This is a genomic window from Methylopila sp. 73B, from assembly GCF_000526315.1.
Classification (GTDB): Bacteria; Pseudomonadota; Alphaproteobacteria; order Rhizobiales; family Methylopilaceae; genus Methylopila.
In genome coordinates this window covers 3036638-3091922 of sequence record NZ_JAFV01000001.1, presented here as the reverse complement: position 1 = coordinate 3091922, position 55285 = coordinate 3036638, and the positions used below count along the sequence as shown (strand labels likewise).

Sequence of the window (55285 nt, the reverse complement as noted above, 5' to 3'; positions counted from 1 at the left end):
CGAGATCCTCGTAGCCGTCCCAGGAGACGGTCATGGCTCGAAGCTCGGCGCCGTCGGACCCGAGCGCGGCGTAGCGCGCCGACGTGCTGCGGGCGGCGGGCAGAACCACGGCGTCCGCCGCGAACAGCTCTTCGCTCAGCCGCATCACCCGGCCCTCGATCGGCGCCGGGCCCTCGGCCCCGAGCAATCCGCCCTCGATCAGCAGACGCGGTCCGGTCTCGTCGGCGTCGAAGACGAGGACATGGTCCGACTTCGGGACGCCGTCGACCAGCGGCCAGCGGAAGCCGGGGTGCGCCCCGAGGCAGAAGGGCAGGGGCGCGTCGCCGGGGTTCGCGACCGTCGCGGTCACGCTCAGAACGGCGTCCTCCGCCGCATAGGCCAAGGTCAGGCGGAAGGGGAAGGGATAGATCGCGCGGGTGGCCGGGCTGTCGGCAAGGCTCAGCGTCGCGCGGCTCGCGCTGCGTTCTTCCCAGTCGAAGTCCGCGTCGCGGGCGAAGCCGTGCTGGGTCATGCGGTAGACGGCGCCGTCGTGGCGCAGCGCGTCGATGGCGAGCTTCCCTACGATCGGAAACAGCACGGGCGCGCGGCGCGGCCACTCCGGCCCCGCCTGCCAGAGCAGTTCGTCGCCGCCGGCGTCCTTCAGGCTGACGAGCTCGGCGCCCTTCGCCGTGATCGTCGCGGACACGCGGGACGACCCTATGCCGTGGCTGTCGCTCAAGCGGGCGCTCCTGGGGAGTGGATCGGCGTCAATGGGATCACGCGGGATCGACGCGTCCGCGCTCGCGCAGGCGTCGGGCCGCCTCCTGCAGCACGGCCGCGCCTTCGACCCAGATCTCGTCGTCGGCGTTCTGCGCGGCGTAGACCTCTGTGGTCAGCGCGTCGGCGAGTTCGGCGTCGGACATGGCGCGGGCGCGCAGGGTCTGCGCATCTTCGCCCTTCGGCACGAGGCGTCGCAGCGGCGACACGAGATAGCGGCCGATGCCGCGGAGTCCGCGGCTGGACCGGTCGTCGGGGGCTTCGTCGAAAGAGGCCGTCACCTGAGGTCGGATCCCGTGGGCCGCGCCAGACGGCGCGCGAGGCGTATTCCCGTCATCCTAGCGCGGCCCGCGAAAAGGTCACGCCTCCTCGCGCAGGCCGCCAATCCAGGTGGCGCGGACACGGAGCCCGGCGTCGAGCGCCACGAGATCGGCGCGGAAGCCGGCGGCGATCCGGCCCAACTGGTCCTCGAGGCCGAGCCAGGCGGCCGGGGTGCGCGACGCCATGATCAGCGCGTCGGCCAGAGGCAGCCCAAGCGCGTCGACGCAGTTGCGCACCGCGGTCGCCATGTCGAGGTCGGCGCCGGCCAGCGTGCCGTCCTCCGTGGTCAGCCGCCCGCCGGCGCGCAGGATGCGGCGCCCCTGCAGCCGGAACTCCGTCATCTCGGTTCCGATCGTCGCCATGGCGTCGGTGACGAGCAGGGCGCGGTCGCGGCCCTTGGCGGCGATCGCGGTCCTCAGCGCTTCGGGCGCGACGTGGTGCAGGTCGGCGATCAGTCCGCAGAAGGTGTCGCGTTCCGACAGCGCCGCGCCGACGGGTCCCGGCGCGCGGCCCTGCAGCGGCGGCATGGCGTTGAAGAGGTGGGTGTAGCCGGTGAGGCCGGCCTCGCGCGCCTCCGCGAGGTCCGACGCGGTGGCCTCGGTGTGGCCGGCCGCGACGCGTACGCCGGCCGCCGCGAGCCGCCGGATCGCGAGCGCCGGCACGCGCTCCGGCGCGAGCGTCGCCACGGTCACGCCGCCGGTCGCATGCGACAGCACGGCGATGTCGTGGTCGTCGGGCGCGCGCATCAGCGCGGCGTCGTGCACGCCCTTGCGCAGCGGGTTGAGGAACGGCCCCTCCACATGGAGGCCGAGCACGCCCGGCGTTCCCGCCGCGATCGCCTCGGTCGCGGCGCGGACCGCCGCCGCCATGACGGTGGGGCCGTCGGTGATGAGCGTCGGCAGTAGGCCGGTCGTGCCGAAGCGCCGGTGCGCGCGCGCGATCGTCGCCATGGTCTCGGCCGTGGGGGCGTCGTTCAGCAGCAGCCCGCCGCCGCCGTTGACCTGCACGTCGATGAAGCCCGGCGCCAGCAGGCCCTCGACCGTCTCGACCACGACGTCCGACGGCACGGCGTCGGCGCGCGCGAGGCCCAGAACGCGGCCGTCCTCCACTAGCGCGGCGACGCCCTCGTGGAAGCTCTCGCCGTCGAACAGCCGGTCGGGCAGTAGCGCGCGCCGGGTCATGCCGGCGTCCGCGCGGCGTCGCGGGCGAGCGCGATCGCGCCCTCCGCCGCGTCGCCCAGCGGCGCGACGAGGAGCGCCGCCGCGGCCTCGGGCAGGCGGGGCGCGTAAACGGCCGCGAGCCCGCCGACGAGGGCCACGCGCTCCGCTCCGCACGCGGCCAGCCGCAGGATGAGCTTCGCCACGTGAGCCGCCGCCTCGTCCAGCAGGGCGGCGGCGGCCGGGTCCGTCGCGGCCTGCGCGACGGCCAGCGGCGCGAGCGCGCCGAAGTCGGCCGGCGTCGCCGTCGACGCCCACTCGACCGCCGCGTCCTGGCCGCCGCCGACGGCCGCGAGCGCGGCGTCGGCGAGGGGGCCGCGCGGCTCCAGGCCGTCGGCGGCGCGCAGCGCGTGGCGCAGGACCTCGCGGCCGAGCGGCGCGCCGCCGCCCTCGTCGCCGATCTCGAAGCCCCAGCCGCCGAAGCGGTGCTCGCGGCCGTCGACGCGGGCGTAGGCGGCGCTGCCCGTGCCCACGATGACGAGCCCGCCGTCGCCGCCGCCATGCGCCCCGAGGCAGGCGGTCGCGAAATCGGTCGTGATGGTCCGGCGCGCGAAGGGGTGCGGTTCGGCGAGCGCGGCCGCCAGCGCCAGCGCCTGCGACACGCCCGCAAGCCCGAGGCCGGCGTGCAGGCGGCCCAGCGCCTCGCGCCCGAGCCCGCCCGCGGCGAGCGCCGCCTCCGCCGCCGCGACCGCGGCGTCGATCGCCGCCCGCGCGCCGCGCCGCACGTTCGCGGGTCCGGAGAGGCCCTCGCCGACAAGGCGACCGGCGGCGTCCCGCACCCGCGCGCGGCAGCGGGTGCCGCCGCCGTCGACGCCGAGAAACAGGGGCCCGCCCTCAAACCCGCTCATGCCGCCGCAGCTCCTATGGTGAATCGGCAGGGAACCAGACGCCCGCCGCCGCGTTTCCGACACACATGGGGCGGCGCCTGAGGGGACGCGCGCTCCGGGGGATTCAGAGCCATGATCGACCCGACCATCGCACGCTTCGAGCGCCGCCGCCGCTTCGCCGAATACGGCGGCTCCATCGCGATGCTCGCGTCATGGGGCGTCGGGATGTGGCTCGTGGTCAACCTCGTCGACATCGCCACGCTGCTGACCCGCTGAGTCACCACAGCGCCAGAATCCGTCGCGCCGCGCCGGCCGCGAGCACGACCATGATCAGCGCATAGGCCGCGATCCAGAGACGCCGCTCGCAGCGTCCCTCTTGGGGACCGGGCGCCGCGCTCATGCCTTCCACAGCCAGGCCGCGCCGCGGACGCCGGAGGAATCGCCGTGAAGGGCGGGCCGGATCGGGGTGGAGAAGCCGTCCGAAAACACCCTGGAGGCGATGACGACGGGCAGGCCCTCGTAGAGTTCCGGGACGTTCGACATGCCGCCGCCGAGCACGATCACGTCGGGGTCGAGCAGGTTCACCACCGTCGCGAGCGCGCGGCCGAGCCGGTCGACGTAGACCGACAGCGATCCGGCCGCGTCCGCGTCGCCGCCGCGGGCGGCCGCGACCACCGCCTCCGCGCTCATGGCGACGCCGGTCGTCAGCGCGTGGGCGCGGGCGAAGCCGGGGCCGGACACGAAGGTCTCGACGCAGCCGCGCTGGCCGCACCAGCACAGCGGGCCGGGGGTCTCTTCGGTCCCGCTCGCCCAGGGCAGGGGGTTGTGGCCGAACTCGCCGGCGATCGCCTGTCGGCCGGTCCAGGGTCGCCCGCCGATCGCGACGCCTGCGCCGCAACCCGTGCCGACGATCACGGCGAAGGCCACCGCCGCGCCCGCCGCGGCGCCGTCGGTCGCCTCCGACACCGCGAGGCAGTTGGCGTCGTTCTGCAGCCGCACCGGGCGGCCGAGCGCGGTTTCGAGGTCCTGCTTCAGCGGGCGGCCGTTCAGCCAGGTGGAGTTGGCGTTGCGCAGCAGCCCGGTCGCGGGCGACAGCGAGCCCGGCATGCCGACCCCAACGGAGCCGGTCGCGCCAAGCGCGCTCTCGAAGCGGGCGACGAGGCCGGCGACGGCGTAGACGCAGCCCTCGTAGTCGTTCTGCGGCGTGGGGGCGCGCTCGCGGAGCAGCGTCGCGCCGCCCTCGTCGAGCGCGATCGCCTCGATCTTGGTGCCGCCCCAGTCGATTCCGATCAGCATGCGGGGCTCAGGCCGCCCGGTCGAGGCGCGCGAGCGTGGCGCGGATCGTGTTGGCGAGCGTGCGGGAGGCGACGCCCGCGTCGGGCCGCACTACGAGCCCGATCTCGGCCGCGGGCATGTCGGGCAGGCCTTCCGCGGCGCCCAGCCTCCGCCAGCCCGCGGGCACCGAGCTTTCGGCGACGCAGGCGAGCGCGAAGCCGGTCGCGACCGCCGACAGCACGCCCTGCAGGCTCGACGAGACATAGGCGACGCGCCACGGGCGGCCGGAGGTCTCGAGCGCGCCCAGCACCACGTTGCGAAAGCGGCAGCCCTCGCTGAACACCGCGAGCGGCAACGGATCGACCAGCTCCGGGCGATGGTCCGGCGGCGCGCACCAGACCAGCGGCTCGTAGCGCAGCAGTTCGCCGGTCGGCCGCTCGGGATCGCGCGTGATGACCGCGACGTCGATCGCGCCCTGCGCCAGGTCGCGCTCCAGCCGCTGGCTGATCTCGCAGCGCACGTCGAGCTGGACCTTGGGGTGGGTGGTCATGAACCGCCGCAGCAGCAGCGCGCCGAACGGCTCGACGTAGTCGTCCGGGATGCCGAGCCGCACCCGGCCGCCGAGGCTTTCGCCACCCAGCGCCAGCCGCGCCTCGTCCTCGATCTGCAGCAGCCGCCGGGCGTAGCCCAAGAGCTCCGTTCCGGCCGGCGTCGCGACGGCGCCGCTGCGTCCGCGCTCAATCAGCCGATGGCCGAGCTCGGCCTCCAGCGCCGCGATCTTGGCGCTGACCGCCGACTGCGTGCGGCCGAGCCGCCCCGCGGCGGCGGTGAATCCCCCCATGTCCACGACCGCCGCCAGGGTCGCCAGAGCGTCGAGGTCGAGGTGGCGGGTCATGGACGTCTCTCGTGCGGCGAACGTGGAGCCGAGGCCGACCATAGCGGCGGATCGGCAGTCATGCGAGCGGCGCATCCCGCGCCAAACTTGACGCGGCGACGCTTGGGCGCGATGCAGCATGCGCCGAAAGTCACCTACGCCCCCCGCGAGGAGATGCTCATGTCCTTCACGCTCGCCAAGACCGAACGCCTCGCGGCGATCCTGGCCCAGGCGCCCGTCATCCCGGTGCTCACCTTTGACGACGCGGCGAGCGGCGTCGCCACCGCGAAGGCGCTCCGGGACGGCGGCCTGCCCGTTCTCGAGGTGACGCTCCGCACTCCGAAATCGCTCGAAGCCCTGCAGGCGATCGTCTCCGAGGTCGAGGGCGTCACCGTCGGGGCCGGGACCGTGCTCGAGACCGAGCACGTCCAGGCCGCGATCCAGGCCGGCGCGGAGTTCCTCGTCAGCCCCGGCGTCAGCTCCCGGCTGATCGCGGCCGGCAGCGAGGCGCCGGTGCCGTTCCTGCCGGGCGTCGCCACCGCCTCCGAGGCGATGCAGCTGGCCGAGCGCGGCGCGAACTTCGCCAAGTTCTTTCCCGCCGGCCCCGCGGGCGGCCCGGCCTATCTGAAGGCGCTGCTCGCCCCGCTGCCGAACCTGCACTTCGTGCCGACGGGCGGCGTCGACCTCGCCAACGCGCCGAGCTACCTCGCGCTCAAGAACGTCGTCAGCGTCGGCGGCTCCTGGGTCGCGCCCGCGGACCTGATCGCGCGCGGCGACTGGGCCGGCATCAAGGCGCTGGCGCAGGAAGCCTCGAAGCTCAAGGCGCGCTGACGGCCGCTTCCCGGCTCGGCCGCTTGCGGCCGGGGACCCGCGACCCTACCTCCGAACGGCAATCATGACGCCGATCGGAGACCTGCCGTGCTCGACGCCAAATCCATTCTCGACCAGTTTCTTGGCTCCGGCGGCGGTTCGAACCGCGGCATGGGCGACATCCTCAAGCGCATGGGCGGCCCGGCCGCTCCCGGCGGAAAGGGGTCGGCCGGCGGGTCCGGCGATTTGATGAAGCAGGTCGAGGGCCTCGCCAAGGGCAACCTCGGCGGCATCGCCGGCGGCGCGATCGCCGGCACGCTCGCTTCGGTGCTGCTGGGCGGCAAGGGCTCCAAGAAAGGGCCCGCGCTCGGCGGCAGCGCCATGAAGCTCGGCGGCCTCGCGATCCTCGGCGGCCTCGCCTACAAGGCGTGGCAGAACTACCAGGCCAAGCAGGCGCCCGCGCCGGGCGCGCCCTATCCCTATCCTCAGGCGCCCGGCCACCAGACCCAGCCGCAGGCGGCGCCCATCGAGGTGCTGCCCCCGCCGACCGAGACGCCGTTCAGCCCCTCCACCTCGGCCGACGAGCAGAAGCTCGGGCTGCTTCTCATCCGCGCGATGATCGCGGCCGCCCGCGCCGACGGCAGGATCGATCGCGAGGAGATCGGAAAGATCAAGGAGGCGCTGAAGGCCGCGGGCGCGGAGGCGAACGAGGAGGAGTTCCTGCTGGAACATCTCGGCCAGGCCGACGACCTCGACGCCATCGCGGCCGAAGCCGACGGGCCGGAGTTGGGCTCCGAAATCTGGCTGGCGGCGCGCCTGACGATCGATCCCGACACGCCGGGCGAGCAATACTTCCTGCAGGCGCTGGCGGCCAAGCTGAAGCTCGACGAGGCGCATGTGGCCCATCTCGAAGCGACCGCGGCGCAGGCCAAGGCGAGCGGGGTCACGACCAGCTGAGGCCCGTCCATCCTGAAGTCGATAACGTTCTGTTGAACGGTCGTCCGGCCGATGAAACCACCTTGGGGAACCAAGCGCCCGCGTCGTTGGTTGTGCCTTCAACAGTTACACGGAGGCACCGATGCTGAAGAACATTCTCAAGGCGCTGTTCATGGGTTGGATCACCAAGAAGATCGCGCAGCGCGGCGCGCGCCGCCGGCCGGATTACCGCTATTGATCGATCGCCTAGCGGTCGAGGATTTGGGCCCGGAGCACCGCTCCGGGCCTTTTTCGTTTGCGGCGCTGCGCTCGATCAATGCGGAACCATGCTGGGGCGCGCAGAGTTGGCTCCCACACTCACTAGCCTTTGCGAGGAACGACCATGTCCGAGACCCCCGTTACGCCGAAGCTCCGCGAGCGCGCCCGCAAGCTCTGGATCGACGCCGGCTCGCCCGAGGGCCGCGAGGACGAGTATCTGGAGCGCGCCAAGGAACTGGCCGGCCTGGAGTCGAGCCCTGGAGCCGGTCTCGAGCCGAACCCGCTTGCGGACGGCGTCGTGACGCCGGCCGAGCGCGGCGCGCCGGTGGAAGAGGCCTCGCTCCAGGACAACCTCGGCGAATTCCCCGGACTGCAGACCGATCAGGGCGAAGGCACGCATTCGCCGCGCCGCGGCGACTGAGCTACAGCCCTCACGTTGAGGATGTTCTCGCCCTCCCGCATGGGATGGGCGGGCGTCTCCTTTCGTCCTCCTATGCCGCGCGGGCGCCTGCCCTCCAGTCCCGCCGCCGCGGCCCTCAGGCCGGCGCGCGTTCGCTGAGGAAGGCGTGCATGCGCTCCAGCGCGCGGGAGATGTTCGCGGCGGAGTTGGCGTAGGACAGCCGGATGTAGCCCTCGCCGTGCACGCCGAAATCCGGTCCGCCGATGACGGCGACGCCAGCCTCCTCCAGCAGGGCGGAGGCGAGCGGCTTCGCCTTCCATCCGGTCCGGCTGACGTTCGGGAAGGCGTAGAAGGCGCCCTTGGGCGTCACGGCGCTGACGCCCGGCAGCGCGTTCAGCCCCTCGGTCACCAACGCGCGGCGCTTGTCGAACTCGGCGCGCATGTGCTCGACGGCGTCCTGCGGGCCGTCGAGCGCCGCGATGCCCGCATACTGGGTCGCGGCGTTGACGCAGGACCAGGCGTTGACCGCGAGCTTGCGGACGTCGTCGTAAAGCGCCTTCGGCCAGATCGACCAGCCCAGCCGCCAGCCGGTCATGGCGTAGGTCTTGGACCAGCCGTTCAGCACGATCAGCCGATCGCGGATCTCGGGGTAGGCGAGCAGCGTGCGATGCTCGAGCCCATCGAAGATCAGCTGGTCGTAGATCTCGTCCGACAGGATCGCCACGTGCGGATGGGCCTCGAGGCCAGCCACCAGCTTGTCGATCTCCTCGGCCGGAGTCACGCCGCCCGTCGGGTTCGCGGGCGAGTTGATGATGATCAGCCGGGTCCGCGGCGTGATCAGCGCCAGCAGCTCGTCGGCCGAGAAGGCGAAGCCGTTCTCCTCACGCGCCGGAACCGGGATCGGCGTCGCGCCGGTGTGCTCGATCATGGAGCGGTAGATCGGGAAGCCGGGGTCCGGGTAGAGGATCTCCGCGCCGGGCTCTCCGAACAGGCGGATGGCGGCGTACATCGTCACCTTGCCGCCCGGCACGATCATCACGAGGTCCGGATCTACGGCGACGCCGAAGCGGCGGTCGAGGTCGCGGGCCACCGCCTCGCGCAGCGGCAGGATGCCGACCGACGGCGTGTAGCCGTGGTGGCCGTCGCGCAGCGCCTTGACCGCCGCCTCCACCACATGCGGCGGCGTCGGGAAGTCCGGCTGGCCGATGCCGAGATTGACGATGTCGCGCCCGTGGGCCGCAAGGGCGGTGGCGCGGGCGAGCACGGCGAAGGCGTTTTCCTCGCCGATGCGGTCGAAGGCCGCGACGGTCGTGAGGGTGTTCATACGCATCACTGAAATGCTCGCTTGCATGGCGAGAGGGGGAACGATCGCCCGCCGCTCTGGGTTGTATTTGCAACAAGCGCGTGACGCGCCGCGGACGCGCTTCAAAGCGTTCTTACGCCGACAATTCAAGGAGTTTCATCATGGCCAATCGCCTCGACGGGCGTCGCATCGCCGTGCTCGCCACCGACGGTTTCGAGCAGGTCGAGCTGACCGAGCCGGTGAAGGCCCTCAAGGAGGCCGGCGCCGTGATCACGGTCGTTAGCCCGAAGTCCGGCGAAATCCAGGGCTTCGAGCACGACAAGCCGGGCCAGAAGGTCAGGGTCGACCAGGAGCTTGCCTCCGCGGACGCGGGGTCGTTCGACGGCCTGCTGATCCCCGGCGGCCTGTTCAACCCCGACGCCCTTCGCGTCGATGACAAAGCTCTTAGCTTTGCCCGCGCTTTCTTCGAAGCCGGCAAGCCGGTGGCCTCGATCTGTCACGGCCCGCAGGTGCTGATCAGCGCGGGCCTGGTGAAGGGCCGCAAGATGACGGGCTTCAAGTCGATCCAGCAGGATCTCAAGAACGCCGGCGCGATCGTTTCGGACGAGGAAGTCGTTACCGATCAAGGCCTCGTGACCTCGCGCAACCCGAACGACATTCCGGCGTTTAACGCCAAGATCATCGAAGAATTCGCCGAAGGTCGGCACGACGGTCAGCGCCGCTCCGCGGCCTGATCTCCATAGATAATGACCGACCAACGTGACGGCCAACTCTCGTAAGGAGATTTAACATGACCAAGTTTGCTCACGGCCTGTTCGCCGGCCTCATCGCCGCCTCGTTCGCCGTCGCTCCCGCCGCCATGGCGCAGAGCCCCAACAGCGCCGAGTCGACCAACGGCCAGACCTACCTGAACGACCAGCGCCAGTCCGACCAGACCCGTATGGACCCCGGCGCGCCCACCGGCGCCGCGGAAGCCGCCCCGGGCGGCAGCACCACTGGCACTCAGTCAACCAACGGTCGCACCTATCTTCAGGACCAGAAGGCGGCCGACGACACCCGCAAGGACATGGGCGGCGCGCCGAGCGACCAGACGCGGTCGAAGGACGGCAAGCCGCTCGGGCCGACGAACACCCGCGGTTAACCCCAAGTTAACCAATAAGCGGCGCGCGTTAACCCGTGTCGCCTGGCGTTAACGCCCGTTCCCGCGAGGGAGCGGGCGTTTTCGTTGCGTCCGGCAGGGCTTGAGACTTGTTTTCAGAAACCGAACTTTTGTTCGATTGTCCTTGATCCGCCGCATTCGCCGGAGCATTCTCCGCCCACTTTGAAGCCATTCGAAACGCGATGCGGCGCGGAAGACGTCGCGCGCGGGGTGTGAGGGAGCGCGAGATGTCGAGCAACGGCAAGGGCGGGAACGGACACGGCAGCATCGACGGCCACGCCGAGAGCGGCGACGACGTCCGTCTGCTGAAGCCCGGCCAGAAGCGCAAGCTCCGCTCGCAGCTGTGGTTCGACAACCCCGAAAATCCTGGAATGACAGCGCTTTACCTCGAGCGCTACCTCAACTTCGGCCTGACCCGCGAGGAGTTGCAGTCCGGCAAGCCGATCATCGGCATCGCCCAGACCGGCTCGGATCTGAGCCCCTGCAACCGCCACCACATCGAGCTCGCCAAGCGCACCCGCGAGGGCATCAACGCCGCCGGGGGCGTCGCCTTCGAGTTCCCGGTGCATCCGATCCAGGAGACGGGAAAGCGCCCGACGGCCGCCCTCGACCGCAACCTCGCCTACCTCGGCCTGGTCGAGACGCTCTACGGCTATTTCCTCGACGGCGTCGTGCTGACCACCGGCTGCGACAAGACCACGCCCGCCTGCATCATGGCGGCGGCGACGGTGAACATCCCGGCGATCGTGCTCTCCGGCGGCCCCATGCTGAACGGCTGGTTCAACGGCGAGCGCACCGGATCCGGCACCATCGTCTGGCACGCCCGCCAGCTGATGGCCGAGGGCAAGCTCGACTATGACGGCTTCATCGAGCTGGTCGCCTCCTCGGCGCCCTCGGTCGGCCACTGCAACACGATGGGCACGGCCTCGACCATGAACGCGCTGGCCGAGTCGCTCGGCATGACGCTGCCGGGCTGCGCCGCCATCCCCGCGCCCTACCGCGAGCGCGGCCAGATCGCCTACGAGACCGGCAAGCGCATCGTCGACATGGTGTGGGAGGACCTGAAGCCCTCCGACATCCTGACCCGCGAGGCCTTCGAGAACACGATCGTGGTGAACTCCGCGATCGGCGGCTCCACCAACGCCCCGATCCACGTCAACGCCATCGCCCGCCACATCGGCGTGGAGCTCGACGTGCAGGACTGGGAGACCTACGGCCACAAGGTGCCGTTGCTGGTGAACTGCCAGCCGGCCGGCAAGTACCTCGGCGAGGAGTTCCATCGCGCCGGCGGCGTGCCGGCGGTGGTCGCGGCGCTGATGGAGAAGGGCCTGATCCACGAGAGCGCGATCACGGTCAACGGCCGGTCGATCGGCGACAACTGCCGCGGCAAGCTGACCCTCGACGCCGACGTGATCATGCCGTTCGACGCGCCGCTGAAGGCCGAAGCGGGCTTCCTGGTGCTGCGCGGCAACCTGTTCGACAACGCCATCATGAAGACCTCGGTGATCTCCGAGGAGTTCCGCCTGCGCTACCTCTCGAACCCGGAAAGCCCCGAGGCCTTCGAGGGTCGGGCGATCGTGTTCGAAGGGCCGGAGGATTATCACCACCGCATCGAGGACCCGTCGCTCGGGATCGACGAGAACTGCATGCTGTTCATCCGCGGCACGGGGCCGATCGGCTATCCCGGCGGCGCCGAGGTGGTGAACATGCAGCCGCCCGCCGAGCTCATCAAACGGGGCGTCCACGCGCTGCCCTGCATCGGCGATGGCCGCCAGTCCGGCACCTCCGGGTCTCCCTCGATCCTCAACGCCTCGCCCGAAGCGGCGGCCGGCGGGGGGCTGTCGATCCTGCAGACCGGCGACCGGGTGCGCATCGACCTCGGGAAGGGCGAGGCCAACATCCTCCTGCCCGTCGAGGAGCTGAACCGCCGCCGGGCGGAGCTCGCGGCCAAGGGCGGCTTCCCGGTCCCGCAGCACCAGACGCCGTGGCAGGAGATCCAGCGCAGCATGGTCGACCAGTTCGACAACGGCATGGTGCTGAAGCCGGCGGTGAAGTACCAACGCGTCGCCCAGTCCATGGGCGTGCCGCGCGACAACCACTGAAGCGTGTGGGGGCGCGGACAGCGCCCCTTTTCGCGCGAAGGTCGCCCGTCATGCCGCCAGCCGAACAGCCCGTCGGTCTCGCCGTTTCCTATGCGCAGCCGGCGTTGCGTCCGGCGGCGACCACGCTCGAAGGGCGCTTCGTCCGCCTTACCCCGCCGAACCCGGGCGTGGACGCGGCCGACCTGTTCCCGGTGGTCTCGGGCGCTGAGAACGCAGGGCTCTGGACCTACCTGTTCAACGGACCCTTCACCTCGGAGGAGTCGCTCGCCGCGGAGCTGGCCAAGACCGCGGGCCTCGCCGACCCCGTCTTTCTCGCGATCCGGGACGCTGCGACGGGCAGGGCGATCGGCCGCGCCTCCTACATGCGCATTGAGCCGAACCACCGTGTGATCGAAGTCGGCTCGATCCTGTTCTCGCCGCTCCTGCAGCGCACGCCCGCGGCGACGGAAGCCATGCACCTCATGGCGCGCTACGTCTTCGAGGACCTCGGCTACCGGCGCTACGAGTGGAAGTGCGACGCGTTGAACGCGCCCTCCCGCGCGGCGGCGCTCCGGTTCGGCTTCCGCTTCGAGGGCGTTTTTCTTAAGCACATGATCGTCAAGGGCCGGAGCCGCGACACCGCCTGGTTCGCGATGACCGACGAGGATTGGCCGCGCGTGAAGGCGGCTTTCGAGCGCTGGCTGGAGCCGGCCAATTTCGATGCGGGCGGCCGGCAGACGCGTCGGCTCGAAGACATCCGCGCGGAGCTGTGAGAGGGAGGCGGCGGTGGCCGACAGGCTGAAGGGCAAGCGCGCGCTGGTGACGGCGGCGGGGCAGGGCATCGGGCGCGCGATCGCCGAGGCGTTCCTGGCCGAGGGCGCGGAGGTGGTCGCGACCGATCTCGACGCCGCCAAGCTCGCCGATCTCGCAGGCGCCGTGACCTCCGCGCTCGACGTGCGCAACGGCGCGGCGGTCGCTGCGCTGGTCGCGGCGCACGGGCCCTTCGACGTGCTCGCCAACGCCGCGGGCGTCGTCCACGCCGGCTCGATCCTCGACTGCACGGACGCCGACTGGGACCTCGCCTTCGACGTCAACGTGCGCTCCATGCACCGGACGATCCGCGCCGTACTGCCCGGCATGCTGGAGCGCGGGCGAGGCTCGATCGTGAACGTCGCCTCGGTCGCGGGCGTCGCGAAGGCGGTGCCCAACCGCTACGTCTACAACGCCAGCAAGGCGGCGGTGGTCGGCCTCACCAAGGGCGTCGCCGCGGACTTCGTGCGCTCCGGCGTGCGCGCCAACGCCATCTGCCCGGGCACGGTGCAGTCGCCCTCGCTCGAGCAGCGCATGACCGAACAGGCGGCGGCGTCGGGCAAGCCGCTGGCCGAGGTCCGGCAGGCCTTCGTGGACCGCCAACCCATGGGCCGGCTCGGCGAGGGCCGGGAAGTCGCCGCGCTCGCGGTCTATCTCGCCAGCGAGGAGTCCAGCTTCGTCACCGGCCACCTCCATTTCGTCGACGGCGGCTTTGCGATCTAGGTGGCCGGCTAGCGCATGAGACTTTAGAAGAGGGTGCGCGTGCTTCGAGACGCCCGCTGACGCGGGCTCACCAGCATGAGGAGGTCCAGGCGCCTGACGTCAGACCCCCCACGCCGAGGAGCCGACCGCAGGTTGGCGTCTCACCGCACGCCCAACCTCGTCGCTCTGATTGAGATTTCCAAACGGGCTCTCGATGGTCCGCCCAGTAAGCAGGACAGACACAATGCATATCCTCGTCATCGGCGCCGCCGGCATGGTCGGCCGCAAGCTTACCGAAAAACTCGTCGCCAAGGGCGCTCTCGCCGGCCGGACCATCGAGCGGCTCGACCTCGTCGACGTGGTTGTCCCCAAGGCCCCCGAAGGCGCGGCGTTCCCGGTCAACGTCTCGGCGGCCGATCTCTCCGAGCCGGCGACCGCGTCGCAGCTGACAGCCGACAAGCCCGACGTGATCTTCCACCTCGCGGCGATCGTCTCCGGCGAGGCCGAGGCCGACTTCGACAAGGGGTGGCGCATCAACATGGACGGCACCCGCTACCTGCTGGAGGCCATCCGCCACGCCAATTACGTCCCCCGCCTGGTCTTCACCTCGTCGATCGCCGTGTTCGGCGCGCCGTTCCCCGAGTACATCCCGGACGATTTCCACCTGACGCCGCTGACCTCCTACGGCGCGCAGAAGGCATGCTGCGAGCTCATGCTCGCCGACTACACCCGCAAGGGCTTCGTGGACGGCGTTGGGCTGCGTTTCCCCACCATCGTCGTGCGGCCGGGCGCGCCCAACAAGGCGGCTTCGGGCTTCTTCTCCGGCATCATCCGCGAGCCGCTGTCCGGCATCGAGGCGATCCTCCCCGTCGGCGACGACGTGCGCCATTGGCTGGCGAGCCCCCGCGCCGCAGTGCAGTTCCTGATCCACGCCGCCGAGATCGACGGCGCCGCGGTCGGCCCGCGCCGCAACATCACGCTGCCGGGCGTCGAAGTGACGGTCGGCCAGATGATCGAGGGCCTGAAGGCCGTCGCCGGCGACGCGGTCGCCTCGCGCATCAAGCGGGAGCCCGACGCGACCGTGCTGAAGATCGTGTCCGGCTGGCCGGAGGCCTTCGAGGCGAAGCGCGCCGCCGAGCTCGGCTTCAAGGCCGACGACAGCTTCGAGGCGATCGTCCGCGCGCACATCGAGGACGAACTCGGCGGGTCCTTCGTGGCGTAAGCCGCTCCGCTTGGGGCGCGGACTTCAACTCTGCGAAAGCGAGGCCGCGCCCTTCTGGCGGCGACCGTCGGCCTCACGGCCCGTCGGCCGCGGGCCGTGAAGCCGACCCAAACGCCATCCAATCCGGACGAGTTCAAAAGCACGTAGGTTGTCTTTCGCTACCAATTTTGATTGACAAAAGCAGCCGGCGGAGCTTCCCTTCCACCGTTGGTCTTTGTTTGGATACCCATCTGGCTGATTAATATCCCCCGAATTGTTGCGTGAATAGTTGAGATGCCCGGTCGACACGGTCGGCCCTGTGCGTTGACGTGCTTTTGCTGACGCGTCGACTGCGAATGCAGTTCTTCAAACAACGACACTTTCCGGGGAAACGCCATGAACTTGCAGAAAATGGGGCGCGCGTTTGCGTGCACGCTGACCGTGGCTGGCTTTGCCGCCGTCGCGCATGTCGACGCTGCTCAAGCCGAAGATTGCCCGGTCACTCACGCGGCGCTGAGATCAGCGCTTCTCCAGGCCGACGAAGTCGATTCCACCGGCTTGAACAACCACTACTGGGCGGTCGTGGTGAACCGTAGCGGGACGGTGTGCGCCGTCGCCTACTCAGGACCGACCGTTGGATCCCAATGGCTGCTCAGCCGTCAGATCGCCGCCGCCAAGGCGTTCACCGCGAACGGCCTCAGCCTTGACGGTGCGCCGATCTCGACGGCGATGCTGTACCCTTGGGTGCAGGGCAGCCCGAGCGGCGGCAATCCCCTCTTCGGTCTCGCGGCGGGCAACCCGCTGGATGGGGACGCCGTCTACGACGGCGACTACGCCAAGTTCGGAACGCCGGAGGACCCGCTGATCGGCAAGCGCGTCGGCGGCACGATCACCTTCGGCGGCGGACTTGGTCTCTACAGCGGCAACACCGCGGTCGGCGGGCTCGGGCTGTCGGGGGACACGGCCTGCGCCGATCATTCAACAGCGTTCCGCACGCGGAACAGGCTGGCGAGAACGCCGACCAACGTCGCCGACAAGATGATCTTCGACAACACGAACGGACATCCGCATTGCCCGAACGATAGGGGCACCGCAGGCGTAACTGTCCCGGCATCCTGACGCCGCCAACGAGCGGGTCGCGCCGCAGGTGATTGTTCCCGCCCGCCGCACGACAGGCCCCTGTGAGGCGCGCCGCGCGACGTGCGGCGCGCTGGGTCCACGACCATCGGCGGCTTGGCCGTCGCGGCGCGGGCGGCTAGCATCCGCATCGTTCGGTGCCCGCGCGAGCGGGAGAATCGGAAACGCGGTGCGAACCCGCGGCGTGCCCGACGCTGTGAGGGGGACCGGGACGGCATGACGCCACTGGCCGACAAGGCCGGGAAGGCGCCGCGCCCGGGACGATCCCGAGCCAGAAGACCGGCCGGACGCCAGAGCCATGACCGCGCGGACGGCGGGAGGGGCGTTGCATTCGCTGAAGAGGAGCGAAAGCGATGTCGCTTGCCGTGACGTCTCCGATGCCCCTGCCGCAGGGCGACCAGACCTCGGACCTTGCGCCGGCGGGGGCGTTCTCCGAAGCCGAGCGGGGCGCCGTCTACCGCGCCATCGAGACCCGCCGCGACGTGCGGAACGAGTTTTCGGCGCGCCCGGTGCCGGACGACGTCTTGCGGCGCATCCTCGCCGCGGCCCACGCCGCGCCCTCGGTCGGGCTGATGCAGCCCTGGAACTTCATCCTCATCCGCGATCCGCAGACGCGCGGCCGCGTCCACGAGGCGTTCACGCTTCGCAACGCGGAAGCCGCCGAACGGTTCGAGGGCGCGCGCGGCGATCATTACCGCAGCCTGAAGCTCGAAGGCATCCTGACCGCGCCGCTCAACATCTGCGTCACCTGCGACCGGGACCGCGGCGGGCCGCAGGTCCTCGGCCGCACGCACCAGCGCGACACCGACCTCTACAGCACGGTCTGCGCCGTGCAGAACCTGTGGCTCGCGGCGCGGGCGGAGGGGGTCGGGGTCGGCTGGGTCAGCATCTTCGACCCGGAGGATCTGAAGCCTCTGCTCGGCGTGCCGGAGCGCGCCGTGGTCGTCGCCTATCTCTGCGTGGGCTACGTCGATGAACTCTTCGTCCGGCCCGAGCTCGAGGCGCGGCGTTGGGCGCGACGGTCGCCGCTCGACGACGTGGTGTTCGAGGAGCGCTGGGGCGAGAGGCCCACTCAGGCCGAGTGAGGGCCCCGCCGGTTACGGTTTCGCCTGCGCCTTGGCGCAGCCGGCGACGCCTTCGAGCGCTTCGCTTGATCCTGTCGATGCGAAGGACGTGGAGACGCCCTCGATCGCGACCGACACGGCCTTGGCGGTCCGAAGAGCGCCAACAAGCTTGGCCAGGGCGGCGGGGTCGGCGCCTTGGCCAAGCGTCAGTTCGCCCTCCGACGCGGTCATGGGCAAGGCGACCGCGAGGCCGTCGGCGACAAACTGCGCCTCGACTGTCTGGCGCGTCGCGGCCTGGCCCTTGATGGAGGCCAGCACCACGCGCGCCGAGGCGCCCTTTTGGACATGGGGCCCGCCGCCCTCGCCGCAGGAGAACGAGAGCACGTCGCCGCCCTTGGTGGAGACCGCCGCCCAGTGCGCGCCCATCTGGTAGCCGGAGTTCCAGACCTCGGGGGCGTCCTGCGCCGATGCGGCGGTCGGGCCGAAGGCGAGCAAGGAGAGCGCGACGGCGGGCGAGAGGCGGGCTGAGATCATGGCTCGGGTCTCCTGCGGCGCGGATGGACCGCAGGAGTCATCGCCCGATCACGCTGGCGGAATCAACCCTGGCCGCGGCGACGCCCGGAGCCTGCGCGCCGCTCAGTGCTCCTGCTGCGTCATCTTGTCGACGAAGGCGATGCCGATGGCCGAGAGGATGAAGATCGAATGGATGATGGTCTGCCACATCACGCCTTCGGAGGTGAGCCCGCCGGGCACGCCGATCTTGCCGGCCTCGATGAAGGTGCGCAGGAGGTGGATCGACGAGATGCCGATGATCGCCATGGCGAGCTTCACCTTCAGCACGCCGGCGTTGACGTGGCTCAGCCATTCTGGCTGGTCGGGGTGGCCGGCGAGGCCGAGGCGCGACACGAAGGTCTCGTAGCCGCCGACGATCACCATCACGAGCAGGTTCGAGATCATCACGACGTCGATCAGGCCGAGCACGGTCAGCATGATCTGCTGCTCGGTGAAGGAGGTGGCGTGGCTCACGAGGTGCCACAGCTCCTTTAGGAATTGGAACACGTAGACGCACTGCGCGAGGATCAGGCCGAGATAGAGCGGCAGCTGGAGCCAGCGCGAGCTGAAGATGACAAGAGGCAACGGACGCAGGCGGCCTGCGGACAGGGGCTTTTCAGCGGACAAGGTCGGGTTCCGGAGTTGATGACGGTCGGCGATGCGCCGAGGGCCCCGGATAGCATGCGGCGCGGCGGTCCCGGGCGACCGCTCGAAGACGTGAAGCGCGGCGGTTCGCCGCCGTCCGACGACCGATGGACCCCCCGGGGGCAAATCGAGCGCTCGCCTATTCGTGATCTCCGCCCTCTTGAACCGGCGCCCCGCGATGGCGTCACGGTGTGCGTGAAACTCGGGAGGATGAAGGATGATCGGCCAAAGCCGTCGAACGCTGCTCGCCGCCATGGGCGCGGCCCCGCTGAGCCTTGCCTTGGGCGTCGCGCCGTTGCGGGCGCAAACCGTCGACGAGGCCGCTCTCGCCAAGCCGGGGCCGCTCCCCGAACAGGCGTTCGGACCGGCCGACGCCAAGGTCAAGGTGATCGAATACGCGTCGATCACCTGCCATCACTGCCTGAACTTCCACCTCAACACTTGGCCGCAGATCAAGGCGAAGTACGTCGATCCCGGCAAGATCCGCTTCGTCATGCGGGAGTTCCCGACGAACGCGCTCGCGGCCGGCGGCTTCATGCTGGCGCGCTGCGCGCCGGAGGATCGCTGGTATTCGACGATCGACCTGCTCTACCGCAGCTCCGAAACCTGGGCGCACGCGCCCGATCCGGTCGCGGAGCTCAAGCGGGTCATGAAGCAGGTCGGCATGACCAACGAGGCCTTCGAGGCCTGTCTCTCCAACCAGAAGCTGCTCGACGACGTCAACACGGTGGCCCGCGGCGGCGCGGTCGCCGGCGTGACGGGCACCCCGACCTTCTTCTTCAGCGGCGGGCGGAAGGAGCAGGGGGCGCTGACTCTCGAGCGCTTCAGCGCGATCGTCGACCCGATGCTGGCCTGACGGCGGGTGCGGCGGAACGGCTTGAAAAACCATCGAACCCCGCTCAGGAAAAATTTCCAGCCTCAGAGAATGAGGGGTTGCAGCATACGATGCTCCACGTCGCCTCAGGTTGGCGAAATTGTGCCCGGCTGACTGACGCTCGGCCGCTGTTGGCCGAATGGAGGGAACTCGTTGACCGTGGCGGTCGCGCGTACCTCCTCATGGCGCATCGACTCCTCCGGGGCCTGCCGCCGAGCCGGAATGGACTGAAGTGCGTCCATTTCTGAGTAGCAGGACCGTGCTCAACGTACGCTGAACTGCACCGGCGCCGTGATCATGCGCCGGGCCTGCGGCGGCGGCGCGGGCACAGGCGAGGCGCGCCGGACCAGCGCCAGAACGGCCTGATCGAGCTCGGAATGGCCGGACGAGCGGGCGAGCGAGATTGACAGCACGTTGCCCTCGCCGTCGATGCGGAACCGCACATAGGCCGTCCCCGTCTCCCCGCGGGCGCGAGCGGCGGAGGGATAGAGCTTGCGCCGCTCGAGGTGCGCCATCAGGCGGGCCTGCCACGTGACGGGGCTTTCGCCGGCGGCGCCGGACGCGCTCGCGGAGGCGGCGGTTCGGTCCGACAGCGCGACCGGCGCGCTCGCCTGCTCCCTGTCGGCGGAGGCCTGACGCGGAGCGCTCGGAGCCGGGGGCTGCGCACGGGGCTTCTTGGGCTTTGGCCGCGGCGGCGCCTCTTCGGCGGTTCGGCGCACTTCGGGCCGCGCCGTGGGAAGCGGAACCTCGACCGCATCGAGCTCGGGCAACTCCGGTTCGACCGCGTCTTCGGTCGTCGCCTCCGCGACCTCGTCAGGCTCCTCGGTCTCAGCCTCGTCGGGGACGGCTTCGGACCGCGAGGCCGCCGCCGCCTCGGCGGCTTCCGCAAACACTTCATCCGGCGCGGATTGCTCGGCGTCGGTCGCGACCGACTCGGGCAGGGGCGCGAGGTCGATCATGATCGCCGGCGGCGGGCCCGGAGGCAGGGCGATCGGCGGAGAGAGCAAGGCCCACCATGCGACGCCCACGTGCAGGGCGACGATCCAAAGCGCGGCCGCCGTCCAGCGCAGGACGTCGTGATCGGTCGCGCTCGCTCCGATCGAGGCCGTCCGACTCATGGCTCAGAAGGCTTTCGCCACCCGGCTTCGGATGCGCGCGAAGGCCGCCTGCGCGCCGCTCGCGGCGCGTGCGGCTGAGGCGTCGAGCGGGGCGGCGTCGAGCGCCGCGGCGAAGCTCCGCCAGCTCAGGCCGCGCCCGTCGGCGGCAGGCGCAAGATGCCGCGCGCCGAAGCTTTCGGACAGGCCGAGCTTCGCCGCCTGCTTGAGCAGGAACGCCGCGCCGAGATTGGAACCTTCCGCCACGTAAAGCCAGCCAAGCGCCTCGGCGAGGTCGTGTGTCTCGCCATGGGCGAAAGCGGGGGCGTCGGCCTCCTCCCGCGGCGGCAGGCCGAGATCGGCCAAGTCCCGGACGATCAGCGGCAGGCGGCGCAGCGCAGGCAGCCCCGGAACGAGCCGGATCAGCTCCGGGTCGCCATAGAGCGCGTCGACGTCGCGGTGGAAGGCGCGCTGCACATCGAGGAACCGGCCATAGAGGTCGAGGCTCGCGAACGGCCGCCCCGCCATGATTGCCGCGTCCAGCGCCGCGTGCTGCGCGGCGGTTTCCGTTTTCAGACGTTTCGAGAGGCTGTTGGCTTGGCTGACGAGATCGAGCGTTTTCATTCGACTTTCCGGGCTGGAGAGCTTGGTCCGGGACGGGCCGACTCAGAACTTTGCGGTGAGCGAGGCGGTGAAGGTCCGGCCGGGCGCTGGCTGTAGAACGAGAGACAGCGGATCGACGTAGTATTTGTCCGTAAGGTTCTCGATTCCGACGTTCGCTGTGAAATACTCGTTGATCTTGTATTCGGCGAACACGTCCACGAGCGTGTAGGGCTTCCAGTCCACCAAGGCGATGAATTGGCTCAATCCCTGCGCGGTGGCGTCGCCATGGCCGATGGCGCGCTTGCCCACATGCTGGATGCGGCCGCCGAGGGTGAGCGTGTCCCAGAACTCCTGCGAGGCCGTCAGGCTGAGCGAATACTCCGGAGGCACATGGTTCGTGCTGTAGTCGGAGTAAAGCGACTTGCTTTCGCACGCATCCGCAGTGCGGCAGAAGGTGACGTCGAGATAATAATTCGCCGTAAGCTCAGCCTTGAAACCTGCGTTTTCGTAGACGCCGGAAAACTCGAGACCTTCGAATCTCGCCCTGTCGATGTTGAAGATCTGCATGCCGGACACGGTGATGCCGTTGAGTTCGTAGGCCGTGAAGCGCCGGGAGATGTAGTTCTTTACGTCCCAGTTGAAGTAGCTGAGCTTCACCATTCCCTTGTCGCCGACGGAGTACAGGCCTTCCTTGCGGAAGTTTGCTCCGACCTCCCAGTTGCGGGAGCGTTCCGGCTTGACGTTCGGGCTGACGCCCATGGAGAAGCCGGTCGCGGCCTCGATGATGCTCGGGGCGCGCAGCGTGCTGGAGTAGTTCGCGTAGAGCTGAACCCCCGAGAGCGGCTCGACCGTCACGCCGACCGACGGGCTGAAGCCGCCCTCGCTGCGCTTGACGCGGTAGTCGTAGCCGCGATCCCAGTCCTCACCCGGGTCGTTGCGGTCCTTCGACCAAAAATGCGTGTAACGCAGGCCGCCGTTGAGCGTCAGCCAGTCGACCGGTTTGAACGACGACTTCACAAAGCCGGCGGCTTCGTTGCGCACGGCGTCGCGGGGATCGAGCCAAGACATAACCGCACGGGTGCCTTTGCCCGGCCGAGTGTCCTCGCCGCGGTAGGCGACTCCGTAGGTGAGGTCGAGATCACCGTAAGCGAGGTCGAGCTTCGACAGGTTGGAGATTTCGCCGCCCCACATGTCGGTGTCGGAGCCGGGCCGGAAATCGCCACGCTTGTAGACGGTGTAGGAGACAGGGTTAGGGCCGCGGACCTCCAATTGGCTCCAGTAAACGTTCGCTTTGAGATCGATCAGCGGATTGTCGGCCGGCGCCCAACGATAGCGGCTCGTCAGCGTGTCGAGGTCGGTCTTCGAGGACAGCGCCAGTTGGTAGGGTTGCGCGCGTTCGCTGGTGAGGCGCGAAGCGAACTGCGAACCCGTGTCCGCGCGGAAGCCGGTGTAGCCCACCTGCAGGCTCTGGTCGTCGTCGAACCGCACCGTGCCCTTGAAGAGCCAGGATTGGGTCTCGAGCTGCGTGTTGAGCACCTCCTCGCCGGCGCGGTAGTTCGTGAGGCCGCCGTTCTCGACGTAATCGGTCCAGTCCTGGCACCAGCCGGTCGAGCTGCAGATCGTCCTCGGCCCGGTATGGACGGGCTTCGCGCCGTCTCCTCCATTCTTACCGGCGAAGTAATTGCCCTGCTTGCGATAGGCGAAGCCGCCGATCAGCTCATAGTTCTCCTGCTTCACAGCTGCGACGGCGCTGCCGAAACCGCTGCTCGGCTGGAGGAAGCCTGGCCTGTCCATGCCATCGGACGACGGCGTGGCGACGGCCGGTGCGCCGGCCCAACTCGGCCAGCTGTAGCCGCCCCGAGCGTTGTCGGTCGGCTTGGTCGTGTTGGTTCCGAAGCCGCCTTTCACCCGCACGCCGTAGTCCCGCCCATCCTCGACGAGGTCCGAGGCGTTCAGCGTGCGCATCGCGACCGTACCGGCGACGCCGAAGGACGCCGCGTCGGAGCCCTTGATGATGTCGACTCCGCCCAGGAGGTCAGGGTCCATGTAGGTGCGGTTCGAGACGCCCTGATAGCCTTGATAGATCGTCATGGCGTTCTCGGCGCCGTCGATCGTGGTGGCGACGCGGCCCATGCCCTGCATGCCGCGGATGTTCACGTCGATCGCCCCGGCGCCGTTGCGGGCCTCGCCCGACATCACGCCGGGCGTGCCGCGGAAGATGTCGGCCGGGCTCGATCCCCGGAAACGCTCGATCGTTTCGGCCGAGATGTGCGCGGTCGGCGCCGGCGTCACGTAAGGCGCGTCCGCCGGCGCGACGCCTCCGGCGCCCGTCACCTGGATGGGACTGAGCACCAGCGAGCCCTCCGCGCCCGGCGCTTCGTCAGCCGCGGCTGCCGGAGCGGTGATGACGGCGGTCCGAGCCGAGGTGAGCTGGTAGGTCAGGCCCGTCCCAGCGAGCAACCGGCGCAACGCGGCGTCCGGAGTCGCTGGACCAGACAAGCCTGCGGTGGTCTTGCCCGCGGCGAGATCGGGCCGGTAGGCGAGCTGAAGGTCGGCCTGACGCCCGAAAGCAGCGAGCGCGTCGCCGAGACGGCCGGCCGGAATCGAGAACGGGCGTTCGGGCGCCGTCTGCGCTTTGGCGCCTCCAGAGGCGGTCAGCGCCGCGCCCGCCAGCAAGCTCGCCGCGAGGCGCGCACCGACGCCCCGTCCGTTCCGATGTCCCGATGTCACGCCCGTCGTCCCCGATGACTGATCGATCGACGGAGCGGCGCGCCGGCGTCCGATCCGTCCCCGCTTTCGAGAACGAACGGCGCTTCGGAATTTCCTGCGCGAATGAGCTTCGCAGGCTCAGAAGCGGGACAGCACCACCAGCCAGGGGGTGACGGCGCGCGCCGATCCGCCCAACGGCGCAATCGCGGCAGCGAGCGCGTCGAGCGGCGAGGCCGGGTCGAACACGCCGCTGATCCGCTCTGCGCCCAGGGTCGTGTCCGCGATGATCACGCGCGCCGCGCTCCAGCGCGCCACGCGGGCGGCCACGGAGGCCAAGGTGTCGCTGTCGGCGAAGATCAGCCCCTGGCGCCAGGCTGCGACCCGGTCGATCGGCGTGCTGCCCCGCTCCACGCGGCCGTCGTCGCCAAGCGCGCACCAGTCTCCCGGTCCGAGCCGGAGAGCTGTGGGCATCTCGACGAGCCCGCGCTCCACGGCGACGGTGACGACGCCCGCCTCCTCCCGAATCTCGAAAGCGGCGTTCGCGGTCGAGGCCTTGACCCCGGCCGCGGCGGCGACGAAGGCCCGGGCGCCGGCGGCGGGCTCGAAATAGGCCATGCCGCGGAGAAGCTCGACCGACCGGCTGGTCTCGGAGAAATCGTACCGCAGGGCGGTGTCGGGCCCGAGCTCCGCCTGGCACCCGTCCGGCAAAGTCACTTGGCGGCGCTCGGCGACGCCGGTCGCCACGTCGGCTCTTGCCCGCGCGATCGCGCCGGGGAGAACGACGGCCCCGGCGGCGCCGGCCGCGAGCGCTGCGCCGCCGCCGGCAAGGACGCGGCGGCGCGACAGGGCGCGAGGCTGCAGCGCGCTCCGGGCGGTGAGCGCCTTGCCTCCGAGCTCGTGCAGGCGGATCGCTTCGCCCCAGACCCGGCGGTGGTCCGCGCTGCGCGCGAGCCACCGCTCCGCGGTCTCGCGCGCGACCGGATTGTCGGGATCGGCCTGAAGCCGGAGCAGAAGATCAAGCGCTTCGCTCCAGAGGCCGTCGTCTTCGCGCAGTCGCTCCGCCATCCTCGGTCCGGCTCGCAAAAGGCCTTGCGCCCACGGCGCCGCCCGGTCGCTTACACTAGCGATAACGAGCGGAGATAGCGGATTTCTCGTTCGGCCGCGCCGCGACGCCTGCGATCACGCGCCGGCGGACGTCCGCCTTCGAAGGTGGGCGTAGGCCTCCTTCACCAGCGCTCCAGCCCGCGAGGTGGAGAGGCCGAGCTCGCGGCCAACCTCGGCCAGGGTGAGACCTTGCATCCGGTTGAGCTCGAAAGCCCGACGGGTGCGCTCGGGCAGTTCGTCGAGGGCGGCCATCGCCAACGCGAGGCGCTGCCGATCGACCAGACGGCGTTCGGACGAGGGTTCCGGATCGGCGGCGAGTGACAGCGTTTCGGGGGGAACGGCCGTGACCGGAGCGATGCGCTCCCGGCGGGCGGCGTCGAGCGCGAGGTTGCGGGCGACCATGGCGAGATAGCCCTCCGGCCGATCGTCCTGGCGGGCGTTCTGCGCGTCGTTGGTCGAGGCGGTCATCAGGCGCACGAAGGCGTCCTGGACGACGTCCCCGGCTGCGTCGGCCGACATCCCGCGCCGGACGAGGCCGCAGCCTATCGCCTTGGCGCTTTGGCGAAACAGGGCGTCGAGGTTCCAGCGGCGCATCACAGGTCCGGCGTCGATCGTCAGCTACGCCCTAGCGGTAACACGCCTTTCCCTAAAAGGATAAATGTTTTCAACAGTTTATACTTGTTCCAATCAGATTAGGCTAGCTAATGAGGCAGGCGAATGGTCTCCCCGGTCTGTTCCTCGAGCTCCGAAAGCTTGCTCGCGGCGCGTGGCGCCGCTTCTGATGCGCCTCGGACGTTGAAAAGGCCTGCTTATGGCGGATTGCGTTGAAGAAGTCGGTTGCTTGGCGGGGCATCCGAGCTGACGGCCGGAAGACGAGCGGCCTTTCCTCTTTTCAGGCCGGGATCGGGCTCGGCGCTAGGACCATCTTTGCGAGCTTCCTGAGGTTTTGGGCGGTGGCGGCGAGCAGGAACTCGTCGCGGGCTCCGCATGGCCCTCGAAGGCTTAGCCTGTCGAGCCGCAGGATGCGCTTCAGGTGCGCGAACAGCATCTCGACCTTCTTCCGCTCACGCCGGGAGGCCGTGTAGGCGTCGGTCTTCGCAATGTCCCTCGCCATGTCGCGAGCGCCCTCGTGGATCGAGCGAGGGATCTTCCGGGCCGGCGCGTTTGGGCAGCACTGCGGTTTCAGGGAGCAGGCGTCGCAGTCGAACTTGCTGGCGCGGTAGCGGATCATGCCGTCGTCGTCGACGAGCGGAGCCGAGGTTCGGTAGACCCTCTGGCGAGGTCTCAGTTCGTTCCCGGCCGGGCAGGTGTAAAGATCGCGGGCGTGGTCATAGGGGAAGTCCGAACGGCTGAACGTGCCGTCGGTCCGAGCGCTCTTGTCGAACACCGGGATGTGCGGCTCGATCCCGCGCTCATGCACCAGCCAGGCGAGCATCTCGGCCGCACCATAGGCGCTGTCGGCTGCGAGCCGCTCGGGCCAGAGCCCGAAGCGGTCCTGGGTCCGGTTGATCATGGTACGGGCCGAGCCGACCTCGGCCTGCCGGATGGCGCGGCTGGGCTCGACGTCGACGATCACCGCGTGGTCGAGGTCGATCAGGTAGTTGGTGGCGTAGGCGAAGAAGGCGTGGCCCTTGTGTGCGCCGGTCCACTGCGCGGCCGGATCCGACCGCGAGACGAACTTCGGCGTCGTCGGGCTCGCCGCGCCCCAGGCCGCATTGTCGAGCGTGTCGAGGTACTCGCGGACTGCGCGCCGCGTCGCGGCCAACTCTTCCCAGTCGACCTCGTCCGTGCCTTCCGCCGAGCGCTGACGGTTGGCGTCGGCCCGGATCAGGCTGGCGTCGACCGCGAAGCCGTCGCCGCCCACAAGCCCCTCAGCCATGCAGCGCCGGACGACCGTCTCGAACAGCTTGCGCAGCAGGTCGCTGTCGCGGAAGCGGCCATGGCGGTTCTTCGAGAAGGTCGAGTGGTCCGGCACGTCGCCGTCGAGGCCGAGCCCGCAGAACCAGCGATAGGCGAGGTTCAGATGAACCTCCTCGCACAACCGCCGCTCAGACCGGACGCCGAAGCAGTAGCCGACCAGCAGCATCCGGATCAGCAGCTCAGGGTCGATCGAAGGACGCCCGATCGAGCTATAGAAGGGAGCCAGATCCCGCCGCACCTCTGACAGGTCGACGAACCGGTCGATCGCCCTCAGCAGGTGATCTTGCGGCACATGCCGCTCGAGAGAGAACTCATAGAACAGCGCCGCTTGGTCGACTTGCCGCTCGCCCATCATCGCCGCCGCCCTCCGCTCATAGAGCGAAGTGAATCAGCGACGCTGCATCGCTTCAATGGCCGAGTTTTTCAACGGAATCGGCGTCCAGCCAATTTTCGCTGATACGCCAAGCGGCCACAGGCTTGCGGCACAACTTGACCCACGCCGACAGACATCGACAACCGGCATTGTACGGAGCAGAACGGATTTGCCATTTCAGCCCAGAGCCGAACCGGCCGATCAAGCCTCCGACCGGACGGTCATATGCGCCGCGAAAGCGTCGAGGAACAGCCGCACCTTTGCGGGGACGAACTGCCGGGTGGGCAGCACCCCCCAGATGCCTTGATCCGGGACTACCCCTATCGGTCAGGCGAATTGGAACAAGACGGCCAGCCGCAACATCCTCACGGACGTTCCACTCCGACAGCCGAACGATGCCCACCCTCGACCGCGGCTTGCAGCAACGCGTCCACGCTGTCCGCCATGAACCGCCCGCCGATCGCTTGCCTGACCAGCCGGCCCTCGCGTTCGAACGTCCAGTGGGTGGAACCTACGACGGCGAGGCATTGATGGCCGCGGAGGTCCGACATGGTGGCGGGCGTTCCCTTTCGCGCGAGGTAGCGGGACGCCGCGTACAGATCTCGCGGATTGTTCGTGAGCCGACGGGCGATAAGCCCGTTGTCGCGCAGGTCGCCTGACCTCAGCGCTACGTTGATGCCCTGCGCCACATGTCGACGACGCCGTCGCTCAGCCGAAGCTCCATGCGAAGTCCCGGATGGTCCTCGAGGAACCGCGCCAGCATCGGCGTTACGACTTTTCGGCCGAACGGGATGGAGGCCGTAATCCGGAGCAGGCCGGAGGCTCCGGCATCGCCCGGCGCTACTGCGGCTCTACCTTCCGTGGCGGTTTCAAGCATCGCCTCTGCGAAAATGCGGGAAGGCCTCTCTCCCTCCGGCGTCGGCGACAACGCGCGCGTGGTGCGATGGGTCAAACGCACGCCAAGGTCCGCCTCGAGCGCGCTTAAGCCGACGCGAGGCGGCCTGCTGCCGGACCATCCAGGGCCGCGGTGTGCCGGCTACGTCGCTTGGCGTGCGCTCGGGCCTGAAGCGCGGCTGCCTGCATTCGTAGCTCAGGCGCTGTCCGACCGCTTCGCATTTTTTCACATGCCCGGCGGACAAGCGCTGGGGTACACCGTCGCCGGAGCCGCGGGCGAACTGCGGGTAGGAGAGCGCCGTTACAATACGGCCTGATATCGAAGGGTTACGCGGCGGCTGTTGCAGTGGCAGGTGAGGCGCCGGCGCGCTTCTCGGCTGAAGATAAAGAGGCTTCGGCATTCGCGCCGAAACCGCTAGCTATCGCTGAGCGAACATCACCGACAGATCGAGCGGGATAAGCCGCGTTTGAGCGAGGTTCGAAGACTTTCCAAGACGGCAGCACTTCCGCGCTCAAGGCGCGCGGAAGTGCTTCGACAGCTTCAGGCCCTGGCCCTGGTAGTTCGAGGTCGCGAGTTCGCCGTAGAGCGTGCGGGGGCGCTCCAGCATTCGCTCGTAGACGAGGCGGCCGACGTTCTGGCCGTGCTCCAGGATGAACGGCACCTCATGGCTCCGCACCTCGAGCACGGCGCGCGCGCCCGCGCCGCGACCCTCGACGTGGCCGAAGCCAGGGTCGAAGAAGCCGGCGTAGTGCACGCGGAACTCGCCGACGAGCGGATCGAACGGCGTCATCTCCGCGGCGTGGTCCGGCGGCACCTGCACCGCCTCGCGCGAGGCCAGGATGTAGAACTGGCCGGGATCGAGCACGAGGCCGGACCGGCCGGCGCGGATCGGCTCCCAGAACTCCGAGACGTCCTGCATGGCGCGGGCGTCGACGTCGACCACCCCGGTGTGGCGCTTGCCCCGCCAGCCGATGATCGCGTCGTCCGCGCCGAGCAGGTCGACGGTGACCGCGACGCCGCCGTGAACGTCCGGCGCGTCGGTGTCGATCAGCCGGCTCGTCGCCTGCAGCGCGGCCAGCGCGGCGTCGTCGAGGCGGGCCTCGCCCTGGCGGAGCCGGAGCTGCGACAGGCGCGAGCCGGCCCGCACCAGCACAGGGAAGGTGCGCGGGCTGATCTCGGCGAACAGCGGGCCGCGGTAGCCCGCGGGCACGGCGTCGAAGGCGCGCGCTCCGTCGGCGATCACGCGCGTGAAGACGTCGAGGCGGCCGGTCGAGCTCTTGGGGTTCGTGGCGCCGGCGACGTCCGTGGGCAACGCGAGGCTCTCCATCAGCGGCGCGATGTAGACGCAGCCGGTCTCGAGCACGGCGCCCTGGCGGAGATCGATGGTGTGCAGCCGGAACTCGTCGAGCCGCTCGGCCACCGTGCGGCCTGCGCCGGGAAGAAAGCTCGCCCGCACGCGGTGGACGACGGGTCCGAGCCGGAGGTCGAGGCTCGCGGGCTGGATCTGGTCGTCGGCGGCCGGCGCGTCCAGAACGAGACCGCCGTCGGCGATCAGCCGCTCGATCGCCTGGGTCGGCAGAATTCCCCCGCGGCGCTCATCCCTCAGTTCCACGTCGCGGACCCTTCGCTGTCTCGCCGGCGGCCGGCATATCCGACCGGTGTACGCGAACGTTGACGCTGGCGCACCTCCGCAGTACGACCGACGCCATTCTTCGTGGCTCCTTGGGCCGGCCGGCTTGCCGCCACGTTAAAACAACCCGCTAAAAGGCCGGATTGCGCGCTCGAGGCCCGTTCGGGGCGTCACAACGCGACCCGGCCGTTCGCTGAAGGTCGCACCGCCATGAGCCGTCCGCCGCTTCCCCTCGACCGCGCCGTCAGGCCGGCCACGCGCCTGATCCACGAGGGGGAGGCCCGTTCGGGCTACGGCGAAATGTCCGAGGCGCTTTACCTCACCTCCGGCTTCGCCTACGACACGATGGAAGCGGCCGAGGCGCGGTTCGACGGGCGGGACCCCGGCTTCATCTACTCGCGCTTCTCCAACCCGACTGTGGCGACCTTCGAGAAGCGCATGATCGCGCTCGAAGGCGCCGAAGCCGGCCGCGCCACCGCCAGCGGCATGGCCGCGGTGACCGCCGCCATGCTGTGCCAGCTCAACGCCGGCGACCACGTGGTGGCGGCGAAGGCGCTGTTCGGCTCCTGCCGCTACGTCGTGGAGGACCTCTGCCCGCGCTTCGGCATCTCGGCGACGCTGGTCGACGGGGCGGACCTCGCGCAGTGGCGCGCCGCCATACGGCCGCAGACCAAGGTGCTGTTCCTTGAAAGCCCGACCAACCCGACGCTGCAGGTCTACGACATCGCGGCGATCGCCACGATCGCCCACGAGGCCGGCGCGCGGCTGGTGGTCGACAACGTGTTCGCGACGCCGATCCTGCAGCAGCCGCTGAAGCTCGGCGCGGACGTCGTGGTCTACTCCGCCACCAAGCACATCGACGGCCAGGGCCGGGTGCTCGGCGGCGTCGTGCTGGGCTCCGAAAAGTTCGTGATGGACCACCTGCACAACTTCCTGCGGCAGACCGGTCCCGCCATGTCGCCGTTCAACGCCTGGACGCTGGCGAAGGGGCTGGAGACGCTGGCGCTTCGGGTGGAGCGGGCGCAGACGAGCGCAGGGGCCGTCGCGGATTTCCTCGCCGACCATCCCAAGGTGTCGAAGCTGACCTACTGCGGCCGTGCGGACCACCCGCAGGCCGATCTGGTGAAGGCGCAGATGGCGGGCGGCGGCACGCTGGTCGCGTTCGAGATCGACGCCGGCAAGGCGGGCGCCTTCCGCTTCGGCAACGCGCTTCAGGTCGTGAAGATCTCGAACAACCTCGGCGACGCGAAGTCGATCCTGACCCATCCGGCGACGACGACGCATCAGCGTCTTGCCCCGCCGGCCCGCGCGGAACTTGGCATCTCCGACGCGATGCTGCGGCTGTCGGTCGGGCTCGAGGACGTCTCCGACCTGCTCGAGGACATCGACGTCGCCCTCAAGGCGGTGTGACGCGGCGCAGTCGATCGGACGCAAAAAAGGCCGCCGGGGCTGAGCCCTAGGCGGCCTTTTTTTGAACGTCGCTCGGCTCAGTGCGAGGGCATCATCGGCCGGCGGTCGCGCCGGCGGTCGTTGGCCGGCTGGTAGGCGATGGTCGCATGGTGCGGGCAGTAGGCGTGGCCGGGGGTCGAGCGTCCGCCGCAGAAGCGGAACTCGGCCTGGCTCGGATCGCCGAGCGGCCAGCGGCACATGTTTTCCTTGAGCTCCATGATCGTCACGCTCTCGCAGGCGAAAGGCGTCGTCTCGACGAGCTGCATCGCGACCGGGCGTGGCGCCGGAGCCGCGACGTGGCGCGCCTCCATCACGGGGGCCGCCGCCAGCGCGGCGTTGCCGCGGGAGGCGTAGACAGGCTGCTGCTGCGGACGGGACGCGCCGCCGTTGCTGGCAGACGCCGCCGGGCGCGTCGGCGAAGCGACGGGCTTGCGGATGCGGGCGACGGCGGTCGGGGCCGCTTTAGCGCGGCCCGACAGGCCGAGGCGGTGAACCTTGCCGATGACCGCGTTACGGGTCACGCCGCCAAGTTCCGCCGCGATCTGGCTTGCGCTGAGGCCGTCGGCCCAAAGCTTCTTCAGAAGCTCGACCCGCTCGTCGGTCCACTGCATTGGATCCTCCAAAGCTCTTTGTCTCAGGCGGAATCCGGAAGCCTTCGCCGTTACGCGCTGATCGCGCGCTCGGGCGTCGCCGCCGTCCTACTCGCCTGGGATCTCGTCGCCACGAAATGTCGTCGCGTTAATGAAGTCTAAACTACGATAGCCGGCGACTCAGCGTAAAGAGTCCGATCTGCAACACTGGGGTTTTCCCCAGCTCCCGCGTTTTGGTTTATCCACTGCTTACGCACAGGCGCCTCTGGCGCTGCGGGGCCGAGAGCGTCATACGCGCGCGGATTGACAGCGGGGCCTCGGCGCCTATCATGCGGCAAATCGTGGAGAAGGGCCGCTCGGCTGGGCGGCTCTTTTCTTTTTTCCGACGCCCGGAGCGCGGCCCGCGACGATGACAGCGGTCGCCGCCGAACCGCCAAGGACGGCCGATCCCGTGTCCCCCGCCCCGTCTCCATCTCCGCTCCTGCCCGTTTTCGCGCGCGCGGACCTCGCCTTCGAGCGAGGCGAAGGCTGCTGGCTGGAGACCGCCGACGGGACGCGCTACCTCGACTTCGCCGCGGGCGTCGCGGTCAATTCGCTCGGCCATTCGCATCCCCATCTGGTGGAGGCGCTGACGACGCAGGCCCAGAAGCTCTGGCACGTCTCCAACCTCTACCGGATTCCGGAGGGAGAACGGCTCGCCCAGCGGCTGGTCGACGCGACCTTCGCCGACGTCGTGTTCTTCGCCAACTCCGGGGCGGAGGCGCTCGAGGCTTCGATCAAGCTCGCGCGCAAGCATTTCCACGCCAACGGCCAGCCGGAGCGCTTTCGGCTGATCACCTTCGAAGGCGCGTTTCACGGCCGCACGCTGGCGACGATCGCGGCCGGCGGCCAGGCCAAGTACATCGAGGGCTTCGGGCCCAAGGTCGAAGGCTTCGACCAGGTCCCGTTCGGCGATCTCGACGCCGTCGAGGCGGCGATCACGCCCGAGACCGCCGGCGTCCTGATCGAGCCCCTGCAGGGCGAAGGCGGCGTGCGGCTCGTCCCGCCGGCGTTCCTGCGGGCCCTGCGCGAGATCTGCGACCGGACCGGCCTGCTGCTGGTGTTCGACGAGGTCCAGACCGGCGTCGGCCGCACCGGCCATCTGTTCGCGCACGAGATGTCCGGCGTGACGCCGGACGTGATGGCGATCGCCAAGGGCATCGGCGGAGGGTTCCCGCTCGGCGCCTGCCTCGCCACTCGCGCCGCGGCCGACGGCATGACCGCCGGCGTTCACGGCTCGACCTTCGGCGGCAATCCGCTCGCCATGGCGGTCGGCAACGCCGTGCTCGACGTCGTGCTGGCGCCAGGCTTCCTCGACCATGTCCGGCGGATGGGCCTGCTGCTGCGGCAGAGGCTCGCCGGCGTCGTGGACGCGCATCGGTCGCTCGTGACCGAAGTGCGCGGCGAGGGGCTGCTCACCGGCCTGCGCTGCGCCATCCCGAACGGCGATGTCGCCGCCGCGTTCCGCGCCGAGCGGCTGCTCAGCGTCGGCGCCGGCGACAACGTCGTCCGACTGCTGCCGCCGCTCATCGTGACCGAGGCCGAAATCGGCGAAGCGATCGGGATGGTCGACCGCGCCCTGAGCCGCATCGAACGGGACATGGGACTCGCGCTTGCGCGGGGAGCCGCCGAATGACGACGCCCAACCACTTCCTCGACCTCTCCGATCTTTCGGGGCCGGAGCTCCGCGCGATCCTCGACGCCGGCCGCGCCATGAAGGGACGGCGGCGCACACCCGCCGCGGAGGCAGACAAGCCGCTCGCCGGCAAGGTCGTCGCCATGGTGTTCGAGCAGCCCTCCCTGCGCACGCGCATGTCGTTCGACGTCGGAATCCGCGACCTCGGCGGCGAGAGCATCATGGTCTCCGGCAGGGAGATCGAGCTGGGCGAGCGCGAGGCGATCGCCGACACCGCGCGCGTGCTGTCGCGCTTCGTCGACGCGATCATGATCCGCATGCTGAAGCACGACGCGCTGCTGGAGCTTGCGAAATACGCCACCGTGCCCGTGATCAACGGACTGACGAAGGTCTCGCATCCCTGCCAGGTCATGGCCGATCTCCTGACCTTCGAGGAGCGCAAGGGGCCGATCCGGGGCCGGACCGTGGCCTGGACCGGCGACACCAACAACGTGCTCGCCTCCTGGATCCACGCGGCGGCGCGCTTCGACTTCCGCATCAACGTCGCGACCCCTCCGGAGCTTGCGCCCTGTGAGGCGATCGTCGCCTGGGCGAAGCGCGAGGGCGCGGACCTGCGCCTCGGCGCCGACCCGGAGGAGGCCGTCGCCGGCGCGGACGCCGTCATCACCGACAGCTGGGTCTCGATGGGCGACGCCGATGGCGAGCGCCGGCACAACCTGCTCCGGCCCTACCAGGTGAACGAGCGCCTGATGGGCAAGGCGGCGCAGGACGCGATCTTCATGCACTGCCTGCCGGCTCACCGCGGCGAGGAGGTCACCGACGAGGTGATTGACGGGCCGCAGTCGGTGGTGTTCGACGAGGCCGAAAACCGTCTCCATGCGCAGAAGGGCGTGCTCGCCTGGTGCTTCGGCGCTGTGGGCGCCTGAGGCGGCGGCGGCCATGCGGCGGGCGCTCTTCCGCCCGGCGCTCTCTCTCCCTAAGTAGGCGGCCATGAACGACATCTCTCCCTCCGTCCTCCGCGAGGACGGCGACGACCGCATCCTGCCGTTTCAGATCGAAGAGCTCGACGTCCGCGGTCGCGTGGTGCGTCTCGGCCCCGCGATCGACCGCGTGCTGGAGCGCCACGCCTACCCCGCGCCGGTGTCGAAGCTCGTCGGCGAGGCCGTGGCCCTTACGGTGCTGCTCGGCTCCTCGCTCAAGCTCGAAGGCCGTTTTCAGCTGCAGACCCGCTCGGATGGGCCGGTTGGCATGCTCGTCGTCGACTTCGAAGCGCCCGACAAGGTGCGCGCCTGCGCCCGCTTCGACGCCGACCGCCTCTCGGAGGCGAACGGAGCGTCCGCCGGCGCGCTGCTCGGCCGCGGCCATATGGCGCTGACCATCGACACCGGCTCCGAAGCCTCGCGCTACCAGGGCGTCGTGGCGCTGGAGGGCGGATCGCTCGAAGACGCCGCCCACACCTATTTCGAGCAGTCCGAGCAGATCCCGACCAAGGTGCGGCTCGCGGTCGCCGAGAGCTTCGAGGCCGGCGCCCGCCACTCCTGGCGCGCCGGCGGGCTGCTGGTGCAGTTCCTGCCGGAGGCGCCCGAGCGCATGCGCACGCCGGACCTCGCCCCCGGCGACGCGCCGGAGGGCGCGGCGTTCGACGAGACGCCGGTCGACGACGCCTGGGTCGAGGCGGAGACGCTGGTCGCCACCGTCGAGGACCACGAACTGATCGACCCCATGCTGGCGCCCGAGCGCCTGCTGATCCGGCTGTTCAACGAGCGCGAGATCCGCGTGTTCGACAGCCGCGCCGTGCGCGAGGCCTGCCGCTGCTCCCACGACCGGGTGCGCGGAATGCTGAAGAGCTTCTCGCCCGAGGAGCGCCGCGACATGCTCACCGACGCCGGGGCGATCGAAGTGACCTGCGACTTCTGCTCGACCAAGTACGGCTTCGACGTCGCCGAGGTGGCGGCCATCGACCGAGAGGCCGCCGACGAAGCCGCGGAGGGCTGAGCGGCGGTCCCGGATCGGCTTGACGGCCGCTCGAGACCTGGAGGCCGTCAGTTCGCCCCGCCCCCATAGAGATAATTCGGCAGCCACAGGCCGATCGCGGGGAAGGTGTAGTACAGCGCCATCGAGAACAGCACGATCACGAGGAACGGCATCACGCCGGCGAAGATCTCGTTGATCGTGACGTGCTTCGGCGCGACGCCCTTGAGATAGAACGGCGCCATGGCGACCGGCGGCGACAGGAACGACGTCTGGATGTTCAAAGCCACCAAGATGCCGAAGAACAGCGGGTCGATGTTGAAGTGGCTGAGCAGCGGAAGGAAGATGGGCAGGAAGATCACGATGATCTCGGTCCACTCCAGCGGCCAGCCCAGCACGAAGATGATGACCTGGGTGAGCAGCAGGAACTGGATCGGCGTCAGGTCGAGGCCGATGATGAAGTTCTCGACCACGGACTGTCCGCCGAGATAGGCGAACACCGCCGAGAACACGAATGAGCCGACGAACAGCCAGCACACCATCGCCGAGGCGCGGGCGGTGAGGTAGACGCTTTCCTGCAGCTTCTTGAAGGTGAGCTGCCGGTAGGCGACGGCGAGCACCATGGCGCCGAGCGCGCCGATGGCGGCGGCCTCGGACGGGGTGGCGAAGCCGCCAATGATCGCGCCGAGCACGCCCGAGATCAGCAGCGCGAGCGGCAGGAACGAGGTGGCCAGCGCCCACATCACCGCCCAGTAGGAGGCGGCGCGTTCGGAGGGCGGCAGCTTCGGCGCGAGCGAGGGCGTGATCATCACGCGAACCACCACATAGAGCATGTAGAGGCCCGCGAGCATCAGGCCGGGGAAGAAGGCGGCCGCGTAGAGCTTCACCACCGAGACGCCCGCCGTCGCGCCGTAGAGGATCAGCATTACGCTCGGCGGGATCAGGATGCCGAGGCACCCGCCCGCGCAGACCACGCCGGCGGAGAGCTTGATGTCGTAGCCGGCGCGCAGCATGGCGGGGAAGGCGAGCAGGCCCATCAGCGTCACCACCGCGCCGACGATGCCGGTGGCGGTCGCGAACAGCGCGCAGGTCGCGAGCGTCGCGATCGCGAGCGATCCCGGCAGGCCGCCGGCCGCGAGCTGGATCGAGCGGAACAGTCGATCGAGGATGTTCGCGCGCTCGACCAGGTAGCCCATGAACAGGAACAGCGGCACCGAGATCAGCACGTCGCTCGACATCACGCTGTAAGCGCGCTGCACGAACAGCTGAAACACGACGTCGCCCATGGCGTAGAAGCCGAAGCCGACGCCGAGCGCCATCAGCGTGAAGGCGATGGGGAAGCCCAGAAGCAGCAGCACGACGAACAGGGCGAGCATGATCACGCCCATCATGGGATCCGAGATCATATCTTGGCCTCGTCGAGTTCGATCTTGGACGGGTCGACCGCGACCTTGTTGGCCGCGGCCTCGGCGAGGATCAGTTGCTCCGTCTCCTCAACGTCGCTCAGCCGTTGCGGCCAGTCGCCGGTCCGCAGGCAGATCACGCAGCGCATGACCTCGACGACGCCCTGCAGCGTCATCAGCACGCCGGTGACCGGGATGACGAGCTTGAACGGCCAGAGCTTCAGCCCGTCCGGCGAGAACGAGCTGGTTTCGCCGGTCTGGTACGACAGGTCGAAGAACACCCAGCCGGCGTAGACCATGGCCAAAATGCCGGGGAAGAAGAACAGGATGTAGAGCGAGAGGTCGAGGCCGGCCTGGGTGCGCGGGCGCCACTGCCGGTACAGGAAGTCGCCGCGGACATGGCCGTTGCGCGACAGCGTGTAGGCGCCCGCCATCATGAACAGCAGGCCGTAGAGCATGTAGCTGGCGTCAAACGCCCAAGTGGTCGGGGCGCCCATGATGCGGCGCGACGCCACCTCGTAGACGATGACGAAGGTGAGGACGACGATCGACCACGCGAACAGCTTGCCCACGGCCGCGTTGAAGCGGTCCACGGCGAGGAGATAGGACTGCATGAGACATGCCTTCGGCCGGAGGCGGGGCGCCATGGAAGCGGCGCGGCCGGCCCCGGGGGCCGGCCGCGATCAAGGCCGTCAGGCCTGGTTGAAGAAGTGCTCGTAGGCGAGCTTGGTCTCGACCTCGTACTCCTGCGTGAAGCCGACCACGCGCTTGACCCAGGCCTTCTGGCTCTCGATGACCTTTAGGAAGAACGGATCCGTCTGGGCGGCGATCACCTTGTCCCAGGCGGCGAGCTGGGCCTCCAGCACCGGCCGCGGGGTCGGCAGCACCTTCACGCCGGCGTCCTTCAGGGCCTGAAGGTCCTTGGAGTAGCGGTCCTGCGCCTTCCACGACATGTCGGCCGAGGCGGCTTCCGCGGCGTACTTGATGATCGCCTGCACTTCCGCCGGCAGCCCGTCGAACTTGCGCTTGTTGAACAGGATCTCGAAGCTTTCGAGCGCCTGATGGTAGCTCTGGACCATGTAGATCTTCGAGACGTCGGCGAAGCCCAGCACCTTGTCCGAGGACGGGTTGTTGAACTCGGCGCCGTCGATCAGGCCGCGGTCGATCGCGGGCACGATCTCGCCGCCCGGAAGGATGGTGACGCCGGTGCCCATCTCCTTGAACACGTCGGCCGACAGCCCGACCGTGCGGTACTTGATTCCCTTGAGGTCCTCGGCGGTCTTGATCTCCTTCTTGAACCAGCCGAGCGGCTGCGACGGCATGGGCCCGGAGAGGAAGCCCTTCACGTTCAGCTTCAGAACGCCCTGCACCAGCTCGTCGTAGAGCTGCTGGCCGCCGCCATAGTTGATCCAGCCCAGCAGCTGGTTGGCGTTCCAGCCGAAGGGCGGCGCGGTGCCAAACAGCGAGAAGGCCTTGTTCTTGCCGTACCAGTAGGCGGAGACGCCGTGGCCTCCGTCGAGGATGCCGGCGTTGACCGCGTCCAGGAGCTGGAAGGCCGGCACGACCGCGCCCGCCTGCAGCAACTCGAGCTGGATCCGTCCCGCGCCCATCTCGTTGACGCGCTTGACGAAGTCCGATCCGAACTCGTGGAAGATGTCCTTGTTCGGCCAGGTCGACTGGAACTTCAGCCGCACGGCCGCCTGCGCCCTCACCACCGAGGGGGCGGCCACGCCGCCCGCCACGGCGGCCGCGCCAGCGACGAGAAAGCGCCGTCGGCTCCGCCCGGCTTCGGGTGCACCTCGAGCGTCGGTCGTTTTGGTCATGTCGTCCTCCCTGGCGCGACGACAGGGCCGAAGGCCCTTCGCCGCGGTGCGGATGAGCGCTCGCGCGCTGTCATCCCGGCGTTTCCCTTGCGTCCGCTCCTTTTTGGCCGGCTTTCCGGCTCGGGCGGTTCGCGAGCGTCAGTAAATGTGACCGCAAGAAGGCGATCAAGAGAGCGACGGCTATCCGTTCGTCAGGATGTGGCGTTCTGTATGCCTGATGCCGAAAACGTGACTGCAGCGGGCCCGCTGCGCGCCCGCGACGGCGCGACAGTTGACGGCCTGCGCGCGTGGGAGCTTATGCTGCAGGAATGAGCACGTCCGCGCCCCTGGAATCGAACGACGACCACAGCTGGACCGCGGTGACGCGGGCGATCCGCGTGACCGTGCAGCCGCGTTACATGCCCGGCGAGTCCGCGCCGGAAGAGGAGCGCTACGTCTTCGCCTACACGGTCGAGATCGTGAACGAGGGCGAGGAGACGGTTCGTCTGGTCGCGCGCCACTGGCGCATCATCGACGGCCGCGGCCGCACCGAGGAGGTGCGGGGACCTGGCGTCGTCGGGGAACAACCGCTTTTGCCGCCGGGCCAGTCCTACACCTACACCAGCGGCGCGCCCCTTCCGACGCCGTCCGGCATCATGGTCGGCGCCTACCAGATGCAGACCGACGCCGGTCAGCCGTTCGAGGTGGCGATCCCGGCCTTCGCGCTGGAAAGCCCGCACGCCGTCCGCACCCTGCACTGACCTCGCGGCCATGACAGCCGCCTTTCCGGATGCGCGGGAGATCCTTGCGCGCCTCGTCGCCTTCGACACCGTCAGCTCGAAATCGAACCTGCCGCTGATCGGCTACGTCGAGGCGTTGCTGGCCTCCGTCGGCGTCGCGTCCGTGCGGACGCCCGACGTGACGGGAACCAAGGCGGCGCTGTTCGCCACCATCGGCCCCACGGACCGCCCCGGCGTCCTGCTCTCGGGCCACACCGACGTGGTGCCCGTCGCGGGCCAGCGCTGGACCTCCGACCCCTTCACCCTGGTCGAGCGCGACGGTCGTCTCTACGGCCGGGGGGCCTGCGACATGAAGGGCTATCTCGCCGGCGTGCTCGCGGCCGTCCCGCGCTTTCTCGCGGCGGATCTCGCGACGCCGGTCCACCTGATCTTCTCCTACGACGAGGAGGTAGGCTGCATCGGAGTCGAGGGAACGATCGCGCGGTTCGGCGTCGATCTGCCGAAGCCGAAGCTTTGCCTCGTGGGCGAGCCGACCGAGATGACGGTCGTGGACGCGCACAAGAGCGTCTACGCTTTCGAGACCGTTGTGACCGGCCGGTCGTCCCACGCCAGCATGCCGCAGCTCGGAGCCAACGCCGTGCTGGCCGCGGGCAAGCTGCTCGTCGAGCTCGACCATATGCGCGAGGCGCTCGCCATGGAGGGCGACCCGTCCGGACGCTTCACACCCGCGGAGACCACCATCACGGTGGGAGTCGTCGAGGGGGGCGAGGCGAGCAACATCGTGCCGGAGCGCTGCCGCATCGCCTGGGGCTTCCGCGGGCTTCCGGGCTTCGACGGCGCGGGACCGCCGGCGCGGCTGGCCGATTTCGCCCAGCGTCACGTGCTGCCGTCGCTGCGCGACACGGCGCCCGACGCCGACGTGGCGACGACCGCTCTCGTCGTGGTGCCGGAGCTCTCGCCCGAGCCAGGGTCTCCCGCGGAGACGCTGGCTTTCGCGCTCGCCGGCCAGAACCGCTCCTTCGCCGTGTCCTACGGCACGGAGGCTGGCCATTTCCAGCGCGCGGGCGTGCCGACGGTCGTCTGCGGGCCGGGCTCGATCGCCCAGGCGCATACGACCGACGAATTCCTCGAGGTCTCCCAGTTGGTCGCGCTCGAAGGCTTCCTTGCGCGCCTCGCGGAGCGCTGCGCTTCGGGTTTTTGATCCAGTGCGGGCCTCGGCGTGGAAGGCCCGTGTCCTATATCCTGACTGAGGGCGAGACGAGTGGGCCGCAAGCCCCCGGGAGCACGAGCATGTCCGACAGCGTCAAAGGCCAGAGCCGGGTTCCAGCGACCACCACGGGCGGCGATCCGCTGCGCCGGCGCTCCGCCACGACAAGCGGACGTCGTCTGAGACGCTTCGGGCTCGTCCTCGGCATCGTCGGCGTGACGTCGCTGGCCGCGGCCTACGCCGGCTCGAGCTTCATCGACCGCGACGCGTCAGCCGGCCCGGAAAAATCCGCCGCCGCGCCTGCGACCGATCCGAAGCTCGCCGCGGGGGAAGCCGAGCGTGAGCGCGCCGCCGACGCCGCGGCGCGGCGCGAGGCGAAGCGCCTCGACGACGATGCGCGCAAGGCGGTCGTGGAGCGTGAACTCGCCGAACTAGAGCGCCAGCGCGACGCCCTGAAGCGCGAGGTCGCCGAACTTGCGGCGCCGCTGTCGTCCCCCGAGCAGCCCGCAGCACGTGCCGAAGCCCCCGCGCGACCGGACCCGGATCAGGCGGAGATCGCGGAAGCCCCCGCCGACGAGGCCGGCGATGCGCCTGCCGTGCTAGCCGCTCGGACGGAGCAGGAACCGATCGTCGCGCGCGCCGCGAGGGAGCGCGATCAACCCGCGCGGTCCGCAGCCACAGTCGACGGCCCGTTGACCGCCGAACCCGAAGCGTCGGTGCGGGTGTTCATCCATGTGCGCGCGTCGGACGCCCGCGCCATCGCCCGCGCCCGCGCGGTCGCGGCCGAACTCGAGCGCGAGGGCGTCGCGGTCGCCGGCATCCGCGGCGTGCCGTTCCCGGTGCGTCAGGACGCGATGCGCTACTTCTACGACGCCGACCGGGGTTCGCTCGACGCCCTGAGCCGCGCGGTCGAAGGGGCCGTCGGCGTCGCTCCCCGCGCCCAGGACTTCCGCCGGTATGGCGCCCCGCCCCGTCGCGGCACGCTGGAGCTCTGGCTGTCTTGAGGCCAAGCTCGTCAGCAGTCGTGCGCCGCAAACCGCTCCCTCTTGAGACGGTGTGAGGGATGCCCGCGCTGACGGTTGACAGCGGCGCGCAAAGGGGCGCTCTAACGACTTCGTGAGCAAACGCAGTCGTTTAGAGGTATTCTAATGAGCGGGCTGGACAGGCGAGCGCTGCTGCGCGCCGGCATGGCCCTGGGCGCGGCCACGGTTGTTCCGCTTGCGCCGCGCGCCTCGGCGGCCGAGGTGCTGACGCTCTACAACGGCCAGCACGCTGAGCCCGCCACCGCCGTCGTCCAAGCCTTCATGGCCGCGACCGGCGTGCAGGTGGCGATCCGCAAGGGCGGCAGCGCGCAGCTCGCGAACCAGATCATCGAGGAGGGCGCGGCCTCGCCGGCCGACGTGTTCTTCTCGGAGGAGACCGCGCCGGTGACGACGCTCACCGCCCGCAGGCTGCTGGCGCCGGTCGCGGCCGAGACCCTGCGCCAGATCCCGGCGGCCTACGCCGCGAACGACGGCTGCTGGATCGGCGTCACCGCCCGCTGCCGGGTCGTCGCCTACGACGCGAAGCAGGTGACGCCCGCCGACTTGCCGTCCTCGGTGCTCGACTACGCCACGCCCGCCTGGAAGGACCGCGTGGCCTACGTGCCAACCAGCGGCGAGTTCCAGAGCCAGGCGCTGGCGATCGCGAAGCTCCGCGGCCGCGACGCCGCGATCGCCTGGCTGAAGGGGCTGAAGGACAACGGCCGGATCTACAACGGCAACGTCGCCGCCGTGCAGGCGGTGCAGCGCGGCGAGATCGCGACCGCGCTGGTCAACAGCTACTACTGGTATGCGGTCGCCGACGAGATCGGCGAGGAGAACATGCGCTGCCAGTTGCACTACCTCGGGGCCAAGGATCCGGGCGCGCTGGTGACGCTCTCGGCCGCGGGCGTGCTGGCCTCCAGCCGCAAGCCGGAGCTCGCGCAGCGCTTCGTCGCCTTCATGACGGGGACCGAAGGCCAGCAGGCGATCGTCGACGCCGTCGCCGAGTACCCCGTGCGGCCGGGCGTTGCCTCGCCCTACAAGCTGAAGCCGCTCGCCGAGCTCGACCCGCCGGACCTGACGCCGGACGACGTCAGCGACGCGGCCGAGGCGCTCGCCCTGCAGCGCGAGGCGGGCCTGGCGTGAGCCCAGCGCTTCCGCGGCGGGGGCCGGGGACGCCGGTCTGGCTGCTGCTCGCCGCGGCGCCGACCTGCCTGCTGATCGCGCTGCCGCTCGCCTACGTCGCGCTGCGGGCCTGGGGCGTCGGCGCCGCGGGCGTGGCGGATGAGTTGCTGCGGCCGCGCACGCTGGAGCTGCTGGTCAACACCCTGACGCTGTCGCTCTCGGTGACCCTGATCTCCGCGGTCCTCGGCGTCGCCTGCGCATGGGTGGTGGAGCGCTGCGACCTGCCAGGGCGGCGCGCCTGGCGCATCCTGCTCGCCCTGCCGCTCGCGACCCCCGCCTTCGTGGCGAGCTTCGCCTGGGCCTCGCTCGACGTCGCGTTTCAGGGCATGGGCGGCGCTGTCCTCATCCTGTCGCTGTCGCATTACCCGCTGGTCTACCTGCCCGTGGCGGCGGCGCTCCGCAGCATGGACCCGGCCTATGAGGACGTCGCGCGCTCGCTCGGCCGCGGCCCCTGGCGCGCCTTTTACGGGGTCGCGCTGCCGCAGGTCTGGCCGGCGCTCGGCGCCGGGGCGCTGCTCGCGCTCACCCACATGCTGGCGGAGTTCGGGGCGCTCGCGCTGCTGCGGGTGCAGACCTTCACCACCGCCATCTTCGCCTCCTACGAGCTCCAGTTCGACAGTTCGACCGCCGCCCTGCAGTCGGCCGTGCTGCTGGCGCTCAGCCTTCCGGCGGCTCTGTTCGAGATGCGGCTCCGGCGCGGCATGCGCTTTTCGCGCAGCGGCCGGGGCGGGCGCCGCGAACCGCGGCTGCTCGCGCTCGGGCGTCTGAAAGCCCTCGTCGTCGTGGCCTTCGCCGTCCTTGTCGCGCTGGGCTCCGGCGTGCCGGCCGCCATGCTGGTTTACTGGCTTGCGGTCGGACGTTCCGCGGCGCGCGGCGTCGTCGACATCTGGCCGGCGGTCGAGGGCTCGCTCGGCCTCGCGCTGCCCGGCGCGCTCATCGTCACCGCGCTCGCGTTGCCGCTGGTGCTGGCGGCGACCCGCAGGCGAAGCCCGCTGACGGCGCTGCTCGACCGGCTGCCCTACGTCGTCCACGGCCTGCCCGGCTTGGTGGTGGCGCTCGCGCTGACCTTCTTCGCCATCCGCTACGTGCCCGCGCTCTACCAGACCACCGCGCTGCTGTTCGCTGCCTACGCCGTGCTGTTCCTGCCGCTCGCCCAGTCCGCGCTCCGGGCTTCGGTGGAGCTCGCGCCGCCGGGCCTGGAGGAGGTGGCGCGCAGCCTGGGCCGAGGGCCGCTCATGGCCTTCGCCACCGTGACCCTGCCCAACATCCTCCCCGGCGTCGGGGCGTCGCTGGCGCTGATGACGCTGGAGCTCGTGCGGGAGCTGACCGCGACGCTGCTGCTCGCGCCGATCGGCGTCACCACGCTCGCGACCGAGGTCTGGTCGCGGGCGAACGATGGCCAGTACGCCGCGGCGGCCCCTTTCGCGGCGCTGCTGGTGGCGCTTTCGGCGCTGCCCGTCTACGTGTTCACGCGCCGCAGCCTGGAGCTCCACGACCTCTGATGCGAAGCGTCGTCGTTACGAACGTCACCAAGGCCTACGCCGGGCATCCGGTGCTGAACGGCGTCGACCTCGCGGTCGGCGACGGCCGGATCGCGGCGCTGCTGGGCCCCTCCGGCTGTGGGAAGACCACGCTCCTGCGATTGATCGCGGGGTTCGACCGAGTGGACGCTGGGTCGATCGCGATCGACGGCGCGGTCGTCTCGGGCGAGGGGCGGCACGAGCCGGCGGAGAGGCGCCGCGTGGGCTACGTGCCGCAGGAAGGCGCGCTGTTCCCGCACCTCACCGTGGCCGGCAACGTCGGCTTTGGTCTCGCCCGGAAGGACCGCACGCCGGCCCGCATCGGCGAGGCGCTCCACCTCGTCGGCTGCGGGGCGCTCGGCGACCGCTACCCCCACCAACTGTCCGGCGGCCAGCAGCAGCGGGTCGCGCTGGCGCGCGCGCTCGCGCCCCGGCCGCGACTGGTGGTGCTGGACGAGCCGTTCAACGGCCTCGACCTCGACCTCCGCCGCGCGGTCGCCGCCGACGTCGCCGCCACGCTCCGGCGCACCCGGGCCTCCGCCATTCTGGTGACGCACGACCCCGAAGAGGCCTTCGCCTCCGCCGACCTCGTGGCGGTGATGCACGCCGGGCGCATCGCCCAGGCCGCCGACCCACGCACGGTCTATCTCACGCCGGCGAGCCCCGAGGTCGCGCGCATCACCGGCGCCGCGATCTTCCTGGAGGCGACGCTTTCCGCCGGCCGGGCGGCGACGCCGTTGGGGGACGCGGATCTCGGCGCGGTGGCGGACGGCGTCAACGGCCGGGCGTCGCTTTGCCTGCGGCCGGAACAGATCGTGCTCGCCGCGCCCGACGCGGGGCGCGCGGCCAAAGTGGTGGACATGAGCTTCCGCGGCGACCACAGCCTGCTCACCGTGGTGGTGGACGACCGGCGCCTGGACGTGCGCGCGCCCGCCGCCTTCGAGGCCGACGCGTCGGGCCTCGTGCATCTCGCGATCGCGGGACCCTGCGTCGCCTTCCGTCCGTCCTGATTGATAAGGGCCTCCCGCATGCCAAAGCTCTCCCTCGCCGAGGCCCACGCCCTCGCCGCGACCGCCTTCCTGCGCAACGGCGCGCGGGAGGAGGTCGCGGGCCGGGTCGCGCAGGCGCTGGTCGCCTCCGAGGCGGACGGGCTGAAAGGCCACGGCCTCGCCCGCGTGCTGCCCTACGTGACGCATCTCCGCGCGGGGAAGGTGGACGGCAAGGTCACGCCCACGCTGTCGCGGCCCCGCTCCGGCGTGCTCGCGATCGACGCCGCCCACGGCTTCGCCTATCCCGCGCTGACGCTCGCGATCGAGGCGCTTCCCGCAGCTGCGGCGGAGCAGGGGATCGCGGCGGCGGCCATCCGCCGGTCGAACCACTGCGGCGCCGCCGGCCACACCGTCGAGGCGCTGGCGGAGCAGGGCCTCGTCGCGCTGATGGTGGCGAACGCCCCGGCGTCGATCGCGCCCTGGGGCGGCAAGGTCCCGCTGTTCGGCACCAACCCCATCGCCTTCGCCTGCCCGCTTCCCGGCCGGGAGCCGGTGGTGATCGACATGTCGGTGTCGAAGGTGGCGCGCGGCAACATCATGGCCGCGCACCAGCGGGGCGAGCCGATCCCGGAGGGCTGGGCCTTCGACGCCGAGGGGCGGCCCACCACCGACGCCGCCGCCGCGCTCGCGGGAACCATGGTCCCCGCCGGCGACGCCAAGGGCGCGACGCTCGCCATGATGGTGGAGCTGCTGGCGGCGGGCCTCGTCGGCGCGAGCTTCGGCCACGAGGCTTCGTCGATGTTCGACGGTATGGGCGGTCCGCCGGACGTCGGCCAGCTGATCATCGCCATCGACCCCGCCGCGTTTTCCGGCTCGGGTCCCCAGCGCTTCGCCGTACTGGCCGAGGCGGTCGAGGCGCAGGACGGCGCGCGCCTCCCCGGCTCCCGCCGCATCGCCGCCCGCGCCAAGGCGGCGGCCGAGGGCGTCGCGGTGGACGACGCGACGATCGCGACGATCAAGGGGCTGAGCTGAGGGCTGACGAAGGTCTCCTCGCGTCATGCCCGCGTCTTCGCGGGTATCCACGACTTCGGGGCGCGCTCGACGTCCAAGTCGTGGATACCCGGCTTCGCCGGGCATGACGGCGCACGCACTCCCGCTGCTCCCGCCTTACTTCACCGGGCGCTTCTCCAGCTTCCGCGCGAGCGTTCGGCGGTGCATGCCGAGGCGGCGGGCGGTCTCGGAGATGTTGAACTCGGTCTCGATCAGCGTCTCGTGGATCCGCTCCCACTCCAACGTCTTGATCGAGGTCGGGCGTTCGGTCAGCGGGGTCTCGGCGTCCCCTTCGACCCGAGCGAAGGCGGCCTCGATGTCGTCGGTGTTCGAGGGCTTCGCCAGATAGTGGCAGGCGCCAAGCTTGATGGCCTCGACCGCGGTCGCGATGCTCGCGAAGCCGGTCAGCACCACGATCAGCATGTCGGGATCATGCGCGTGCAGCCGCTGCACGCAGGCGAGGCCGGAGGAGCCCGCGAGCTTGAGGTCGACCACCGCATAACCCGGCGACACCGTGGTCAGCAGCGCGTCCAGCTCTTCCGGGCCTGCGGTCGCATGGGCCTCGTAGCCGCGGCGCTCAAACGAGCGGCGGAGCGTCGCCGCGAACTTGGCGTCGTCGTCGACGATCACGAGGATCCGCTCATCCGCCATCGGTCGTCGGCTCCTCCAGCATCAGCGCTGCCAGCGGCAGCGTCAGCAGCACTTCGGCGCCGCCCTCCGGGCGGTTGCGGGCCTCCACCGCCCCGCCGAGCTTGCGCAGGGCGTTGACCACGAGGAAGAGGCCGAGCCCGCCGCCGGGGCGCCCCTTCGTGGAGTTGTACGGTCGGCCGAGGTTTTCGATCATTTCGGGGGCGAAGCCCGGGCCGGCGTCGCGAACGGTGATCGCGAGCGTCTCGCCGCGCCGCTCGGCCAGCACGCCCACCCAGCGCGGCGAGGCCTCCACCGCGTTGTCGATGACGTTGCCGATCACCTGCTTCAGCGCGGAATCCGAGACGATCGCGACGTCATCCCCGAAGCGGTCGTCGTAGATCAGGGCGTCCACGCTGCGGGCGGTCCGCCGATCGTCGACGATCTCGGCGAGGAAGGCGCGCATGGTGGTGACGGCCGGCGCCTCGCCGCGGGCCTCGCCCGCCGCGAGCAGGATGCCCGTCACGATGGCCTTGCAGCGCGCGACCTCCGCCTGCATGGCGTCGACGTCCGCGATCAGCTCGGCGTCGGAGGCGATCGCGGGGATGCGGCGCCAGTCGCCGAGGATCACGGCGAGCGTCGAAAGCGGCGTGCCGAGCTCGTGCGCCGCGCCGGAGGCGAGCAGGCCCATGCGGACGATGTGCGCCTCCTCGGCCGCCTGCTGGCGCAACGCCGCGAGCCGCGCGTCGCCTTCCCTCAGGTTCGCGCTGACGCGGCCGACGAAGATCACCAGCAGCGCGGCGTCGAGCGCGAAGCAGACGAGCATGCCGATGACATGCAGCTCGAACAGGTCCGCGCCCGGCGCGAGCGCCAGCGGCCGGTAGGTCAGCGCCAGCCCGCCGAAACAGGCGACGGTGACGACCACCATGGCCCAGGTCGACCACGCCGCCAGCAGCACGGCCGCGAGCGTCACCTGCAGCAGGTAGAGGAAGGCGAAGGGGTTGGTGGCGCCGCCGCTGAGGTAGAGCAGGGCGGTCAGCGCGGCCGCGTCGAAGGTCAGCGCCAGGAACAGCTCCTGGTTCGAGACCTCCTGCGGCCAGGCTTTGAGGCGCAGGATGCTGACGAGGTTGAGCGCGGCGAGCGCGGCCAGAACGGCGGCCATGGGCGCGAGCGGAAGGCGGATGTCGAGCGCCCACTCGACGAAGGCGATGGTCGCGATCTGGCCGACGACCGCGATCCAGCGCAGCTGGATCAACTGCATCAGGTTCTTGCGGCCGGCCCCCGGGCCGGCCGCGGGGCGGCCGAGAGGCGCCGTCACGTCGCGCGCGTCTCGCGGCGAACGCGGCCCTCGTGCCGAACAACCACGACGGCCGCCGCAGCGACCATCAGCGCCAGGCCGAACCAGGTGAGCGCGTAGACCAGATGGCTGTTGGGAAAGGCGATCACGGTGAGGCCCCCGACCGGCCATCCGCCGGGGTTTGGCGTGCGGTCCGCGTCCACGAAATAGGGCGCGACGTCCGCGAGCCCACGGCGCTGCGCGATCGCGGCGACGTCGCGGGAGCGCCAGAGATCCTGCGCCGGATCGTTCGCTCGAAGAAACCCGCCGTTGGGCTCGGTGACGCGGAGGAGTCCGGTCACCGTGGTCTCGCCGGTCGCCTGAGCGGCCGGGCGGGAGGCGGGCTCCCTCCGGTCGGCGGGGATGAAGCCGCGGTTCACCAGCACGGTGAAGCCGTCCCGCGTGCGGAGCGGCGTCATCACCCAGAAGCCGGCGCCGAGGTCGGTGACGGCTTGGGTCAACGTCTCCTTGAAATGGTCGAAGACGCCCGTCAGCGCGACGCGACGGTACTCGTCGGAGGCGGCGGAGATCGCGGGCCAGGCGTCCGGGCCGGGGGCCGGGACGGGGGCGGCGTGAACGCGGGCGTCCACGCGGGAGATCAGGTCGAGCTTCCAGGCGCGGCGTTCGACCTGCCAGACGCCGAGGGCGGAGAAGCCCGCGATCAGCGCGAGGCCGAGGAGGGCCAGGATCGTCAGCGCCGCGGCCGATCGCGGCCGCGCGACCCGCTCCGGGGTCGGAGCGGGCGGGACGGGCCCGCCCGCCGCCGTCATCGCATCTGGCGCATGCCCTCGGGCGACATCGGCATGGTGTCGTCGTGCGGGGCCATGGGCATCATGTTGGCGTTCAGGTGGTGCATCACCCAGAACGAGCCGGCGAGCGTGATCACCACCACCACGACGGTGAAGATCAGGGCGAGCATGGTCCAGCCGCTCTCCGACTTCGAGTTCATGTGAAGGAAGTAGACCATGTGCACCACGATCTGGATCGCGGCGAACACCAGCACCACGATCGCGGCCGTCGTCGGGCTGCGGAACACGTCGCCCATGATCAGCCAGAACGGGATCGCGGTCAGCAGGATCGACAGCAGGAAGCCGGCGAGGTAGCCGCCGAAGGTGCCGTGCGACGCGCCGTGCTCGTCGTGGTCGTGGTGCGCGTCGTGGCCGGCGGGGTCGTGGCTGTGAACGGCGGGCGGTGCGGAGCTCATCACAGCGTCCCCATCAGATAGACGAAGGTGAAGACGCCGATCCAGATGACGTCGAGGAAATGCCAGAACATCGACAGGCAGGCGAGGCGGCGGCGGTTTTCGGGGATCAGCCCGCGGCGCGTGACCTGCACCATCAGCGTGATCAGCCAGATCATGCCGAAGGTGACGTGCAGGCCGTGGGTGCCGACCAGCGTGAAGAACGACGACAGGAAGGCCGAACGCTGGGGCGTCGCGCCCTCATGGATGAGATGCGCGAACTCGTAGATCTCGACGCAGAGGAAGGCCGCGCCGAACAGGCCGGTGACGCCGAGCCAGAACAGCGTGGAGCCCTTCCGGTTCTTCGCCATTTCGAGCATGGCGAAGCCGTAGGTGATCGACGACAGCAGCAGGAAGGCGGTGTTGAGCGCCACCAGCCCGAGGTCGAACAGGTCCTTGCCCGAGGGCCCGGCGGCGTAGCTCCGGCCGAGCACGCCGTAGCAGGCGAACAGGACCGCGAAGATCAGGCAGTCGCTCATCAGGTAGAGCCAGAACCCCAGCAGGGTGCCGTTCTCCGGATGGTGCTCCTTGGTGGTGTAGAACTGCGGCGCGGCGGCGCCGGAGGCGATCGTGGTGGTGGTCATGGCGTCAGGCCCGCCCTTCGAGCAGCTTCGTCCGCGCCCGCTCCGAGGCGATGACCTCGGACGCCGGGATGTGGAAGTCGCGGTCGTAGTTGAAGGTGTGGACGATCGCCGAAACGATCAGCGCGAGCACGCCGGCGATCGCGAGCCACCAGATGTGCCAGATCAGGGCGAAGCCGCAGATCACGCTGAGCGCCGACAGCACGACGCCCGCGCCGGTGTTCTTCGGCATGTGGATCGGAATGAAGCCCGAGGTCGGCCTGACGTAGCCGCGGCGCTTCATGTCGTGCCAGGCGTCGAGGTCGTGCACCACCGGGGTGAAGGCGAAGTTGTAGGCCGGCGGCGGCGACGAGGTCGCCCACTCCAGCGTGCGCCCGTCCCACGGATCGCCGGTGACGTCCTTGAGCTTCTCGCGCCGGAGGACGCTGACGAAGATCTGCATCAGGAACGCGCCGATGCCGACCGCGATCAGCACGGCGCCGAAGGCCGCGATGACGAACCAGATCTGCAGCGAGGGGTCGTCGAACTTCGACATCCGGCGGGTCACGCCCATCAGGCCGAGGATGTAGAGCGGCATGAAGGCGACGTAGAAGCCGACCACCCAGCACCAGAAGGAGATCTTGCCCCAGAACTCGTCGAGCTTGAAGCCGAAGGCCTTCGGGAACCAGTAGTTGATGCCGGCGAACAGGCCGAACAGCACGCCGCCGATGATCACGTTGTGGAAATGCGCGATCAGGAACAGCGAGTTGTGCAGCACGAAGTCGGCCGGCGGCACCGCCAGCAGCACGCCCGTCATGCCGCCGATGACGAAGGTCAGCATGAAGGCGATGGTCCACATCATCGGCAGCTCGAAGCGGATGCGGCCGCGGTACATCGTGAACAGCCAGTTGAAAATCTTCGCGCCCGTCGGGATCGAGATGATCATCGTAGTGATGCCGAAGAACGAGTTCACGCTCGCGCCCGAGCCCATCGTGAAGAAGTGGTGGAGCCACACGAGGTACGACAGGATGGTGATGACCACCGTCGCGTAGACCATGGAGGCGTAGCCGAACAGCCGCTTGCCGCAGTAGGTCGAGACCACCTCGGAGAAGATGCCGAAGGCCGGCAGGATCAGGATGTAGACCTCCGGGTGACCCCAGATCCAGATCAGGTTCACGTACATCATCGGGCTGCCGCCCATGTCGTTCGTGAAGAACGCAGTGCCGAGGTAGCGGTCGAGCGACAGCAGCGCGAGGACGGCGGTCAGTACGGGGAAGGACGCGACGATCAGCACGTTGGTGCAGAGCGCGGTCCAGGTGAACACCGGCATCCGCATCATGGTCATGCCCGGCGCCCGCATCTTCACGATGGTGGCGATCAGGTTGACGCCCGAGAGCAGGGTCCCGACGCCCGCGATCTGCAGCGCCCAGATGTAGTAGTCGACGCCGACCCAGGGGCTGTAGGCGATGCCCGACAGCGGCGGGTAGGCGAGCCAGCCGGTGGCGGCGAACTCGCCGACGAACAGCGAGGTCATGACGAGCACGGCGCCGCCGGTCGTCATCCAGAAGCTGAAGTTGTTCAGGAAGGGGAAGGCCACGTCGCGCGCGCCGATCTGCAGCGGCACGATGTAGTTCATGAAGCCGGTGACCATCGGCATCGCCACGAAGAAGATCATGATCACGCCGTGGGCGGTGAAGATCTGGTCGTAGTGGTGCGGCGGCAGGTAGCCCTCGAAGCCGGCGAAGGCGATCGCCTGCTGGGCGCGCATCATCAGCGCGTCGGCGAAGCCGCGCAGAAGCATGACGACGCCGAGGATCATGTACATGATCCCGATCTTCTTGTGGTCGATCGAGGTCAGCCAGTCGCGCCACAGCCACCCCCAGAGGCGGAAGTAGGTGATCGCGCCGAGCGCGGCCACGCCGCCGACGGCGACGGCGGCGAAGGTGATGAGCAGGATCGGCTCATGCAGCGGAATGGCTTCGAGCGAGAGGCGGCCGAACAGGAGGCTCTCGGGGGCCGGGCTTGGGGTCATCTCACAAACTCTCGTCGGTCATTCCGCGACCGGTCGGTCGGCCTGAGCGCGCTCGGCGACCGACATACGGGGCGTAAGGGTTTCGAGCGAAGCGCGGCGGGCTGCCGCAGGCCGCGGCGTCGCGACCTCGGGGGTCTCGCCGTCGCGGGGCGCCTCGGGGGTGCAGACGGCCGCGACGAAGCGCTTGACCGGCGCCTGCTCGCCGCCGCGGGCGCGCGGCCTGTCGTACTTGAGCGCGAACACGTTGCCGATGCCGGCCATGCCCATCCCGCCCTTGGCGTCGATGCGCATCATGTCCTTCATGCACATCTTGGCCGTGTCGACGCACATGTTGAGGATCGCGTCGTAGAGGGCGGGATCGACGGTGGCGTAGCGCTTCACCGGCTCCTTTACGCTCGGACGCTCGAGCTCGAGGTAGCCCGCGCGATCCAGCGCGCCGCCGCCGTCCTTCACCGACTGGACCCATTTGTCGAAGTCCTCGCGGGCGAGCCCGTGGAACTTGAAGCGCATGTCGGAGAAGCCGGCGCCGCTGTAGTTCGCGGAGAAGCCGTCGTACTCGCCGGCCTTGTTGATCACGGCGTGAAGCTTCGTCTCCATGCCCGGCATGGCGTAGATCTGGCCGGCCAGCGCCGGCACGAAGAACGAGTTCATCACCGTCGACGAGGTGATCTTGAACGCGATCGGCTGGTCGACCGGGGCCGCCAGCTCGTTCACCGTCGCGATCCCGAGCTCCGGATAGAAGAACAGCCACTTCCAGTCGAGCGCCACGGCCTCGACCACGAGCGGCTTCACGCCTTCGGGCAGCGGCCGGTTGGCGGCGATGCGGTCGAGCGGCCGGTAGGGATCGAGCAGGTGGGTCGACACCCAGGTGATCGCGCCGAGCGCGACGATGATCGCGAGCGGGGCCGCCCAGATGACGATCTCGAGCCGCGTCGAGTGGTGCCAGTCGGGATCGTAGACCGCCTCCTTGTTGGACTGGCGATACCGCCAGGCGAACAGGATGGTCAGCGCCATCACCGGAACGATGATGAGCAGCATGAGGATCGTCGAGATGACGATCAGGTCGCTTTGCTGCGACGCGATATCGCCCGACGGCTTCATCACGACCAGGTTGCAGCCTGCGAGCAGGCCCAACAGCGGGAGGAGGACGAGTCTGCGGAATGTCAACGTAACGGCCTGATCAGGTTGGTGTGACGAAGGCTCGCGTGACGGCCTATGCGCCTCGCGGCGGCCGCGACATTGGACGGTTTGTCCCATGGGCTTTTGCGCTGCAACAGGATTGGAGTGCGCGCATCGTCGCGCTCTCAGCGGCGGGCGCTCTGGAACGGGGCGCCCCCCGCCGAGTTGAGCGTAGGAATCGATGGACGCGCGCGCCATACTCCGTTCGAGAGAACCGGGCGACGCGCCGCCGAACGGACGCGCACGGGGAAAAGGACGAGGGTGCACGCATGAGCCAGCAGGCGGTTTTGACGCACGGGGAAATGGCCCCCGACGAGGGAAAGACCGAGCGGCATGAGAGCGTCTCGCCGGGCGAGATCGCGCTTGCGGTGGTGATCGGGCGGACGTCGGAGTTCTTCGACTTCTTCGTCTACGGCATCGCCTCGGTCCTGGTGTTCCCCAAGCTGCTCTTCCCTGGAGCGGAGCCGCTGACGGCCACCTTGTACTCCTTCGCGATCTTCGCGCTGGCCTTCGTCGCCCGCCCGGTCGGCTCGGTGCTGTTCACCGAGATCGGTCGCCGGCATGGCCGCGGGGTGAAGCTCACCATCGCGCTGTTCCTGCTCGGCGGTTCGACCGCCGCGATCAGCTTCCTTCCGAGCCACGCCCAGATCGGCGCCGCCGCGATCTATCTGCTCGCCGCCTTCCGCATCGGCCAGGGCCTCGCTCTCGCCGGCGCGTGGGACGGCCTGCCGTCGCTGCTGGCGCTGTCGGCTCCCGAGAACAAGAAGGGCTGGTATGCGATGATGCCGCAGCTGGGAGCCCCGTTCGGCTTCCTGCTGGCCGCCGGTCTGTTCCTGTTCTTCGTCGGCGTGCTGTCCGAGGCCGACTTCCTGAGCTGGGGGTGGCGCTATCCGTTCTTCGCGGCTTTCGCGATCAACGTCGTCGCGCTGTTCGCCCGCCTGCGGCTCGTCGTGACGAAGGAGTACAGCGACTCCCTCGAAAGCCAGGAGCTCGACCCGACCTCGGTCTACGAGCTGCTGAAGGTCGACGGCCTGACCGTGCTTACCGGCGCGTTCGCGCCGCTCGCCTGCTTCGCGCTGTTCCACCTCGTGACCATCTTCCCGCTGTCCTGGGTGACGCTGTTCACGGACCGGCACGCCGGCGAATTTCTTGTGATCGAGATCATCGGAGCCTGCGTGTTCATCGCGGCGATCGTGGCCTCCGGCCTGCTGGCCGACCGCATCGGGCGCCGGACGGTGCTCGGCTCCGCGGCGGTAGCGATCGGCGTCTACAGCCTGTTCGCCCCCTGGCTGCTCGGCGGCGGCGTCGGCGGCGAGACCGCCTTCATCCTGGTCGGCTTCGGCCTGCTCGGCCTCGCCTTCGGCCAGTCCTCCGGGGCGCTCTCGGCGATCTTCCAGCGCCGCAACCGCTACACCGGCTCGGCGCTGACCTCCGACCTCGCGTGGCTGATCGGCGCGGGCTTCGCGCCGCTGGTCGCGCTCGGCTTTTCCGCCAAGTTCGGCCTCGGCTTCGTGGCGCTCTACCTGCTGTCGGGCGTCGCCTGCACTCTGGCTTCGCTGTTCTTCGCCCGCCAGCTCGCCACGGTCGACTGAGGGGGGCGCGCGACCTCCGGCCGGGTCCCCCTCCCCCTTGCGGGGAGGGGTTAGGGGTGGGGGTGCCGCAGAATTAAGCGCCTCGATTTCGGCTGGAGGGCTTCCGAGCGCTGCGTCGCGATCGGAGGCTCATCCGGAACCACCCCCACCCCCGACCCCTCCCCGCAAGGGGGAGGGGAGTGCGCGGTCTGCGACGAGCGAGGCATCTGGACCGGTTCCGATGAATCGCGGGCGATCCCTCTCCCGGAAGGGAAGGGCAACCTCGGCGGAGCCGAGGTCGGGTGGGTGGGTCCGGGGCGGACGGCGGGCTATAACCTCCGCACCGATCGACCCCTCCCGGAGCCCCGACCGATGAGCACCGACACCGTCCTCGCCGCCCTTCGCGACGCTCTCGGCGACTCCGGCGTGCTGACGGACCCCGACCGCACCGACGCCTATCTCGTCGACATGCGGAAGTATCTGAAGGGCAAATCCCCCGCGATCCTGCGGCCCGCCTCCACCGAAGAGGTCGTGAAGGCGGTCGAGATCGTCGGCGCGGCCGGACTTGGGCTGGTCCCGCAGGGCGGCAACACCTCCTACTGCGGCG

Annotated in this window: 54 protein-coding genes, 1 pseudogene and 2 riboswitches (2 of these 57 cut by a window edge); of the genes and pseudogenes, 26 read left to right on the top strand and 29 right to left on the bottom strand. The window is 69.9% G+C overall.

The genetic code is table 11. The features are described from left to right. From K244_RS0114840 to K244_RS0114825, 4 genes are all read right to left on the bottom strand, one after another. Nucleotides 1-718, bottom strand: partial view of an aldose 1-epimerase family protein gene (locus K244_RS0114840; protein ID WP_024816525.1) — the 5' portion only. Its footprint begins 161 nt before the window's first position; the window shows 718 of its 879 coding nt (coding positions 1-718); it begins with the start codon at nucleotides 716-718; the stop codon falls past the left edge of the window. A gap of 37 nt (nucleotides 719-755) precedes the next feature. Further along, on the bottom strand, nucleotides 756-1037 hold the full coding sequence (locus K244_RS0114835; RefSeq protein WP_020187069.1) for a hypothetical protein: 282 nt from the start codon (nucleotides 1035-1037) through the stop codon (nucleotides 756-758). Between the two features lie 78 nt (nucleotides 1038-1115). Then, nucleotides 1116-2258, bottom strand: a complete 1143-nt coding sequence (gene nagA, locus K244_RS0114830) for an N-acetylglucosamine-6-phosphate deacetylase (protein WP_020187068.1) — start codon at nucleotides 2256-2258, stop codon at nucleotides 1116-1118. Continuing rightward, complete coding sequence (locus K244_RS0114825; protein ID WP_020187067.1) at nucleotides 2255-3142, bottom strand: BadF/BadG/BcrA/BcrD ATPase family protein; 888 nt, start codon at nucleotides 3140-3142, stop codon at nucleotides 2255-2257. The genes nagA and K244_RS0114825 overlap by 4 nt, the downstream gene beginning before the upstream one ends. 111 nt (nucleotides 3143-3253) lie before the next feature. On the opposite strand from K244_RS0114825, the gene K244_RS23665 reads away from it, so the two are divergent. Then, nucleotides 3254-3397 (top strand): hypothetical protein, encoded by a 144-nt coding sequence (locus K244_RS23665; RefSeq protein ID WP_020187066.1) that lies wholly within the window; start codon nucleotides 3254-3256, stop codon nucleotides 3395-3397. A gap of 1 nt (nucleotide 3398) precedes the next feature. Here K244_RS23665 and K244_RS24340 read toward each other — a convergent pair whose 3' ends face one another. The 3 genes from K244_RS24340 to K244_RS0114805 are packed head-to-tail and all read right to left on the bottom strand — an operon-like array spanning nucleotide 3399 to nucleotide 5291. Further along, on the bottom strand, nucleotides 3399-3521 hold the full coding sequence (locus K244_RS24340; RefSeq protein ID WP_020187065.1) for a hypothetical protein: 123 nt from the start codon (nucleotides 3519-3521) through the stop codon (nucleotides 3399-3401). After that, the gene (locus tag K244_RS0114810; RefSeq protein WP_020187064.1) at nucleotides 3518-4417 is read right to left on the bottom strand and encodes an ROK family protein; all 900 of its coding nucleotides are present in this window, start codon (nucleotides 4415-4417) and stop codon (nucleotides 3518-3520) included. The genes K244_RS24340 and K244_RS0114810 overlap by 4 nt, the downstream gene beginning before the upstream one ends. A 7-nt stretch (nucleotides 4418-4424) precedes the next feature. Continuing rightward, nucleotides 4425-5291: a LysR substrate-binding domain-containing protein gene (locus K244_RS0114805; RefSeq protein ID WP_036305813.1), complete on the bottom strand. Its 867-nt coding sequence runs from the start codon at nucleotides 5289-5291 to the stop codon at nucleotides 4425-4427. A gap of 159 nt (nucleotides 5292-5450) precedes the next feature. On the opposite strand from K244_RS0114805, the gene eda reads away from it, so the two are divergent. The 3 genes from eda to K244_RS0114785 all read left to right on the top strand — a co-directional run bounded on the left by eda (nucleotide 5451) and on the right by K244_RS0114785 (nucleotide 7695). Next, a complete protein-coding gene (gene eda, locus K244_RS0114800) occupies nucleotides 5451-6101 on the top strand; it encodes a bifunctional 4-hydroxy-2-oxoglutarate aldolase/2-dehydro-3-deoxy-phosphogluconate aldolase (protein ID WP_024816524.1) in 651 nt (216 codons plus the stop codon). An 87-nt stretch (nucleotides 6102-6188) separates the two neighbouring features. Next, nucleotides 6189-7037, top strand: coding sequence for a DUF533 domain-containing protein (locus K244_RS0114795; RefSeq protein WP_020187061.1), 849 nt, complete (start codon nucleotides 6189-6191; stop codon nucleotides 7035-7037). 361 nt (nucleotides 7038-7398) lie between these two features. Further along, nucleotides 7399-7695 (top strand): DUF2934 domain-containing protein, encoded by a 297-nt coding sequence (locus K244_RS0114785; protein WP_020187059.1) that lies wholly within the window; start codon nucleotides 7399-7401, stop codon nucleotides 7693-7695. 115 nt (nucleotides 7696-7810) lie between these two features. On the opposite strand, the gene K244_RS0114780 is transcribed toward K244_RS0114785, so the two are convergent. Beyond that, a complete protein-coding gene (locus K244_RS0114780; protein WP_036305812.1) occupies nucleotides 7811-9004 on the bottom strand; it encodes a pyridoxal phosphate-dependent aminotransferase in 1194 nt (397 codons plus the stop codon). Between the two features lie 134 nt (nucleotides 9005-9138). Between K244_RS0114780 and K244_RS0114775 the strand changes: the two genes are divergently transcribed. The 8 genes from K244_RS0114775 to bluB all read left to right on the top strand — a co-directional run bounded on the left by K244_RS0114775 (nucleotide 9139) and on the right by bluB (nucleotide 17152). Beyond that, on the top strand, nucleotides 9139-9711 hold the full coding sequence (locus tag K244_RS0114775; RefSeq protein WP_020187057.1) for a type 1 glutamine amidotransferase domain-containing protein: 573 nt from the start codon (nucleotides 9139-9141) through the stop codon (nucleotides 9709-9711). 56 nt (nucleotides 9712-9767) lie between these two features. Beyond that, nucleotides 9768-10118 (top strand): hypothetical protein, encoded by a 351-nt coding sequence (locus K244_RS0114770; protein ID WP_020187056.1) that lies wholly within the window; start codon nucleotides 9768-9770, stop codon nucleotides 10116-10118. Between the two features lie 245 nt (nucleotides 10119-10363). Next, complete coding sequence (locus tag K244_RS0114765) at nucleotides 10364-12238, top strand: IlvD/Edd family dehydratase (protein WP_020187055.1); 1875 nt, start codon at nucleotides 10364-10366, stop codon at nucleotides 12236-12238. A gap of 50 nt (nucleotides 12239-12288) precedes the next feature. Next, entirely contained in the window at nucleotides 12289-12990 is a 702-nt protein-coding gene (locus K244_RS0114760; RefSeq protein ID WP_020187054.1) for a GNAT family protein, read from the top strand. A gap of 13 nt (nucleotides 12991-13003) precedes the next feature. After that, complete coding sequence (locus K244_RS0114755; RefSeq protein WP_020187053.1) at nucleotides 13004-13750, top strand: SDR family oxidoreductase; 747 nt, start codon at nucleotides 13004-13006, stop codon at nucleotides 13748-13750. A 223-nt stretch (nucleotides 13751-13973) separates the two neighbouring features. Further along, complete coding sequence (gene denD, locus K244_RS0114750; RefSeq protein WP_020187052.1) at nucleotides 13974-14951, top strand: D-erythronate dehydrogenase; 978 nt, start codon at nucleotides 13974-13976, stop codon at nucleotides 14949-14951. Between the two features lie 375 nt (nucleotides 14952-15326). Further along, nucleotides 15327-16049, top strand: coding sequence for a heme-binding protein (locus K244_RS0114745; RefSeq protein WP_245259776.1), 723 nt, complete (start codon nucleotides 15327-15329; stop codon nucleotides 16047-16049). 136 nt (nucleotides 16050-16185) lie between these two features. Next, nucleotides 16186-16370, top strand: a riboswitch (cobalamin riboswitch). A 74-nt stretch (nucleotides 16371-16444) separates the two neighbouring features. Further along, nucleotides 16445-17152, top strand: coding sequence for a 5,6-dimethylbenzimidazole synthase (bluB, locus tag K244_RS0114740; RefSeq protein WP_024816523.1), 708 nt, complete (start codon nucleotides 16445-16447; stop codon nucleotides 17150-17152). A gap of 12 nt (nucleotides 17153-17164) precedes the next feature. On the opposite strand, the gene K244_RS0114735 is transcribed toward bluB, so the two are convergent. After that, the gene (locus tag K244_RS0114735; protein WP_020187049.1) at nucleotides 17165-17665 is read right to left on the bottom strand and encodes a hypothetical protein; all 501 of its coding nucleotides are present in this window, start codon (nucleotides 17663-17665) and stop codon (nucleotides 17165-17167) included. Between the two features lie 102 nt (nucleotides 17666-17767). After that, nucleotides 17768-18310 (bottom strand): TIGR00645 family protein, encoded by a 543-nt coding sequence (locus K244_RS0114730; RefSeq protein WP_024816522.1) that lies wholly within the window; start codon nucleotides 18308-18310, stop codon nucleotides 17768-17770. Between the two features lie 235 nt (nucleotides 18311-18545). Here K244_RS0114730 and K244_RS0114725 point away from each other — a divergent pair, with 235 nt between their 5' ends. Further along, nucleotides 18546-19184 carry a thioredoxin domain-containing protein gene (locus K244_RS0114725; protein ID WP_020187047.1) on the top strand — a complete coding sequence of 213 codons (639 nt, stop codon included), beginning with the start codon at nucleotides 18546-18548 and terminating at the stop codon, nucleotides 19182-19184. Nucleotides 19185-19465: 281 nt separating this feature from the next. On the opposite strand, the gene K244_RS0114720 is transcribed toward K244_RS0114725, so the two are convergent. The 8 genes and pseudogenes from K244_RS0114720 to K244_RS0114680 form a co-directional block, all read right to left on the bottom strand. Further along, the gene (locus K244_RS0114720) at nucleotides 19466-20320 is read right to left on the bottom strand and encodes an energy transducer TonB (protein ID WP_020187046.1); all 855 of its coding nucleotides are present in this window, start codon (nucleotides 20318-20320) and stop codon (nucleotides 19466-19468) included. 3 nt (nucleotides 20321-20323) lie between these two features. Next, a complete protein-coding gene (locus K244_RS0114715) occupies nucleotides 20324-20920 on the bottom strand; it encodes a biliverdin-producing heme oxygenase (protein WP_020187045.1) in 597 nt (198 codons plus the stop codon). 42 nt (nucleotides 20921-20962) lie between these two features. Next, nucleotides 20963-23629: a TonB-dependent receptor gene (locus K244_RS0114710; RefSeq protein WP_036305811.1), complete on the bottom strand. Its 2667-nt coding sequence runs from the start codon at nucleotides 23627-23629 to the stop codon at nucleotides 20963-20965. Between the two features lie 117 nt (nucleotides 23630-23746). Next, nucleotides 23747-24673 (bottom strand): FecR domain-containing protein, encoded by a 927-nt coding sequence (locus K244_RS0114705; RefSeq protein WP_020187043.1) that lies wholly within the window; start codon nucleotides 24671-24673, stop codon nucleotides 23747-23749. A 114-nt stretch (nucleotides 24674-24787) separates the two neighbouring features. Continuing rightward, complete coding sequence (locus K244_RS0114700; RefSeq protein WP_020187042.1) at nucleotides 24788-25306, bottom strand: sigma-70 family RNA polymerase sigma factor; 519 nt, start codon at nucleotides 25304-25306, stop codon at nucleotides 24788-24790. Nucleotides 25307-25604: 298 nt separating this feature from the next. Next, complete coding sequence (locus tag K244_RS0114695; protein WP_024816521.1) at nucleotides 25605-26987, bottom strand: IS1182 family transposase; 1383 nt, start codon at nucleotides 26985-26987, stop codon at nucleotides 25605-25607. Between the two features lie 383 nt (nucleotides 26988-27370). Beyond that, a pseudogene (locus tag K244_RS24210) lies at nucleotides 27371-27882 on the bottom strand (substrate binding domain-containing protein). Nucleotides 27883-28411: 529 nt separating this feature from the next. Next, nucleotides 28412-29512 carry a 2'-deoxycytidine 5'-triphosphate deaminase gene (locus tag K244_RS0114680; protein ID WP_020187039.1) on the bottom strand — a complete coding sequence of 367 codons (1101 nt, stop codon included), beginning with the start codon at nucleotides 29510-29512 and terminating at the stop codon, nucleotides 28412-28414. Nucleotides 29513-29604: 92 nt separating this feature from the next. Next, nucleotides 29605-29684, top strand: a riboswitch (SAM riboswitch). A 56-nt stretch (nucleotides 29685-29740) separates the two neighbouring features. Between K244_RS0114680 and K244_RS0114675 the strand changes: the two genes are divergently transcribed. Next, entirely contained in the window at nucleotides 29741-30940 is a 1200-nt protein-coding gene (locus K244_RS0114675) for an O-succinylhomoserine sulfhydrylase (RefSeq protein ID WP_020187038.1), read from the top strand. Nucleotides 30941-31017: 77 nt separating this feature from the next. Here K244_RS0114675 and K244_RS0114670 read toward each other — a convergent pair whose 3' ends face one another. Beyond that, a complete protein-coding gene (locus tag K244_RS0114670) occupies nucleotides 31018-31590 on the bottom strand; it encodes a GcrA family cell cycle regulator (protein WP_020187037.1) in 573 nt (190 codons plus the stop codon). 430 nt (nucleotides 31591-32020) lie between these two features. Here K244_RS0114670 and K244_RS0114665 point away from each other — a divergent pair, with 430 nt between their 5' ends. The 3 genes from K244_RS0114665 (at nucleotide 32021) to K244_RS0114655 (ending at nucleotide 35239) form a co-directional block, all read left to right on the top strand. Beyond that, the gene (locus K244_RS0114665) at nucleotides 32021-33244 is read left to right on the top strand and encodes an aspartate aminotransferase family protein (protein WP_036306844.1); all 1224 of its coding nucleotides are present in this window, start codon (nucleotides 32021-32023) and stop codon (nucleotides 33242-33244) included. Continuing rightward, nucleotides 33241-34170, top strand: a complete 930-nt coding sequence (gene argF / locus K244_RS0114660; RefSeq protein ID WP_020187035.1) for an ornithine carbamoyltransferase — start codon at nucleotides 33241-33243, stop codon at nucleotides 34168-34170. Before K244_RS0114665 ends, argF begins: the two co-directional genes overlap by 4 nt. Before the next feature lie 64 nt (nucleotides 34171-34234). Then, nucleotides 34235-35239, top strand: coding sequence for an Hsp33 family molecular chaperone (locus K244_RS0114655; RefSeq protein WP_020187034.1), 1005 nt, complete (start codon nucleotides 34235-34237; stop codon nucleotides 35237-35239). Nucleotides 35240-35286: 47 nt separating this feature from the next. Here the strand turns inward: K244_RS0114655 and K244_RS0114650 are convergent, their stop codons facing one another. The 3 genes from K244_RS0114650 to K244_RS0114640 all read right to left on the bottom strand — a co-directional run bounded on the left by K244_RS0114650 (nucleotide 35287) and on the right by K244_RS0114640 (nucleotide 38441). Next, complete coding sequence (locus tag K244_RS0114650) at nucleotides 35287-36621, bottom strand: TRAP transporter large permease subunit (protein ID WP_020187033.1); 1335 nt, start codon at nucleotides 36619-36621, stop codon at nucleotides 35287-35289. Beyond that, on the bottom strand, nucleotides 36618-37232 hold the full coding sequence (locus tag K244_RS0114645; RefSeq protein WP_020187032.1) for a TRAP transporter small permease subunit: 615 nt from the start codon (nucleotides 37230-37232) through the stop codon (nucleotides 36618-36620). Before K244_RS0114645 ends, K244_RS0114650 begins: the two co-directional genes overlap by 4 nt. A 78-nt stretch (nucleotides 37233-37310) precedes the next feature. Next, a complete protein-coding gene (locus K244_RS0114640) occupies nucleotides 37311-38441 on the bottom strand; it encodes a TRAP transporter substrate-binding protein (RefSeq protein WP_036305810.1) in 1131 nt (376 codons plus the stop codon). Between the two features lie 308 nt (nucleotides 38442-38749). On the opposite strand from K244_RS0114640, the gene apaG reads away from it, so the two are divergent. The 7 genes from apaG (at nucleotide 38750) to K244_RS0114605 (ending at nucleotide 46115) form a co-directional block, all read left to right on the top strand. Continuing rightward, nucleotides 38750-39181, top strand: coding sequence for a Co2+/Mg2+ efflux protein ApaG (apaG, locus tag K244_RS0114635; protein ID WP_020187030.1), 432 nt, complete (start codon nucleotides 38750-38752; stop codon nucleotides 39179-39181). Nucleotides 39182-39191: 10 nt separating this feature from the next. Further along, nucleotides 39192-40361, top strand: coding sequence for an acetylornithine deacetylase (gene argE, locus K244_RS0114630; RefSeq protein WP_020187029.1), 1170 nt, complete (start codon nucleotides 39192-39194; stop codon nucleotides 40359-40361). A gap of 89 nt (nucleotides 40362-40450) precedes the next feature. Further along, nucleotides 40451-41371, top strand: a complete 921-nt coding sequence (locus tag K244_RS0114625) for a hypothetical protein (RefSeq protein ID WP_024816518.1) — start codon at nucleotides 40451-40453, stop codon at nucleotides 41369-41371. A gap of 144 nt (nucleotides 41372-41515) precedes the next feature. Then, nucleotides 41516-42535 carry an extracellular solute-binding protein gene (locus K244_RS0114620; protein WP_020187028.1) on the top strand — a complete coding sequence of 340 codons (1020 nt, stop codon included), beginning with the start codon at nucleotides 41516-41518 and terminating at the stop codon, nucleotides 42533-42535. Then, complete coding sequence (locus tag K244_RS0114615) at nucleotides 42532-44076, top strand: iron ABC transporter permease (protein ID WP_020187027.1); 1545 nt, start codon at nucleotides 42532-42534, stop codon at nucleotides 44074-44076. Before K244_RS0114620 ends, K244_RS0114615 begins: the two co-directional genes overlap by 4 nt. After that, nucleotides 44076-45104, top strand: coding sequence for an ABC transporter ATP-binding protein (locus tag K244_RS0114610; RefSeq protein WP_020187026.1), 1029 nt, complete (start codon nucleotides 44076-44078; stop codon nucleotides 45102-45104). Before K244_RS0114615 ends, K244_RS0114610 begins: the two co-directional genes overlap by 1 nt. An 18-nt stretch (nucleotides 45105-45122) precedes the next feature. Beyond that, nucleotides 45123-46115 (top strand): Ldh family oxidoreductase, encoded by a 993-nt coding sequence (locus K244_RS0114605; protein ID WP_020187025.1) that lies wholly within the window; start codon nucleotides 45123-45125, stop codon nucleotides 46113-46115. A gap of 135 nt (nucleotides 46116-46250) precedes the next feature. Here the strand turns inward: K244_RS0114605 and K244_RS0114600 are convergent, their stop codons facing one another. Genes K244_RS0114600 through cyoA form a run of 7 tightly spaced genes read right to left on the bottom strand, consistent with a single transcriptional unit; the run spans nucleotide 46251 to nucleotide 53095 of the window. Then, nucleotides 46251-46784, bottom strand: coding sequence for a response regulator transcription factor (locus K244_RS0114600; RefSeq protein WP_020187024.1), 534 nt, complete (start codon nucleotides 46782-46784; stop codon nucleotides 46251-46253). Beyond that, nucleotides 46774-48078 (bottom strand): ATP-binding protein, encoded by a 1305-nt coding sequence (locus K244_RS0114595; RefSeq protein WP_020187023.1) that lies wholly within the window; start codon nucleotides 48076-48078, stop codon nucleotides 46774-46776. Before K244_RS0114595 ends, K244_RS0114600 begins: the two co-directional genes overlap by 11 nt. Then, nucleotides 48075-48866, bottom strand: a complete 792-nt coding sequence (locus K244_RS0114590; RefSeq protein ID WP_020187022.1) for an SURF1 family protein — start codon at nucleotides 48864-48866, stop codon at nucleotides 48075-48077. Before K244_RS0114590 ends, K244_RS0114595 begins: the two co-directional genes overlap by 4 nt. Beyond that, nucleotides 48863-49300, bottom strand: coding sequence for a cytochrome o ubiquinol oxidase subunit IV (gene cyoD / locus K244_RS0114585; protein WP_020187021.1), 438 nt, complete (start codon nucleotides 49298-49300; stop codon nucleotides 48863-48865). The genes K244_RS0114590 and cyoD overlap by 4 nt, the downstream gene beginning before the upstream one ends. Then, entirely contained in the window at nucleotides 49300-49920 is a 621-nt protein-coding gene (gene cyoC, locus K244_RS0114580; protein ID WP_020187020.1) for a cytochrome o ubiquinol oxidase subunit III, read from the bottom strand. Before cyoC ends, cyoD begins: the two co-directional genes overlap by 1 nt. Before the next feature lie 4 nt (nucleotides 49921-49924). Further along, a complete protein-coding gene (gene cyoB / locus K244_RS0114575) occupies nucleotides 49925-51928 on the bottom strand; it encodes a cytochrome o ubiquinol oxidase subunit I (protein ID WP_020187019.1) in 2004 nt (667 codons plus the stop codon). Nucleotides 51929-51946: 18 nt separating this feature from the next. Further along, nucleotides 51947-53095, bottom strand: coding sequence for a ubiquinol oxidase subunit II (cyoA, locus tag K244_RS0114570; protein WP_245259775.1), 1149 nt, complete (start codon nucleotides 53093-53095; stop codon nucleotides 51947-51949). A gap of 314 nt (nucleotides 53096-53409) precedes the next feature. Here cyoA and K244_RS0114565 point away from each other — a divergent pair, with 314 nt between their 5' ends. Further along, nucleotides 53410-54699 (top strand): MFS transporter, encoded by a 1290-nt coding sequence (locus tag K244_RS0114565; RefSeq protein ID WP_020187017.1) that lies wholly within the window; start codon nucleotides 53410-53412, stop codon nucleotides 54697-54699. A gap of 351 nt (nucleotides 54700-55050) precedes the next feature. After that, on the top strand, nucleotides 55051-55285 hold the 5' end (the start) of the coding sequence (locus K244_RS0114560; RefSeq protein ID WP_020187016.1) for an FAD-binding oxidoreductase. It continues 1181 nt past the right edge of the window; 235 of the gene's 1416 nt are visible here — the first part of the coding sequence; its start codon is at nucleotides 55051-55053; its stop codon lies off the right edge, out of view.

Bases quoted from the DNA above. Each gene is read 5' to 3' on its own strand.
- nagA (WP_020187068.1), bottom strand. From the start codon at position 2,258: ATGACCCGGCGCGCGCTACTGCCCGACCGGCTGTTCGACGGCGAGAGC.
- K244_RS0114825 (WP_020187067.1), bottom strand. From the start codon at position 3,142: ATGAGCGGGTTTGAGGGCGGGCCCCTGTTTCTCGGCGTCGACGGCGGC.
- K244_RS23665 (WP_020187066.1), top strand. From the start codon at position 3,254: ATGATCGACCCGACCATCGCACGCTTCGAGCGCCGCCGCCGCTTCGCC.
- K244_RS24340 (WP_020187065.1), bottom strand. From the start codon at position 3,521: ATGAGCGCGGCGCCCGGTCCCCAAGAGGGACGCTGCGAGCGGCGTCTC.
- K244_RS0114810 (WP_020187064.1), bottom strand. From the start codon at position 4,417: ATGCTGATCGGAATCGACTGGGGCGGCACCAAGATCGAGGCGATCGCG.
- K244_RS0114805 (WP_036305813.1), bottom strand. From the start codon at position 5,291: ATGACCCGCCACCTCGACCTCGACGCTCTGGCGACCCTGGCGGCGGTC.
- eda (WP_024816524.1), top strand. From the start codon at position 5,451: ATGTCCTTCACGCTCGCCAAGACCGAACGCCTCGCGGCGATCCTGGCC.
- K244_RS0114785 (WP_020187059.1), top strand. From the start codon at position 7,399: ATGTCCGAGACCCCCGTTACGCCGAAGCTCCGCGAGCGCGCCCGCAAG.
- K244_RS0114780 (WP_036305812.1), bottom strand. From the start codon at position 9,004: ATGCGTATGAACACCCTCACGACCGTCGCGGCCTTCGACCGCATCGGC.
- K244_RS0114775 (WP_020187057.1), top strand. From the start codon at position 9,139: ATGGCCAATCGCCTCGACGGGCGTCGCATCGCCGTGCTCGCCACCGAC.
- K244_RS0114770 (WP_020187056.1), top strand. From the start codon at position 9,768: ATGACCAAGTTTGCTCACGGCCTGTTCGCCGGCCTCATCGCCGCCTCG.
- K244_RS0114765 (WP_020187055.1), top strand. From the start codon at position 10,364: ATGTCGAGCAACGGCAAGGGCGGGAACGGACACGGCAGCATCGACGGC.
- K244_RS0114760 (WP_020187054.1), top strand. From the start codon at position 12,289: ATGCCGCCAGCCGAACAGCCCGTCGGTCTCGCCGTTTCCTATGCGCAG.
- denD (WP_020187052.1), top strand. From the start codon at position 13,974: ATGCATATCCTCGTCATCGGCGCCGCCGGCATGGTCGGCCGCAAGCTT.
- K244_RS0114745 (WP_245259776.1), top strand. From the start codon at position 15,327: ATGAACTTGCAGAAAATGGGGCGCGCGTTTGCGTGCACGCTGACCGTG.
- bluB (WP_024816523.1), top strand. From the start codon at position 16,445: ATGCCCCTGCCGCAGGGCGACCAGACCTCGGACCTTGCGCCGGCGGGG.
- K244_RS0114735 (WP_020187049.1), bottom strand. From the start codon at position 17,665: ATGATCTCAGCCCGCCTCTCGCCCGCCGTCGCGCTCTCCTTGCTCGCC.
- K244_RS0114725 (WP_020187047.1), top strand. From the start codon at position 18,546: ATGATCGGCCAAAGCCGTCGAACGCTGCTCGCCGCCATGGGCGCGGCC.
- K244_RS0114720 (WP_020187046.1), bottom strand. From the start codon at position 20,320: ATGAGTCGGACGGCCTCGATCGGAGCGAGCGCGACCGATCACGACGTC.
- K244_RS0114715 (WP_020187045.1), bottom strand. From the start codon at position 20,920: ATGAAAACGCTCGATCTCGTCAGCCAAGCCAACAGCCTCTCGAAACGT.
- K244_RS0114705 (WP_020187043.1), bottom strand. From the start codon at position 24,673: ATGGCGGAGCGACTGCGCGAAGACGACGGCCTCTGGAGCGAAGCGCTT.
- K244_RS0114700 (WP_020187042.1), bottom strand. From the start codon at position 25,306: ATGCGCCGCTGGAACCTCGACGCCCTGTTTCGCCAAAGCGCCAAGGCG.
- K244_RS0114695 (WP_024816521.1), bottom strand. From the start codon at position 26,987: ATGATGGGCGAGCGGCAAGTCGACCAAGCGGCGCTGTTCTATGAGTTC.
- K244_RS0114675 (WP_020187038.1), top strand. From the start codon at position 29,741: ATGAGCCGTCCGCCGCTTCCCCTCGACCGCGCCGTCAGGCCGGCCACG.
- K244_RS0114670 (WP_020187037.1), bottom strand. From the start codon at position 31,590: ATGCAGTGGACCGACGAGCGGGTCGAGCTTCTGAAGAAGCTTTGGGCC.
- argF (WP_020187035.1), top strand. From the start codon at position 33,241: ATGACGACGCCCAACCACTTCCTCGACCTCTCCGATCTTTCGGGGCCG.
- K244_RS0114655 (WP_020187034.1), top strand. From the start codon at position 34,235: ATGAACGACATCTCTCCCTCCGTCCTCCGCGAGGACGGCGACGACCGC.
- K244_RS0114650 (WP_020187033.1), bottom strand. From the start codon at position 36,621: ATGATCTCGGATCCCATGATGGGCGTGATCATGCTCGCCCTGTTCGTC.
- K244_RS0114645 (WP_020187032.1), bottom strand. From the start codon at position 37,232: ATGCAGTCCTATCTCCTCGCCGTGGACCGCTTCAACGCGGCCGTGGGC.
- K244_RS0114640 (WP_036305810.1), bottom strand. From the start codon at position 38,441: ATGACCAAAACGACCGACGCTCGAGGTGCACCCGAAGCCGGGCGGAGC.
- apaG (WP_020187030.1), top strand. From the start codon at position 38,750: ATGAGCACGTCCGCGCCCCTGGAATCGAACGACGACCACAGCTGGACC.
- argE (WP_020187029.1), top strand. From the start codon at position 39,192: ATGACAGCCGCCTTTCCGGATGCGCGGGAGATCCTTGCGCGCCTCGTC.
- K244_RS0114625 (WP_024816518.1), top strand. From the start codon at position 40,451: ATGTCCGACAGCGTCAAAGGCCAGAGCCGGGTTCCAGCGACCACCACG.
- K244_RS0114620 (WP_020187028.1), top strand. From the start codon at position 41,516: ATGAGCGGGCTGGACAGGCGAGCGCTGCTGCGCGCCGGCATGGCCCTG.
- K244_RS0114610 (WP_020187026.1), top strand. From the start codon at position 44,076: ATGCGAAGCGTCGTCGTTACGAACGTCACCAAGGCCTACGCCGGGCAT.
- K244_RS0114605 (WP_020187025.1), top strand. From the start codon at position 45,123: ATGCCAAAGCTCTCCCTCGCCGAGGCCCACGCCCTCGCCGCGACCGCC.
- K244_RS0114600 (WP_020187024.1), bottom strand. From the start codon at position 46,784: ATGGCGGATGAGCGGATCCTCGTGATCGTCGACGACGACGCCAAGTTC.
- K244_RS0114590 (WP_020187022.1), bottom strand. From the start codon at position 48,866: ATGACGGCGGCGGGCGGGCCCGTCCCGCCCGCTCCGACCCCGGAGCGG.
- cyoD (WP_020187021.1), bottom strand. From the start codon at position 49,300: ATGAGCTCCGCACCGCCCGCCGTTCACAGCCACGACCCCGCCGGCCAC.
- cyoC (WP_020187020.1), bottom strand. From the start codon at position 49,920: ATGACCACCACCACGATCGCCTCCGGCGCCGCCGCGCCGCAGTTCTAC.
- cyoB (WP_020187019.1), bottom strand. From the start codon at position 51,928: ATGACCCCAAGCCCGGCCCCCGAGAGCCTCCTGTTCGGCCGCCTCTCG.
- K244_RS0114565 (WP_020187017.1), top strand. From the start codon at position 53,410: ATGGCCCCCGACGAGGGAAAGACCGAGCGGCATGAGAGCGTCTCGCCG.